The 56882-nt window shown below is 62.6% G+C and carries 53 protein-coding genes, 1 tRNA gene and 1 pseudogene (2 of these 55 running past the window's edge); 21 read left to right on the top strand and 34 right to left on the bottom strand.

Going from position 1 to position 56882, the window contains the following annotated elements; all coding sequences use genetic code 11:
• Positions 1-2053, top strand: partial view of a molybdopterin-dependent oxidoreductase gene (locus NVV77_RS02635; protein ID WP_295410450.1) — the 3' portion only. It extends 41 nt beyond the left edge of the window; only the last 2053 of its 2094 coding nucleotides appear in the window; its start codon lies beyond the left edge, outside the window; the stop codon is at positions 2051-2053.
• Positions 2053-2310 (top strand): hypothetical protein, encoded by a 258-nt coding sequence (locus tag NVV77_RS02630; protein ID WP_295410448.1) that lies wholly within the window; start codon positions 2053-2055, stop codon positions 2308-2310. Before NVV77_RS02635 ends, NVV77_RS02630 begins: the two co-directional genes overlap by 1 nt.
• Before the next feature lie 642 nt (positions 2311-2952).
• On the opposite strand, the gene NVV77_RS02625 is transcribed toward NVV77_RS02630, so the two are convergent.
• Complete coding sequence (locus tag NVV77_RS02625; RefSeq protein WP_295410446.1) at positions 2953-3726, bottom strand: sulfite exporter TauE/SafE family protein; 774 nt, start codon at positions 3724-3726, stop codon at positions 2953-2955.
• Positions 3727-4007: 281 nt separating this feature from the next.
• Here NVV77_RS02625 and NVV77_RS02620 point away from each other — a divergent pair, with 281 nt between their 5' ends.
• The gene (locus NVV77_RS02620; RefSeq protein ID WP_295410443.1) at positions 4008-4448 is read left to right on the top strand and encodes a glyoxalase superfamily protein; all 441 of its coding nucleotides are present in this window, start codon (positions 4008-4010) and stop codon (positions 4446-4448) included.
• A gap of 593 nt (positions 4449-5041) precedes the next feature.
• Positions 5042-5746, top strand: a complete 705-nt coding sequence (locus tag NVV77_RS02615; RefSeq protein WP_295410441.1) for a glutathione S-transferase N-terminal domain-containing protein — start codon at positions 5042-5044, stop codon at positions 5744-5746.
• A 41-nt stretch (positions 5747-5787) separates the two neighbouring features.
• Here NVV77_RS02615 and NVV77_RS02610 read toward each other — a convergent pair whose 3' ends face one another.
• Positions 5788-6348, bottom strand: coding sequence for a DUF2147 domain-containing protein (locus tag NVV77_RS02610; RefSeq protein ID WP_295410439.1), 561 nt, complete (start codon positions 6346-6348; stop codon positions 5788-5790).
• 196 nt (positions 6349-6544) lie between these two features.
• On the opposite strand from NVV77_RS02610, the gene NVV77_RS02605 reads away from it, so the two are divergent.
• Positions 6545-6634 (top strand) — tRNA-Ser (locus tag NVV77_RS02605).
• A gap of 376 nt (positions 6635-7010) precedes the next feature.
• On the opposite strand, the gene NVV77_RS02600 is transcribed toward NVV77_RS02605, so the two are convergent.
• From NVV77_RS02600 to NVV77_RS02580, 5 genes are read right to left on the bottom strand one after another with little or no spacing between them, the layout of a single operon-like run.
• On the bottom strand, positions 7011-8015 hold the full coding sequence (locus tag NVV77_RS02600) for an alpha/beta hydrolase fold domain-containing protein (RefSeq protein ID WP_295410435.1): 1005 nt from the start codon (positions 8013-8015) through the stop codon (positions 7011-7013).
• Positions 8016-8029: 14 nt separating this feature from the next.
• Positions 8030-8995 (bottom strand): aldo/keto reductase, encoded by a 966-nt coding sequence (locus NVV77_RS02595; protein WP_295410433.1) that lies wholly within the window; start codon positions 8993-8995, stop codon positions 8030-8032.
• Positions 8996-9012: 17 nt separating this feature from the next.
• Positions 9013-9672 carry a zinc-binding dehydrogenase gene (locus tag NVV77_RS02590; protein WP_295410431.1) on the bottom strand — a complete coding sequence of 220 codons (660 nt, stop codon included), beginning with the start codon at positions 9670-9672 and terminating at the stop codon, positions 9013-9015.
• A complete protein-coding gene (locus tag NVV77_RS02585) occupies positions 9651-10118 on the bottom strand; it encodes an alcohol dehydrogenase catalytic domain-containing protein (protein ID WP_295410429.1) in 468 nt (155 codons plus the stop codon). The genes NVV77_RS02590 and NVV77_RS02585 overlap by 22 nt, the downstream gene beginning before the upstream one ends.
• A gap of 20 nt (positions 10119-10138) precedes the next feature.
• Complete coding sequence (locus NVV77_RS02580) at positions 10139-10873, bottom strand: SDR family NAD(P)-dependent oxidoreductase (protein WP_295410427.1); 735 nt, start codon at positions 10871-10873, stop codon at positions 10139-10141.
• A gap of 114 nt (positions 10874-10987) precedes the next feature.
• On the opposite strand from NVV77_RS02580, the gene NVV77_RS02575 reads away from it, so the two are divergent.
• From NVV77_RS02575 to NVV77_RS02540, 8 genes are all read left to right on the top strand, one after another.
• Positions 10988-11950, top strand: a complete 963-nt coding sequence (locus tag NVV77_RS02575) for an aldo/keto reductase (RefSeq protein WP_295410425.1) — start codon at positions 10988-10990, stop codon at positions 11948-11950.
• Positions 11951-12081: 131 nt separating this feature from the next.
• Positions 12082-13587: an ABC transporter substrate-binding protein gene (locus tag NVV77_RS02570; RefSeq protein ID WP_295410423.1), complete on the top strand. Its 1506-nt coding sequence runs from the start codon at positions 12082-12084 to the stop codon at positions 13585-13587.
• Positions 13588-13649: 62 nt separating this feature from the next.
• A complete protein-coding gene (locus NVV77_RS02565; protein ID WP_295410421.1) occupies positions 13650-14591 on the top strand; it encodes an ABC transporter permease in 942 nt (313 codons plus the stop codon).
• The gene (locus tag NVV77_RS02560) at positions 14588-16381 is read left to right on the top strand and encodes a dipeptide/oligopeptide/nickel ABC transporter permease/ATP-binding protein (RefSeq protein WP_295410419.1); all 1794 of its coding nucleotides are present in this window, start codon (positions 14588-14590) and stop codon (positions 16379-16381) included. The genes NVV77_RS02565 and NVV77_RS02560 overlap by 4 nt, the downstream gene beginning before the upstream one ends.
• A 12-nt stretch (positions 16382-16393) precedes the next feature.
• Entirely contained in the window at positions 16394-17236 is an 843-nt protein-coding gene (locus NVV77_RS02555; RefSeq protein WP_295410417.1) for an ABC transporter ATP-binding protein, read from the top strand.
• 27 nt (positions 17237-17263) lie between these two features.
• Entirely contained in the window at positions 17264-17872 is a 609-nt protein-coding gene (locus NVV77_RS02550; protein ID WP_295410415.1) for a TetR/AcrR family transcriptional regulator, read from the top strand.
• A 22-nt stretch (positions 17873-17894) separates the two neighbouring features.
• Positions 17895-18623, top strand: a complete 729-nt coding sequence (locus tag NVV77_RS02545; protein WP_295410413.1) for an alpha/beta fold hydrolase — start codon at positions 17895-17897, stop codon at positions 18621-18623.
• 57 nt (positions 18624-18680) lie between these two features.
• Entirely contained in the window at positions 18681-19676 is a 996-nt protein-coding gene (locus NVV77_RS02540; protein WP_295410411.1) for a class I SAM-dependent methyltransferase, read from the top strand.
• A gap of 33 nt (positions 19677-19709) precedes the next feature.
• On the opposite strand, the gene NVV77_RS02535 is transcribed toward NVV77_RS02540, so the two are convergent.
• Positions 19710-21110 carry an amidohydrolase family protein gene (locus NVV77_RS02535; RefSeq protein ID WP_295410409.1) on the bottom strand — a complete coding sequence of 467 codons (1401 nt, stop codon included), beginning with the start codon at positions 21108-21110 and terminating at the stop codon, positions 19710-19712.
• 186 nt (positions 21111-21296) lie between these two features.
• On the opposite strand from NVV77_RS02535, the gene NVV77_RS02530 reads away from it, so the two are divergent.
• The 3 genes from NVV77_RS02530 to NVV77_RS02520 are packed head-to-tail and all read left to right on the top strand — an operon-like array spanning position 21297 to position 23296.
• Positions 21297-22085, top strand: coding sequence for an SDR family NAD(P)-dependent oxidoreductase (locus NVV77_RS02530; protein WP_295410406.1), 789 nt, complete (start codon positions 21297-21299; stop codon positions 22083-22085).
• 20 nt (positions 22086-22105) lie between these two features.
• Positions 22106-22894, top strand: coding sequence for a MoaF C-terminal domain-containing protein (locus NVV77_RS02525; RefSeq protein ID WP_295410404.1), 789 nt, complete (start codon positions 22106-22108; stop codon positions 22892-22894).
• A 12-nt stretch (positions 22895-22906) separates the two neighbouring features.
• Positions 22907-23296 carry a nuclear transport factor 2 family protein gene (locus tag NVV77_RS02520; RefSeq protein ID WP_295410402.1) on the top strand — a complete coding sequence of 130 codons (390 nt, stop codon included), beginning with the start codon at positions 22907-22909 and terminating at the stop codon, positions 23294-23296.
• An 11-nt stretch (positions 23297-23307) separates the two neighbouring features.
• Here NVV77_RS02520 and NVV77_RS02515 read toward each other — a convergent pair whose 3' ends face one another.
• From NVV77_RS02515 to NVV77_RS02480, 8 genes are all read right to left on the bottom strand, one after another.
• On the bottom strand, positions 23308-24246 hold the full coding sequence (locus NVV77_RS02515; RefSeq protein WP_295410400.1) for an AraC family transcriptional regulator: 939 nt from the start codon (positions 24244-24246) through the stop codon (positions 23308-23310).
• Positions 24247-24264: 18 nt separating this feature from the next.
• Positions 24265-25860, bottom strand: a complete 1596-nt coding sequence (locus NVV77_RS02510; RefSeq protein ID WP_295410398.1) for a GMC family oxidoreductase — start codon at positions 25858-25860, stop codon at positions 24265-24267.
• 2 nt (positions 25861-25862) lie between these two features.
• A complete protein-coding gene (locus tag NVV77_RS02505; RefSeq protein ID WP_295410395.1) occupies positions 25863-27269 on the bottom strand; it encodes an aldehyde dehydrogenase family protein in 1407 nt (468 codons plus the stop codon).
• 101 nt (positions 27270-27370) lie between these two features.
• Positions 27371-28324 (bottom strand): helix-turn-helix domain-containing protein, encoded by a 954-nt coding sequence (locus NVV77_RS02500; protein WP_295410393.1) that lies wholly within the window; start codon positions 28322-28324, stop codon positions 27371-27373.
• Between the two features lie 62 nt (positions 28325-28386).
• Positions 28387-29160 (bottom strand): SDR family NAD(P)-dependent oxidoreductase, encoded by a 774-nt coding sequence (locus NVV77_RS02495; RefSeq protein ID WP_295410392.1) that lies wholly within the window; start codon positions 29158-29160, stop codon positions 28387-28389.
• Positions 29157-29951, bottom strand: coding sequence for an SDR family oxidoreductase (locus tag NVV77_RS02490; protein ID WP_295410390.1), 795 nt, complete (start codon positions 29949-29951; stop codon positions 29157-29159). Before NVV77_RS02490 ends, NVV77_RS02495 begins: the two co-directional genes overlap by 4 nt.
• Positions 29951-31336 carry a transaminase gene (locus tag NVV77_RS02485; protein ID WP_295410388.1) on the bottom strand — a complete coding sequence of 462 codons (1386 nt, stop codon included), beginning with the start codon at positions 31334-31336 and terminating at the stop codon, positions 29951-29953. The genes NVV77_RS02490 and NVV77_RS02485 overlap by 1 nt, the downstream gene beginning before the upstream one ends.
• Complete coding sequence (locus NVV77_RS02480) at positions 31333-32817, bottom strand: aldehyde dehydrogenase (protein ID WP_295410385.1); 1485 nt, start codon at positions 32815-32817, stop codon at positions 31333-31335. Before NVV77_RS02480 ends, NVV77_RS02485 begins: the two co-directional genes overlap by 4 nt.
• Before the next feature lie 182 nt (positions 32818-32999).
• Here NVV77_RS02480 and NVV77_RS02475 point away from each other — a divergent pair, with 182 nt between their 5' ends.
• From NVV77_RS02475 to NVV77_RS02460, 4 genes are read left to right on the top strand one after another with little or no spacing between them, the layout of a single operon-like run.
• Complete coding sequence (locus tag NVV77_RS02475; protein ID WP_295410383.1) at positions 33000-33770, top strand: IclR family transcriptional regulator; 771 nt, start codon at positions 33000-33002, stop codon at positions 33768-33770.
• Positions 33767-35023 (top strand): Tm-1-like ATP-binding domain-containing protein, encoded by a 1257-nt coding sequence (locus tag NVV77_RS02470; RefSeq protein WP_295410381.1) that lies wholly within the window; start codon positions 33767-33769, stop codon positions 35021-35023. The genes NVV77_RS02475 and NVV77_RS02470 overlap by 4 nt, the downstream gene beginning before the upstream one ends.
• Entirely contained in the window at positions 35020-35685 is a 666-nt protein-coding gene (locus tag NVV77_RS02465; protein WP_295410379.1) for an HAD-IA family hydrolase, read from the top strand. Before NVV77_RS02470 ends, NVV77_RS02465 begins: the two co-directional genes overlap by 4 nt.
• Positions 35686-35695: 10 nt before the next feature.
• On the top strand, positions 35696-37045 hold the full coding sequence (locus tag NVV77_RS02460) for an aminotransferase class III-fold pyridoxal phosphate-dependent enzyme (RefSeq protein WP_295410376.1): 1350 nt from the start codon (positions 35696-35698) through the stop codon (positions 37043-37045).
• 72 nt (positions 37046-37117) lie between these two features.
• On the opposite strand, the gene NVV77_RS02455 is transcribed toward NVV77_RS02460, so the two are convergent.
• The 13 genes and pseudogenes from NVV77_RS02455 to NVV77_RS02395 form a co-directional block, all read right to left on the bottom strand.
• Positions 37118-37846: an ABC transporter ATP-binding protein gene (locus NVV77_RS02455; protein ID WP_295410374.1), complete on the bottom strand. Its 729-nt coding sequence runs from the start codon at positions 37844-37846 to the stop codon at positions 37118-37120.
• Positions 37843-39558 carry an ATP-binding cassette domain-containing protein gene (locus NVV77_RS02450; RefSeq protein ID WP_295410372.1) on the bottom strand — a complete coding sequence of 572 codons (1716 nt, stop codon included), beginning with the start codon at positions 39556-39558 and terminating at the stop codon, positions 37843-37845. Before NVV77_RS02450 ends, NVV77_RS02455 begins: the two co-directional genes overlap by 4 nt.
• The gene (locus NVV77_RS02445; RefSeq protein ID WP_295410370.1) at positions 39545-40414 is read right to left on the bottom strand and encodes a branched-chain amino acid ABC transporter permease; all 870 of its coding nucleotides are present in this window, start codon (positions 40412-40414) and stop codon (positions 39545-39547) included. The genes NVV77_RS02450 and NVV77_RS02445 overlap by 14 nt, the downstream gene beginning before the upstream one ends.
• 86 nt (positions 40415-40500) lie before the next feature.
• A complete protein-coding gene (locus tag NVV77_RS02440; protein ID WP_295410368.1) occupies positions 40501-41676 on the bottom strand; it encodes an ABC transporter substrate-binding protein in 1176 nt (391 codons plus the stop codon).
• Positions 41677-41711: 35 nt separating this feature from the next.
• Positions 41712-42746: a GTP-binding protein gene (locus NVV77_RS02435; RefSeq protein WP_295410366.1), complete on the bottom strand. Its 1035-nt coding sequence runs from the start codon at positions 42744-42746 to the stop codon at positions 41712-41714.
• Positions 42747-42749: 3 nt separating this feature from the next.
• The gene (locus tag NVV77_RS02430) at positions 42750-44408 is read right to left on the bottom strand and encodes an amidohydrolase (RefSeq protein ID WP_295410364.1); all 1659 of its coding nucleotides are present in this window, start codon (positions 44406-44408) and stop codon (positions 42750-42752) included.
• A gap of 134 nt (positions 44409-44542) precedes the next feature.
• Positions 44543-45346, bottom strand: coding sequence for a 4-hydroxy-2-oxoheptanedioate aldolase (gene hpaI, locus NVV77_RS02425; RefSeq protein ID WP_295410362.1), 804 nt, complete (start codon positions 45344-45346; stop codon positions 44543-44545).
• Between the two features lie 9 nt (positions 45347-45355).
• Positions 45356-46156, bottom strand: coding sequence for a 2-oxo-hept-4-ene-1,7-dioate hydratase (gene hpaH, locus NVV77_RS02420; protein WP_295410361.1), 801 nt, complete (start codon positions 46154-46156; stop codon positions 45356-45358).
• The gene (locus NVV77_RS02415; RefSeq protein ID WP_295410359.1) at positions 46153-47031 is read right to left on the bottom strand and encodes a fumarylacetoacetate hydrolase family protein; all 879 of its coding nucleotides are present in this window, start codon (positions 47029-47031) and stop codon (positions 46153-46155) included. Before NVV77_RS02415 ends, hpaH begins: the two co-directional genes overlap by 4 nt.
• Positions 47031-48500: an NADP-dependent succinate-semialdehyde dehydrogenase gene (gene gabD, locus NVV77_RS02410; protein ID WP_295410358.1), complete on the bottom strand. Its 1470-nt coding sequence runs from the start codon at positions 48498-48500 to the stop codon at positions 47031-47033. Before gabD ends, NVV77_RS02415 begins: the two co-directional genes overlap by 1 nt.
• Positions 48501-48509: 9 nt before the next feature.
• Entirely contained in the window at positions 48510-49490 is a 981-nt protein-coding gene (hpaD, locus tag NVV77_RS02405; RefSeq protein WP_295410355.1) for a 3,4-dihydroxyphenylacetate 2,3-dioxygenase, read from the bottom strand.
• A gap of 74 nt (positions 49491-49564) precedes the next feature.
• A complete protein-coding gene (hpaE, locus tag NVV77_RS02400; protein WP_295410353.1) occupies positions 49565-51082 on the bottom strand; it encodes a 5-carboxymethyl-2-hydroxymuconate semialdehyde dehydrogenase in 1518 nt (505 codons plus the stop codon).
• Between the two features lie 10 nt (positions 51083-51092).
• A pseudogene (locus tag NVV77_RS02395) lies at positions 51093-51478 on the bottom strand (5-carboxymethyl-2-hydroxymuconate Delta-isomerase).
• A 173-nt stretch (positions 51479-51651) separates the two neighbouring features.
• Here NVV77_RS02395 and hpaR point away from each other — a divergent pair.
• Positions 51652-52101, top strand: coding sequence for a homoprotocatechuate degradation operon regulator HpaR (hpaR, locus tag NVV77_RS02390; protein WP_295410351.1), 450 nt, complete (start codon positions 51652-51654; stop codon positions 52099-52101).
• A gap of 215 nt (positions 52102-52316) precedes the next feature.
• On the opposite strand, the gene NVV77_RS02385 is transcribed toward hpaR, so the two are convergent.
• The 5 genes in view from NVV77_RS02385 to NVV77_RS02365 are tightly spaced (at most 27 nt apart) and all read right to left on the bottom strand, a layout consistent with a single transcriptional unit that may run on beyond the window.
• Positions 52317-53057 carry a ribonuclease activity regulator RraA gene (locus NVV77_RS02385; protein WP_295410349.1) on the bottom strand — a complete coding sequence of 247 codons (741 nt, stop codon included), beginning with the start codon at positions 53055-53057 and terminating at the stop codon, positions 52317-52319.
• 11 nt (positions 53058-53068) lie between these two features.
• Entirely contained in the window at positions 53069-54223 is a 1155-nt protein-coding gene (locus NVV77_RS02380; protein WP_295410347.1) for a mandelate racemase/muconate lactonizing enzyme family protein, read from the bottom strand.
• A 4-nt stretch (positions 54224-54227) separates the two neighbouring features.
• Positions 54228-55577, bottom strand: coding sequence for a mandelate racemase/muconate lactonizing enzyme family protein (locus tag NVV77_RS02375; RefSeq protein WP_295410345.1), 1350 nt, complete (start codon positions 55575-55577; stop codon positions 54228-54230).
• A gap of 27 nt (positions 55578-55604) precedes the next feature.
• A complete protein-coding gene (locus tag NVV77_RS02370; protein ID WP_295410343.1) occupies positions 55605-56702 on the bottom strand; it encodes an ABC transporter ATP-binding protein in 1098 nt (365 codons plus the stop codon).
• Between the two features lie 12 nt (positions 56703-56714).
• Positions 56715-56882 carry the 3' portion of a carbohydrate ABC transporter permease gene (locus NVV77_RS02365; protein ID WP_035081435.1) on the bottom strand. It continues 717 nt past the right edge of the window, so the window shows 168 of its 885 coding nt (coding positions 718-885); the start codon falls outside the window, past its right edge; its stop codon occupies positions 56715-56717.

Genomic DNA, 56882 nt, shown 5'->3' with positions numbered 1-56882 from the left:
CCCGCACGACTGCCCATCGGTCTGTGCGCTCGATGTGGACATTCTCCCCGATGGCAAGGTGGGCCGCGTCCGCGGCGCCAAGGACGATCCCTATACGGCCGGCGTCATCTGCGAAAAGGTCGCCCGCTACGCCGAGCGCATCCACCATCCCGAGCGCCTGACCCATCCCATGCGCCGTGTCGGCCCCAAGGGGGCAGGGCAGTGGCAGCGCATTTCCTGGGACGAAGCCCTCGACGAAATCGCCACCCGCTTCCTTGCCATTGAGGAACAGCACGGCCCGGAAGCCATCTGGCCCTATTTCTATGCCGGCACCATGGGCCACGTCCATCGCGACGGCATCGAGCGCCTACGCGCCGTCCGTGGCTATTCCCACCAATACGACACCATCTGCACCGGCCTAGCCTGGCCGGGCTACATCGCCGGCACCGGCCTCTTGGGCGGCGTCAACCCCGAACAGATGGCCGAGAGCGATTGCGTCGTCATCTGGGGCACCAATGCGGTGCACACCCAGGTCAACGTCATGACCCACGCCATGAAGGCCCGCAAAACCCGCGGCGCGAAAATCGTGGTCGTCGACATCTACCGTACGGCCACCATGGACCAGGCCGACATGGGCCTCGTCCTCCGTCCCGGCACCGATGGCGCCCTGGCGACAGCGACCATGCACGTTCTCCTGCGCGATGGCCTCGCCGACCGCGCCTACATGGAAAAATACACGGACTTCTCGCCCGATTTCGAAGCGCATTTGCAGACGCGCACGCCCGAATGGGCGTCCGAAATCACCGGCCTATCCGTTGCCGAAATCGAAGCCTTCGCCCACCTCGTCGGCAAAACGCCAAAAACCTTCTTCCGCCTCGGCTACGGCTTCTCCCGCCAGACCAATGGCGCCACGGCCATGCACGCGGCGCTTTCCATCCCCGCCATGACGGGTGCCTGGCAGCATCGCGGCGGCGGCGCCTTCCATTCCAATTCCGGCACCTGGGGCCTCGACAAGTCGCGCCTCGAAGGCACGCACCTGCAAAAGGGCACGCCGCGCCTCCTCGACATGTCCGAAGTCGGCCCGATCCTCACCGGCAATGCCGCCGCCCTGCAAAACGGCGCCCCGGTCCACGCCATGATCGTGCAAAACACCAATCCCGCCTGCGTCGCCCCCGACCAGACACTGGTGCGCCAGGGTTTCCTCCGCGACGATCTCTTCCTCGTCGTCCACGAGCAGTTCATGACCGAAACGGCCGAACTGGCGGACATCGTCCTGCCCGCCACCATGTTCCTCGAACACAACGATTATTACACCCGTGGCGGCCACACTCGCATTCTCTTCGGCCCCGCCGTCGTCGAAGCGCCCGGCGAAGCCCGCTCCAATCACGAAGTCATCAACGCCCTGGCCCAGCGCCTCGGCAGCGACGACCCCACTTTCGCCACCACCGACCGCGAAGTCGTCGCCGAAACCTTTGCACGCTCGGGCCTCCCCACCATCGAAGAAGTCCAAAAAACCGGCTTCATCGACAAGGAGCGCCCCGACGACGTCGCCCGCTTCGCCAAGGGCTTCGGCTGGCCCGACGGCCGCTTCCGCTTCGAGCCTGATTGGGACGCGGTGGCCAGGAAAAAGGGCTATCGCTGGGTTTGCGACCCTTCGATCATGCCGCGCTTCGCCGACCATTGGGACGTCACCGAAAAGACCGATGCCGAGCACCCCTTCAAGCTCGCCACCAGTCCCGCCCGCGCGTTCCTGAACTCCTCGTTCAACCAGACCCCCGGCAGCCTGAAGCGCGAAGGCGAACCCTCCGTCTTCATTCATCCCGCGGATGCATCAGCGCAGCAAATCGCCGATGGCGAGCCTGTCACGGTCGGCAACCATCGCGGCGCAGTGCAGCTTACAGCGCGCCTCTTCGATGGCCTCCCAACCGGCACGCTCATCGCCGAGGGCCTCCATCGCAACAAGGCCCATCGCGGCGGTCAGGGCATCAACATGCTCACCACGGCCCAACCCGCGCCGCCCTTCGGTGGCGCCCCCTTCCACGACGCAGCCGTCTGGATCCGAAAATCCAACTGATGCGCCTCCGCCTCGCGCCCGAATGGGAATGCTGGCCCCTTTGGGACGAAACGGGCGACAATCTCGATCCCAGCGACCTCGACATGCCACCGGCCTTGCTGGCCCGCCTCGTCGCCTGGGACGACGTGTTTCAGGCCACGTTCAATCGCGAAGACCCTCTGGCGAGCGTGTTGCCGGGTGAAGAGTGGAGAGCCGAGGGCAGGGCGCTGGCAGAGGCGTTGAAGGTTTCGGGCTTTGAAGTTCTCGTACTCATTTAGGGTCGCTGTCCCCCTCATCCTCACCGAATTCGCATTTGCGAATTCGGTGAGCTTCGCGCCACCTTCTCCCCGAGAGGGAGAAGAACAGGTCGGCGTCCGTGACTCTGTCGGTGGTCACCTCTTATTCCTCTCCCTCTCGGGGAGAGGTGGCTCCGCGAAGCGGAGTCGGTGAGGGGGGGCTTCGGTCCGCACAACCTCCCACTGCCGTCGTCATTGCCGGGCTTGTCCCGGCAATCCATCTCGCCCCCTCAATCACCACGTCATTCCCGCGAAAGCGGGAATCTCCCACCCGGAAACAGAGATCCCCGCTTTCGCGGGGATGACGCTGTGGCAGGTGGAGGCAGCAAATCTATCCAACTTATCCCCGCCCGCGAAATTTCCCCCATAATCTCCCCCACAACTCCGCACGGACGGTCTGCAGACGACAGTAGCGGGGAGGGCCAACCGTGGTGGATCGTCTCCATCCGCGCGTTCGGGTCCGGCGTCCCCTGCGACGAGCGATCAAAGGGCGCGATTCCGGGCTGTCCGAAAAATTGGCACCTCGGAGCGGCGACGCTTCTTATTTCACTATCCACGAAGCGCCAGCCGCTCCGAGGTTCCGTCCATCCATTATCCCCGGAGGCGAAGATCGCCGTCCGGCGCTCAGCCCTGGGCGCCGTAAGCCGTCCAGAAGAAATAGAGCGTCATAGCGATCCCATAGACGATCACGCCGATCCTGATCCACTGCGTTGGGATATACCGCGCCAACCGCGCCGCGACATAGCCGCCGGTTGTCACCCCCACCAGCGCAATCGAGCCATGGTACCAGTCAATCGTGCCGTTGAGGACAAACCGCGCCACGGCCACGAGCGCGATGGTCGAGGAGATGAACAGTTTCAACCCGTTCATCGCATGCATGTCGCTCATCCCCGCCATGGCAAGGAACGCCAGCAGCAGAATGCCGAGCCCGGCATTGAAGAACCCGCCATAGACCGATACCGCCGCCAGCAGCGAAAGGATAAGCACTGTTCCCAGCAGCTTCATTCCGCTGCGCCCGCCACCCCGCGCCCGCAACGTCGCATTGATCCGATTGCCGAAAATGAAGGACAGCACCGCAAAGGCCATCAGCCAGGGCACGACTTTGGAAAACTGCTCGTCCGAAACCACCAGCAGCAGCTCCGCCCCGATATAGCCGAACACGGCCGCGATCAGCCCATAGACGACCAGCCGATCCTTGTATGGCGCGACCGATTTCCAATAGCCCGCCGCGCCGCTGACATAGCCGGGCAGGGCCGCATAGGTATTCGACGCATTGGCAAGCACAGGCGGCACGCCGGCAAAGAGCAGAGCCGGGAACACGATGAACGAGCCGCCACCGGCCAGAGAATTGACGGCGCCGCCAAGAAGGCCGGCAAGAAGCAGCAGAATTTCGGTCATCGGAAGGTCACCCAAGGCAGACACATGTTCCTAGACCGCCCGGCGCTGGCAGCCCAACACAATTGTCTGATCGCCGCCATCACCCCGATTGATCGGCTGATCTTGACTTCGCGGCCCACGAGGCGCATTTACGCGTCCGGTTGCTGGCGCCTGCCGCTCGCGGACATCTGTCCATGGTGAAGCTCAGCTGCATAAACGTGACACTTCGGTTCTCTCCGAGGCGCATCATGGCAAAGCGGGCACCCATGGACCAGTCGCCTCCTTCCAGGAGATGACCTTTCATGTCTTTTTCTCTCGACACCCCTTCGGCCCAGACCCTCAAATCCGAGGCCAAAAACCTGCGCGAAGAGCGCGCCAAAACCGGCCAACCGATCACCCATGGCGCCGCCCTCGAAGAGGTCGCTCGCACCCACGGTTTTCGCGATTGGAACACAGCCCGCGCGGCCTTGCCCGATCGTGTCGCCGTGCCCTTCCAGGTCGGCATGCGCGTCAAAGGCTTCTATCTCGAACAGCCTTTCCGCGGCCTTCTTATTGGCCTCCAATTGTCCACCGACATGCAGCACCACAAGGTGACCATCCAGTTCGACGAACCGGTCAACGTCACCCCGACCTTCATGTTCGCCGCCCATCGCCAGCGCGTTACCGCCACGGTCGACATCCACGGCCTCTCACCCGCCCTCCGTGGCAACGGCCAGCCGCAAATGCGGCTGATGCGGGAGTAGGACCTTTCACCCACGCCCGGTTGTCACCCCATCCTGAGATATCAAGATGGATCCCGGCCTTCGCCGGGATGACAGCCGGCGGGTGGCACTCCATTGGAGCCCAAAGCACCCCCACGGGGGATCGAAACCTCGGTGGCCGTCCTGTTGGTCAGGCAACTTACCCCCGCTTCTCCCTAAGCGACTAAACTAGGTACTCCAATGGTTCAGGGGGCCTTTTCATCAATTGCGCTTATCAACCCAGGGTACGCTTTCATGGTGACGGCCCGTTCCAGTCTGCCCATGTCTCCTTCGTCCACCCACAGCGTCATTCCCGCGAAAGCGGGAATCTCTGTCTAGTGGCATGAGATGCCCGCTTTTGTGAGAATGACACCCGAGAGAACGAAGGCCGGAACCAGGCCAACACAATCGTTCTAACCAACCTCCTCCGACATCCACCGTCTCCCCCTAGTCCCCTAAGCCCCCACCCCCCAACCCACCCCCCACACTCAAGCCCCGAACCCCAAACCCCAAACGACCGATGCCCTCCGCGCCCGGCCTTGTTCTTCATCGTAAAACACCGATATACCTGTTTCATCCAAACGAGGACGGTGCTCATGACCACCCAGACCAAGCCGATCGAAGCCTATTCCCTCCCCACGCCCAACGGGCAAAAGGTACACATCATGCTCGAAGAGCTTGGCGTGCCGTGGAATTACCATCGCATCGATATCGGCAAGGGCGACCAGTTCACCCCTGAATTCCTGGCCATTTCGCCCAACAACAAGATCCCCGCCATCGTCGATCCCGAAGGTCCGGGCGGCGAGCCGATCTCGATCTTTGAATCCGGCGCTATTCTGAAGTATCTCGGCCTGAAATTCGGCAAGCTCTACCCGACCGACCCGCGCGAACAGGTCAAGGTCGATGAATGGCTTTTCTGGCAGGTTGGCGGCTTTGGCCCCATGCTCGGCCAGAACAATCACTTCTCGGTCTATGCGCCCGAAAAGATTCCCTACGCCATCAAGCGCTACAATGACGAAACGCACCGGCTCTTCGGCGTTCTCAACAAGCAGCTGGCCGGCAGGGAATACATCGCCGGTGAGTACTCGGTCGCCGACATTGCTGCTATCGGCTGGGCCCAGGCCTGGGACCGTTATGGCATCCACAGGGACGAATTCCCCCACGTCCACGCCTGGCTCGAACGGCTCGCGGCCCGTCCTGCCGTCGCTGCTGGTCTGAACTGGGGTAAGGACGTGCAGGCCAAAAGCCTCGCCGACGACAAGGAAGCGCAGAAGGTTCTGTTCAACCAGCGCGCCCGCTAAATCAAGGCGCCCCCGACTTATCCTCGGGGGCGTATTCCGCGCTATTGTTGAGTCGCTTGCTCTTCCGCCAGGCGCGCATCAAGCTCCGCCTGAGGCACGCGCACCCAGTCTTCGCCGCGGCAGATGACATTGTAGAGCACGCAGCCATTGAGCCGCATCGTGTCCGGCCCGGTCAGTTCCACATAGCCCGAATAGGTTTTGCCGTCCTGCGGGTTGTAGATTTCCCCGTCGAAGATCGTCGGCTTGCTCCCCGGCCGCAGAGTGAGCAAATGAAGGTCCTGCATCGGCCGATTGCGCAGCGCGGGGTCCTCGTTACGATAGTCAAAAAACTGTTCCGGCGACATGGCCGCTGCGGCCTCGGCTTCCTCGGCGCTCAGCCCTTCCGAGGGCACCACGATCGTGGTGAGAAAGCCGCAATAGCCCAGTTCACAGACCTGGATCGTAACCTCGGACAAAAGCTGCGCCCGCCAGACGCCTTCAATCGGGGAAGCCGGAAACGGATATAGCGGCGCCTCGGTCTGCGCCAGCGCAAGGCCCGCAATGCCCAGCCAACACGCCATGGTCCACTGCACCAGGCTCATCGCTCTGCCACAAATCGTCATGTCCGCCTCAGCCGCTTTGAGCCGCGATTCGTCTCTGATCGCCGCCGAGAAACCTATCCGCGCCTCCGCGCCAAGGCCAAACAAATCGGCACGGGGCCAGCCACAACCGTCCGGACCCCGATTTGCCCGACAATCTCGCCCCCCACCCAAAAACCTCTTGCCATAAAAGGCCCCTCCCGCTAGACCCGACCGCGTTGGAGAGGTGGCCGAGTGGTCGAAGGCACACCCCTGCTAAGGGTGCAGGTCCGGAAGGGCCTCGAGGGTTCGAATCCCTTCCTCTCCGCCATTTTCCTGAAACAAAGCGTTTTCAATAGTTTAGATTCCGAAGAATCTTCGGTATCCTACAGCTTGTGTCGTTCCGCTCTCCGGCCTATCGGCTCCGGAGTCGGAGACGGAGACGAGCAGTCTTGCGCCAGTTTCGACCTGTGCCGGAATTGCCATCACCCGCCAGAGGCAGTGGCATCGGCAGACGGCATGCGCCCCATAAAGCCGTGAAACAGCCGCTGGCGGTCGTCGATGTCCGGCAATAGCACCAGACACTCTGGGCAAGGTAGACGAAGCCGGCCCAGGCCGCGATATCAGCCAACTAGATGCGCAGGCATGGAATTGGCGGGGCGCTGCACGAATGAGCGAGCTATGCGCTCGCCCATTCGCGCTTCTACTCAAGCCTGTTGGGCCCAAATCCGTTTGAGCCAGGATCGCCGTGCATCTAGTGCGGCGCGCGCCAGCTCTGTCTCGGGGGCGAAGAAATCAAAGCCGTGGAAACCACCTGACCAGATATGGAGTTCGGCCGTGCCGCCTGATGCCCAGATGCGGTTGGCATATTCGACATTTTCGTCCCGGAACATTTCGGCGCTGCCTGCCTCGATGAAGGCGGGAGGCAGATTGGTGAGGTCTGTGGCCCGGTAGGGGGCGGCATAGATGGAGACGGCATCGGTGCCGACACGGTCGCCCAAAAGTGATTGCCAGCCGAGGAGATTGCGTTGCCGGGTCCACGTATTGCCCCGGAGATAGTGATGGCTCGAAGGCGTCGTGTTGGTGTCGTCGATCATCGGGCAGAGCAGCATCTGTCCGGCGAGTTTCACTGTGCCGCGGTCGCGGGCGATGAGCGAAACGCCCGCGGAGAGGCCGCCGCCGGCGCTGCCGCCCATGATGACGATGCGCTTGGGATCGATCCCCAGCATTTCGGCCGAAGCCGACATCCAGACGAGACCCGTGTGGCAGTCTTCGACGGGCGCGGGATCGGGATGTTCAGGGGCCAGCCGATACTCGACTGTGGCAGCAACAATGCCGAATTCGAGGACGAGATCGACAAGCCGCGGCACGTCCATGCGGCGATTGCCCACCATCATCCCGCCGCCATGGATATTGTACATAGCCCCAACGGGGGCGGCGCCAGCAGCGATCCGTTCCTTGAGGCCGCGGGGCGAGAGTACCGAGACAATGACGTCGGGTGCGCCCTGAGGGCCGGGCACGGCATATTCAGCGAAGTCGATGGGATGGTCGCCGATGGCCGCCTCGAAGGACGGGAACCATTGGTCCATGGCCGCGCGTTCGGCCACAAGGCCCTCGGCAGTCATTTCGGGGGCATCCTGTGGGGCGATCTGCGCCAGGGTTGCGAGCATTTCGCGGGCATAGGGAACAGGACGCGAGCTGGGGGTGCTCATGAGGGATCCTCGGATCAGGGGCCTTCGGGATTGACGACATCGCGGTCCGCCCAGAGCGGCTCCACGGCGGAGCGAATGGTTTCGGCGCCAATCCGCTCAACCAGTCCAATGGCCGCGATGGCTTGTTCGAGCTGGGTGAGTTTTGTCGCACCGAAGAGCGTGTTGACGTTGTGCTTGTGGGTGAGGGTAAAGGCGACGCAGAGCTGCGCCGGGGTGGCCCCGAAATCGGCGGCAATTTTTGCGAGGGTCGGAACCGATGCCACGATTTTCTCGCGGATATTGCCTGGGTCGCGTCCCACTTCGCGTTCGAGCGGCGTCGGTTTGACCAGCACGCCGCCCTCCATCACGTCGGAGGCCTGCATCTTGAAACCCTGGGCGAACAGTTTGGCGAAGGGCGAACCATCGGGAATCGAGCGGCGCGAAACCGAATATTTGAGCTGCGCCATGACCGGGGCATCGACGCCCTCGGCGCGGGCGATATCGATGAGCGCGGCGATATTGGTCGCCGACCAGTTGTTGACGCCCCAGGTCCGGATAAGGCCGGCCTTTTTGAGTTCGGCGAGCGAGAGAACGAGATCGCGCAATTCCAGATCGTCGCGTCGCAGGTCGCCCAGGACCGCCATGTCGGCATGGTCGGCGCCGACGCGGAAGAGGGCATTTTCGAGCTGCGGCCTGAAACCCTTGTCGGGGTCAAAGCCTTCGAGCCAGAGTTTTTCCGACAACAGATAGTCATGCCGTTGCATTCCGGCAGCGCGGACGATGGCCGAGAACAGAATATCGGTCAGAGGCGGCGGCTGGGTGTCGGGTGTGCCATAGACGCCGACGTCGAACATGTTGATGCCGGCATCGACGGCCTGCCGGATCATGCGGACGGCGAGGCCGAAATCCATGCGGTCATAAATGTGCCAGGAGCCCATGGAGAGGAGCGGCAGGCTGAGGCCGGTATCGCCAAGCGCCTGGTGGGGGACGATTGCGTTCATGTTAAAATTCCCAAAATTCAGGCGAGGCGGGGATCGATGACGGCTTTGATCATGTGGTGCTTGCACATGGCATCGACGCAGGCGGAGGCTTCCGAGAGACCGACGGGAGCGGCAAAAAGCTCGTCCCAGGGCATGGCACCGGCGAAGGCCTTGAAGAACTCTATGGCACGGGCGTAGTCGGCAATATCGCCATTGAGCGAGCCGAGCACGGTCAGCTCCTTGCCCATCAGCATGCCCAAAGGCAGGGGATAGTCGTCGCGGGCGGTCGAGCCGACCACCACCACCTTGCCGCGCTGGGCGGCCATGCCGACCGCCTCCTTGCCGACCGATTTGGCTCCGGCAAAATCGAAGACATAGTCAGCCCCCCGGCCGCCGGTCAGTTCGAGCACTTTTGCGACCACGGCCTCCGAACCCATGGCTATATCGACCACATGATCCGCACCGAAACGCTTGGCCATATCGAGGCGTGGGGCAGGTGAGCCAACGGTGATGACCTCGGCGGCGCCCGAGAGTTTTGCTGCGGCAGTCGCAAAAATGCCGAGCGCGCCGGAACCCTGGATGACGACCTTGGAGCCGACCTTGATGCCGCCTGCCCGGTCCACGGCGCGCAGCACGGTTTTGGCGGCGCAGCCGGCCATGGAGGCCCAGGTGTCCTTCACATTGTCGGGGATGCGCAATTTGGCCGAGCCGGGTGCGACATAGCTGAATTCAGCAAGGCCGGCGGTGGAAAAGGGAAAAGTGTCGGAGCGCTGCAGGAAGCCATAGCCGCGCTTTTCGCAGGCGACCGGCTCGCGCAGGATGACGCAGCCATAGCATTCCCCGCAGGTCGATTCCGACCAGCCGATGCGGTCGCCGAGCTTGAGTTCGGTGCCGAGAGCATCATGGGTGTGCCCCCCAGGGCGATAATTTCGCCCACCATTTCATGGCCGAGCACCATGGGCAGCATGCGCGGAAAGCTCATCTTGCCTTCCCAGATTTCTATATCGGTGCCGCATAGCGTGGCGCAGACGATGCGCACCAGGGCCGCGCCGGGATCGAGCTTTTCCGGCAGGGGCAGGGTGGTCAATTCAAGCGGCTTGCCATGCCCGGTCAGCACGGCGGCGCGGGTCGAGGTCGGGATCATCTTCTCTCCTCCAGAAACGATCAGGCCAGCAATTGCCCGCCATCGATGGCGAGGCTGACGCCGGTAATGTGCGACGCGGCGTCGCTCGCCAGAAACACCACGGCCGGTGCGATCTGTTCGACCTCGGCAATGGTGGCGAGCGGAATACGCTTTTCCCAGGCGGCGCGCGCTTCGGGATGTGCGGCAAAGCCCGCGGTCAGCGGCGTGATCACCGGGCCGGGCGCAACTGCATTGGCGCGAATGCCATGGGATGCCATTTCGATGGCTGTCGAGCGGGTGATCGCATCGACGGCGGCCTTGGTGCATTCATAATGTCCCATGCCCGGCGTCGGCTGGCGACCGCCAATGGATGAGACATTAACGATCGTGCCTTTGCCCGCAGCGATCATGCGCTTGCCTACGGCCTGGCTCATCAACCAGGTGCCGCGCACATTGACCTGATAGGTGAGGTCCAAGAGAGCAATATCGAGATCGACAACCGTGCCGCCGCCGCCGACCACACCGGCATTGTTGACGAGGACGTCGATTCTGCCATGTCGCGCCACGATCCCGGCCACGGCACCTTCCACTGCGGCGGCATCGGAAATGTCGAGCGACACGGCCTCGCCACCAAGCGCGGCGGCCGTCCGCGAGGCTCCCTCGCCGTCGCGATCAATGACCACAACCTTGTCTCCAAGCGCGGCAAAAGCTTCGGCAATGCCCTTGCCCAGGCCCTGCGCCGCCCCGGTGACGACGATGTTTCTTGGGACTGACATGTCCTCTTCCCCCTCGTTGATTTTTGGGGTCGCCAAATGACCCTTAACATGTTTATTATACGTGTGTAGAAAATAAGTCCACTATCCGGTAACACGGAAAAAAGGGGGGATTGCATGCCAGGAATCGATGTGCCCAAGCGCCGGCTCGGAAAGAACGGACCGCTGGTTCCGGCCTTTGCGCTGGGATCGTGGAACACCTGGAATCGGATGAGCCCCGACGATGCCGTGACCATGGTGCAGAGGGCAGTCGAAGTCGGGGCCGCCTTCTTCGATGTGGCCTATTATAATATGGGGCCGCACGAGGAGCACTCGCGCACCGACATTCTCTTCGGCGCGGCAATTCGCGCCGCCGGCGTCGCGCGGCGGGATTTTCAGGTCTGCGGCAAGCTCTGGCTCTGGGAATATCCGAAACTCAATTTCCGCCAGCAGATCGAGACCAGCCTCGAACGGGCGGGTCTTGACCGTTTCGACACGCTGGTGGTCGGCGACTATTTCGGCACGCCCGACATGGAGCCGGTGGTGGCGGGGGTCAATGAATTGATCGCCGCTGGGCTCGTTGACGGCTGGGGCATCAACAATTGGCATTTTGTACATACGCGGCAGGCGCTGGATTTTGCCGACAAGGCCGGCCTCGTGGGCCCAAGCTTTGCGCAGTTGAAATATAGCGTCGTGCGCCGCTCCATGGCCGAGGGGGCGGAATATGGTGCGCTCTTTGCCGATGGCACTTTGGGCCTGCAGGCTTCCGATTGCCTCGAAGGCGGTATTCTCGCCGGGCGCGGCGTGCCCGCTCGCAAGATCGGGGCCGATGTCGGCGCCATTCGCGAGCGCATTTATGCGGCCGCGCCAAAGCTCAAGGACATAGCCGACGAGTTTGAAGCCAGCCCCGTGCAATTGGCGCTCGCCTTCTGCCTCGCCAATCCAAACGTCACCAATGTGCTGTTCGGCGCATCGCGCCTGGAACAGCTCGAAGACAATCTCGGCGCCATCGCGCTGCTGAACCGCGCTGGGGACCGGATCAGGCCCGCTCTGGCCGATCTCTGGCTCGATCAGCACGTCCGTTCGGATGGCGTTTGGTAGCAAAATCGCTGGGGGAAGCCGCCTTGTGCTTCTTGTCAACGTATGTAGAATAAACCACGGATAGACCCAATCGAACCGTGGTTCGGCATGCTGGGAGGCGAGGGGCCTCTGGCAGCAAAAGGGAGAGAACGATGAACCAATTCAGGGCACTAGCCGCCCTTTCCTTTGTAGTCGCCACGCTGGGCACCGGCTCCTGGGTTGTAGCGCAGGATGCGCCGACCGATCTCAACATCGGCAATTTCCTCGACATTACCTCCTGGGACCCGAGCCTGGCCGATATCGGTTTCGACGGGCCCTATCTGTCGGCGGTCTATGATCCGCTGGTGGCGCTCGATGCCGCCGGCAAGCCGATCCCGGTGCTGGCAACTGCCTGGACCTATTCGGACGATCTTCTCACACTGACCATGGATCTGCGTACTGGCGTCACCTTTAGCGATGGCGTGGCTTTCGACGCCGACGCGGCAGTGGCCAATCTCAATCATCTCAAGGCTGGTGCCCGGTCTGGCGAAGCCTATCTCAACGTCACCAGCATCACCGCTGTCGATGCCGATACCATCGAGATCGCCCTCAGCGAGCGCGACGACACCATGCTCTATCTCATGGGTCTGGGTCGCAGCTACATGGCTTCGCCCGCAACCATCGAGGCCGGCACGCTGGTGACGGCGCCGGTCGGTTCCGGGCCCTATCTCCTCGATGAGGGCATGAGCGTTGCCGGCTCGGAATATCACTTCACCAAGGTTGCCGAACACTGGGATAGCGCCACCTATCCCTTCCAGAATATCGCCATCTTCCCGATCATTGACCAGACCGCGCGTCACAACGCCATGTTGTCGGGCCAGATCAATGTCAATTTTGCCGATCCGCTCAACCTCGAGCAGGCCAAGCAGATGGGTTGGAACATCACCTCGGGCGTTTCGGCCTGGGTAGGGCTGCAAATTGTCGATCACATGGGGACGACGCTGGCCCCACTCGGCGATGTCCGCGTGCGCCAGGCGCTCAACTATGCCTTCGATGGCGCTGCCATCCTCAATTCGCTCGGCGCCGGCGCTGGTCAGGTTACCAATCAGGTGTTTCCGGCCGGGCAGAGCGGCAATGATCCCGCGCTCAACGCCCTCTACGCCTTCAATCTCGACAAGGCCAAGGAACTGCTCGCCGAAGCCGGCTATGCCGATGGCTTTGACGTGAGCATGCCCATGTCGCCCATTTTCGCGCTCTGGCAGCCAGTGGTCGACCAGACTTTTGGCGAACTGGGTATCCGCGTCACTTGGGACGACATGCAGATGATGGATTATCAGGTCAACGCCCCGAACTATCCCATGTTCGTCGCCCTTATCGCCATGGACAATGATCCGGTTGCGACCCTGGCCCGGCAGGTCTCTACCCAGCAGTGGTACAATCCTGCCCCGCAATTCGCTGACGTTCCCGAGCTCAAGGCTCTGGTCGATGACGCCCTCGCTGCGGTCGGCGACGAACAGGTCGCCAAGATTGCCGCCGCCAATCAGAAGCTCACCGAATTGGCCTGGTGGTCCGTCTGGTATCAGGCCGACAACACCTACTACTCGGTCCCCGAAATTGCCGTGACCCCGGTCATAGGCATGATGTTCCCGACCCTGCGTTCGATCCAACCGACGCAGTGACGAAGCCGGCGGCCGGACTTCGGCCCGGCCGCCACCCCTGAACTGCCTTTGGAGGAAACGTCGTGATCGGCTTCATCGTGAAGCGGCTTGTTGCCGGTATTGTCCTGCTGCTCGCCGTGTCCATCGGAACGTTTTTCCTCGCCCGTGCCGCGATCAGCGACCCCACGGCGGGTCTTTTGGGAACAACGGCAACGCCGGCCCAGCGCGCGGCGCTGGCCGCAAAGATCGGGCTCGACCGTCCGCTCATGGTGCAATTCTGGGATTGGTTCCGTGGCGCCCTTGTGGGTGACTTCGGCGTCTCCTGGCGCAATTTCCAGTCGGTCAACAAGCAGATCGCCATAAAGCTACCGGTGACGCTGTCTGTGGTCACCTTTGCCACCCTGATCACCGCTGTGGTCGGCACCGCCTTCGGCCTTATCGCCGGCCTGCGTCCCAACAGCCTTTTCGATCGCATCATCAAGACCGTGTCGGTCGTGCTCTTCGCGCTGCCAGGCTTCTGGATCAGTCTGGTGCTGGTTGTCTGGTTCGCCATCCAGCTCAAATGGTTTCCTGCGGTCGGCTATGTGCCGCCGGCCCAGTCGCTTGGCGGCTGGCTGCGCTCGATCACCCTGCCGGCCTTTTCGCTGGCGCTGGGCGCCATAGTCGTGGTCGCCGAGCAGCTCCGCAATGAGGTGATCGCCGTCAACAAGCAGGATTTTGTCCGCACCCTGCGCAGCCGTGGGCTGTCGCGCGGTCGGGTGACCCTTCACATCCTGCGCAATGCCTCGCCTGCGGCTTTGACCGTGCTCGCCGTCATGTTCGTGGGCCTTTTGAGCGGTGCCATCGTGGTCGAAGCCATTTTCAGCCTTCCCGGCATCGGTCAATTGACCAATGCCTCCTCGCAGAATGGCGATATTCCCATCCTGCTTGGCATTACCGTTGTGTCGGTCATCTTCGTCGTCATCGTCAATTTCCTGCTCGACATCGCCCTGGGTTGGATCAATCCCAAGGTGCGCGTGCGATGAGTTCCCTTTCCGTCATGTCCGATCTTGCTCCCAGCGCGCCGCGCCGGCGTTCCATTCTCTCGCGTTTCCTCAGCGCACCGGCCGGCGTCGTCTCGCTTTCGGTCGTCATCGCGGTCATTGCCATCGCAGTCTTTGCGCCCTGGCTTGCCCCGCACGATCCCAATTTTGTCGATCTTGCTAGCGCCAAGGTGCCGCCCAGCGCGGAGCATTGGCTGGGGGGCGATGCCACTGGTCGCGACATGTTGAGCCGCCTCATCTGGGGCGCCCGCACGACCCTGCTCGGGGCTCTCGTGACCATCATCACGGCCCTCATTATCGGCGCACCGGCCGGCATTGCCGCGGGCTATTTTGGCGGGTTTTTCGACCGCCTCTCCTCCTGGGTAAGCGATGCCCTGCAGGCCGTGCCCGGCATGATCATCCTGCTCGTCGTCGCCGCCGGAACGCGCTCGAACTTCGTGCTGATCATGGCGACAGTGGGCGCCTTCCTTGCGCCCGGCTATTTCCGTATTGCGCGCTCGACGACCCTTGCCATTCGCAATGAGCCGTTTATCGACGCCGCCCGCGTCGCTGGGCTCACCCATCCGCGCATCATCCTGCGGCATATCCTGCCCGGCATAGGCGCGCCCATCATCATCCAGACGGCACTTGCCACAGGCATTGCCATGGGCATTCAGGCCGGCTTGCAATTCCTCGGCATTGGCGCGGCCAGTGTGCCCGCCTGGGGTGCCATGATGAACGAGGGTTTCCGGCATATGCTGTCGACCCCATTGTTACTGCTCTGGCCTTCGGCAGTGCTCGGCATCACCATTGCCGCCCTCGCGGTTGCTGGCTCAACCTTGGCCGATGTCGTACGCATCAGAACCGATGCTCCAAGCGCTCGTAGTAGCGGCCAGGTCACTAATGCCGCTCCCGCAGACGTGGTCACCGGTAGCTTTGCCTATGCCCCGGAAGCTGCCGCCGTGCGCGTCGACAATCTGCGCGTGCGCTACGCCGCCGGTGATGGTGCCGTCGAGGTCGTCCACGGCATTTCCTTCGACATCGCGCCGGGCGAGGTTCTGGGCATTGTCGGGGAATCCGGCTCGGGCAAATCGCAGACCGTGTTCTCGATCCTCGACCTGCTGCCGACGGGCGGTTCGAGCAGCGTAGACGGCATGTGGATCGGCGGGCAGGCCGTGCACACCATGTCGCCGCGCGAGCGGGCCGGCATGCTGGGCACCGAGATCGGCTATATTCCGCAGGAGCCGATGTCCAATCTCGACCCCTCCTATACCATCGGTTTCCAGCTCACCCAGCCGCTGCGCACCGTTCACAAAAAGTCGCGCGCCGAAGCCGATGCAATTGCTCGCGCCGTGCTGAACCGCGTCGGCATTGTGGACATCGACCGGGTGATGAAATCCTATCCGCACCAGATTTCCGGCGGCATGGCGCAGCGCGTGCTGATAGCCGGAGCGATCGCCGGGCGTCCCTCGGTGCTGGTCGCCGACGAGCCGACCACGGCACTTGATGTGACCGTGCAGGCCGAGGTGCTGGAACTCCTGCGCGAATTGCAGGCCGAACTCGGTATGGCCCTGGTGCTGGTAACTCATAATTTCGGCGTCGTTGCTGACATTTGCGACCGCGTGATCGTTATGCGCGATGGGGCAATCGTCGAGGCAAGCGCGGTGGAGACTGTTTTCGCTGCCCCCGAGCAGAACTACACACGCGAACTGATCGCCGCTTCGCTCGATGACACCAAGGGCCGCCGCGAACTGGACGCAGTCCATGCCGCGCAGACGGCTGCGACTGCCTAGGAGTTCTGGATCATGGCCAACCCCATCCTCTCCGTCGAAAATCTCGTGGTCGAGTACGGTGACCCAAAGCGCAGCTTCCGTGTGCTGCATGAGGTGTCGCTCGACGTCGGTGTCGGCGAATGCGTCGGCGTCGTCGGCGAAAGCGGTTCGGGCAAATCGACCCTCGGCAAAGCCATTCTGGGCCTCGCTCCGGTGCGGCACGGGCGCATCTTCTTCGAGGGCGAGGACATCACCCACGCCCGCGGCGCAGCTCGGCGGCGCCTTGCCAGCAGCATTCAGGTCGTCTTTCAGGACCCCTATGGTTCTCTCGATCCGATGATGAATGTCGGCGACATCCTTTCCGAGCCGCTTGAAGCTGCCGGACAATCCCGGCGCATGGCGCGTTCGGCAGTTGCCGAAATGATCGAGCGCGTGCGTCTGCCGGCCAGCGCCATCGACCGCTACCCCAGCGAATTTTCGGGCGGCCAGCGCCAGCGTCTCGCCATTGCGCGCGCCCTGGTGCGGCGGCCAAAACTCATCGTCTGCGACGAACCGGTCAGCGCGCTTGACCTGACCACCCAGGCGGCGGTGATCGATCTGTTCATCGAGTTGCAGCGCGACATCGGCGTGTCGTATCTGTTTGTTTCGCACGATCTTGGGGTCGTGCGCCGCATCTGCCATCGCGTCGCCGTCATGCAGCGGGGCGAGATTGTCGAGTTCGGGGAAGGGGAACAGGTGACGCGCGCGCCGGCCCACCCCTATAGCGCCCGGCTGCTTCTCGCTTCGCCCGTCGCCAATCCTCAGGCGCAGGCCCGGCGTCGCGCCGCCTGGCTGGCGCTGCGGGAGGCCGACCGCGTCCTTCCCGCGGGGCAGTGAGCGCCAACCGAGCCTCGAAAGAACTTCATGCCAAAAATCATCGATCACGACCAACGCCGCCGCGACATCATCGAGGTCGCCAAGCGTCTCATCCTGCAAGGCGGTTTTGAGGCGGCCACCATGCGCAGCCTCGCCACCGAGGCGGGCTTCGCCAATGGCGCGCTCAAGCACTATTTTCCGGGCAAGGAAAGCATCATCGCCGCAACCTTCCAGAGTGTTCTGGCCGAGATCGATCCCAGGCAATTGCTCGATGAAGAAGCGCCGCCCCCCGACCGCGATCCGGTCGCGTATCTGCGTGAAGCCATCGACACCTGGCTGCCCTCGGAAGAGCGCGAGATCAATGCCGGCCGCGTGCTGCTGGTGCTGTGGGAACATGCCGCGTCCAATGGCGAACTTGCCGAACTCTACCGCCAGTTCTTTGCCAATTGGGGCGAGCTGATCACGCGCATGCTGCGCGACGCGCGCGGCGATCTGCCTGCCCTGAGCCAGGCCGATCTGACCCGCTATGCGCTCGAAATCCGCTCCGTGGTCATCGGCGCCAACGTCGTCAACCTGATGCATCCCGACGGGCAGCACATCGCCGTCTATGGCGCCTATGTCGATGACATCATCCGGCGCGTCATCAGTCCGACCTAGCATTTTTGAGAAGAGACCGACCTTGACCGCACAAGCAAATTTTCTGGCCGTCCAGCACTTTCGCAGCCCCGCGCCAAAGCATGCGCCGGTTTTGCTCCTCCATGGCTTCATGTCGAATGGCGCGGCCGACTGGCCTGCAGCCGCCTGGGTCGAGCCGCTGCTGGTTGCCGGACGCGATGTGATCGTGGTCGATCTGCCCGGCCATGGCGCCAGTGCTCGGGTCGAAAATGCCGAGGCAGCGCGTCCCTCCCGCATCGTCGCCGCCCTGGCCGATATTCTGGCGGAAGCCGGCGGTCCCGTTGATGTCATCGGCTATTCGCTGGGCGCTCGCCTCGCCTGGTCGCTGGCCGCGCAGAGCGGCGATCTCGTGGGAAAACTCGTGCTCGGCGGTCTTGCTCCCAATGAACCCTTTGCTGCCCTCGATTTCCCAGCGGCTCGCCGCTTCGTGGATGAGGGCATTGCCCCAACCGATCCGCTGACGGGCTTTGTCGCTGGCATGGTCGCACGCGCGCCTGATCCGCATTCGCTGCTCAATCTTGCCGAAGGCCTTGCCGCCGAGGCTTTTGATCCCCAGCGGGAAGCACCCGCCAAAAACGTGCTTTTCCTTGCCGGCACCGAAGATCCCATGGCCGGTGCCGTCGATACGCTCGAACCTTTTATTCCCAGATCGCGCACCCTGCGCGTGCCCGGCGACCACATGGGCGCGCTCGCCTCCGAGGCGTTCCGCCGCGAGGCCCTGGCCTTCCTCTGAAGGCCTTTTTCCGCCCGAATTTTTTCTTCAAGACTGCCTAGCCAGAGAGGGGCTCCTATGTCTGTTTCCACCCCGGCCACTGCCGATCCCAGCCGTATTCTCGATATTGCCACCGGCTATATGGGCGCACAGCAATTGTTCGCTGCCAGCCGCATCGGCCTTTTCGCCGCCCTTGCCGAAGGCGAACGCAAGGTTACTGATCTCGCCAAAACCACCGGCGTCAGCGAGCGCATGGCGCGCATCCTGGCCGATGCCATGGCCGGCCTTGGCCTGCTGACCCGCCGCGACGGCTCTTATTCACTGACGCCTAGTGCCGCCGCCTATCTCACCGGCGGGAAAGGCCAGCTCGATCTCGCGCCCTTTCTGACTTTCCTGGCTGAGATCAGCTATCCGCACTGGCTGCAATTTCCCAAAACGGTCGATACCGACCAGCCGGGTGATCTGGGCATGACCGAGGCGCGTTGGGCGACCTTCATGGCCGGCGTCATGACCTATAACAAGCTCCATGCCGACATGTTTGTCGGCGCGCTGGACTTTTCCGCCTATCGGAAAGCGCTCGATCTTGGCGGCCTCGCGCCCAATTTCGCCATGCGGGCCATGGAAGCCAATCCCAACCTGCGCACCACCTTCGTCTATGCGCCCGATTTCATCGAATCCGTGCGTCAGGCGGTGACGGATGCCGGTCTGATCGACCGTGTCGAGCTGATCGGCGCGGCCACCGAAACGGCGGAACCGAAAGGTGACTTCGACCTGGTTTTCGTCAACCACGTCGTCCATCGCTTCACCGTGGAACAGAACCGCGCCATCTTCCGCCATGCGCGTGCTGCGGCAGTACCAGGCGCGCGTCTTGCCGTGCTCGATTTCTACCTCGATGACAATGCTGAACAGCGCCCAATCGATGCGCTCCATGCCGCCGAATATCTGGTGATTGATGGCACCGTGGTGTTCCCCGAGGCCGAGGTTCGCTCCTGGCTGGTGGAAGCCGGCTGGCGTCCGCTCGAAACCGTGGCTCTGCCCGGCAGCCCACGCGTGCTGCTCGCCGAAGCAATCTGACAGAAAGCGGGGCCCCAAAGGCCCCGCGCTTTTTCAGGCAATAATGCTTTCGGCCGTCGCGTGTGAACGGTCGAAGACCACAATCCCACCCACAATCGTTAGATCGACATCGATCTCCGGCAAATTGGCCGCGCCGACAGAATAGGGATCGGCGCTCAGCACGCAGAGATCGCCGACCTTTCCCGGTTCCAGCGTACCCTTCCAGCCTTCCGCACCATCCTGTTCGGCCGGAATGCTCGTATACATGCGCAAGAGGCGGGTGAGTTGTGCGGGATCCACAGCCACGCCGCGCTGTTCGAGCAGGCCTGCGGCCGAGGCAATGATGCGGCGCCAGTCAAAGCTCGCAATCGGCGCATCCGAACTCAACACGGCGCGCAGACCGTCTTCGAGCATCAGATGGATCGGCCAGGCTGATGCGGCCGCTTCGGCGCTCACCGCCCCGGCGAGCCAATCGGCAGTGTGGTCGGCAATCAGCGGTTGCAACGCCAGGCCAATGCCGGCTGCGGTCATGCGGCGCAATTGCTCGCCCGAGACCAGATCGACATGGATCAGATAGTGCCGCCGTTCGCCCGCGCCGCCAAGCTTTTCGATGATGCCAACAAATTCCTCAATGGTCCTGTCGCCCGTTGCGTGGACGCCAATCTGCAAATCCATGCCATGGGCCAGTTCCACCATGGCGGTGAATTCAGCGAGGCGCTCGGCTTCGTCGCCCGTGCCGGTCATCAGCCCGCCATAGCCGCCCTTGGGATAGGCCGTGCGGGTCCAGGCGCTGTGCATGGGCGGAATGCCATCGGCGAAAATTTTTACGCCGGGAATGGCAAGCCAGCGCGGGTCGGTGCTCGGGGCGGGGACGGCCAGACCCGCGCGCATATCGGCAAAAGTACTGGCGCCATCGAGGAAACCGAAAAGCCGCAGCATGGTCACCCGCGCCGTCTGCGCTTCCGTGCCGGCCAGTTCGACATAGGTGTCGAGCATGGCGGTGCCAAAACAGCCGGTTTCACCCTGGTCCTCACCCGGCCCGATGCCCGGCTCGGTATAGCTGGTAATGCCGTGGGCGGCGAGCAGCGCCCAGGTTTTTCGCAGGGCGGCGCGGCGCTCGTCGGCGTTATTCAGCAGGCGGCCATCATGCCCGCTATCGCCGCCGCCGAAGAACAGGCTCGGCCAGCGCGCGCCCAGCCAGCTGCCATGCAGATGCGCATCGTTGATCCCCGGTAGGACGGCCCGCCCGTCGAGCTCGATCACCTGCGTCATCGGCCCCTTGAGCGCCGAAATATCCGCCGCACTGCCGACCGCAATGATCTCGCCACTCCGGATCGCCAGGGCTTCCACCACGGTATTGGCAGCATCGAGCGTGATGACCGGACCGCCGCGCAGGATCAGGTCGGCGGGCCCCCCGAAGGGAGCGCTGCGTGTCGCTTGCGGGGCGGTGGTCATGGTCAAATCCTGAATCGTGCTCTATATTCCACCAATGTAGAAGAAAAAATTCGGCAGGGATAGGGAGCATTGCCAAAAGCTGGCGCGAAGGCGGGGTGAGTTCGCTTTCAGTCAAGTTTCAATTCGCTCCCAGGCGAGACAGGCGAGCCGTTTGCGGCCACCTTTTGCATAACCAGGGAGGGTCTCATGCGTTTCGCAGGTAAGACGGCGTTGATAACGGGCGGGGGCACGGGCATCGGCGCCGCCGTGGCGCGGCGGATCAGGAGCGAGGGTGGCAATGTCGCCCTGGTCGGCCGCCGCCGCGAACCCCTGCAAGCCGTGGCCGATGAAATCGGCGCCGCAGTCTTCGTCGCCGATGCCTCCGATGGCGCCAGCATGAAGGCGGCGGTATCGGGTGTTGTCGAACAGTTCGGCGGGCTCGATACTCTCATCGCCAATGCCGGCGGCCATGGCGTGGGCCCAACCATTTCCATGAGCGACGAAACCTGGGCCTTGGCGGTTCAGCTCAACCTCAACACTGCTTTTGTCAGCGCGCGAGAATCCTTGCCCGCTCTTATCGAGCGCAAGGGCAATATCGTCGTTCTGGCCTCGATTGCCGGACTTTTCGCCGGGCCCGATGCTGCCGGCTACGTCACCATGAAGCATGGCTGTATCGGCCTCGCAAAGTCTCTCGCCCGCGATTATGGCCGCTTTGGCGTACGCACCAATACGGTCTGCCCCGGCTGGGTCACCACGGCCATGGCCGACGACCAGATGGCTGCTCTCGCCAAGATGCGCGGCCTTGCCAGCATCGAAGAGGCCTATGCCCTCGTGACCAAGGACGTGCCGCTCGGCCGCCCGGCCGATGCCGAGGATGTGTCCAATGTGGTGTGCTTCCTCGCCTCGGGCGAGGCGGCAATGGTCAATGGCGCGGTGGTGACTGTGGATGGCGGTGCAGGCACCGTCGATCTGCCCACGCTCGCCTTCGTTCAATAGAGAAACTGGAGGAGACTTTTATGGCGGTCGAAAACCCCAAGGATTGGAAAACCTACGATCAGTTCGCCTATGGCATCGACACCAATCGGTTGCCGGCAAGCGACGCGCTGGCTGGCGCCAGCCACACAGTGACCTTCGAGGATGGGCGCGTGCTCACTCTCGGCTTTGCCAAGGGCAAGGTGATCTGGTCGGATGGCGGCGCGAGTGCCGAGGACGCATGCGAGGTCGTTGAGGTCGCTCCAAGCACCTACTTTGTCGAGATCATCTTCGCCTCCCGCCCCACCGAGGCGGAAACCATTGTCATCAACACCGTCTCCCGCCGCGCGCTTTCGATCTATTCCGTCGTGCGCGACAAGGACGTGTCGGTGGGCGAACCGCAGGTGGCGCAGGTGTTTCGCGCCGGCATCGTCGGCGATATTTCGGTGCCTCCGACTGGGCCAGTGCCCGCCGAAACGCGCGACCTCATCGGTCTACGCGCGCATTTCACCTATAGCCCCAACCATGTCTACGAGCACACCTACCTCTCCTCGCAGCGCTATTGCTGGCAGTGCCTTGTGGGTGTGCAGCGCGGCCATGGCGATGTCGATCTGACCACGACCTACAAGTTCGACGAAGACCAATATGTCTTCACCTTCCGCGAGTTCAAGATAGCGGTGGCTTCGACCTTCTTCTACAATTTTAAGGACATGCGTTCGACCGGCAAGTTCCTGGGCATTACCGGGGATGGCCGCATTCAGAACAGCCCGGCCGGCGCCTTTATCCGCAAGGCTTCAACCACCTTCTACCTGCCGGGCCAGGACCCGGTCTAAGGATTTTCAGTGATGCGCAGCACCTACGAACTCGTCAGAGCCCATTACGACGCCAATCTGCGTCATGACCTCGACGGCATGCTGGCCGATATAGCGCCCGATTGCCGCTGGACGGAAATGGACGGTTTCCCCTGCGCTGGCACCTATGTCGGCAAGGACGAAATCTTCAAGAATGTCTTCGAGGTGCTTGGCCAGCAATTCGATGGCTACACCTTCACGCTCGAACGCCTGCTTGATGCCGGCGACGATGCCGTGGCTATCGGCACCTATACGGCCAAGCACAAGGGCACCGGCAAGACCTTCAATGCCCGCGTCGTCCATGTCTGGGGCGCCAGCGGTGGCCTGCTCAGGCGTTTCGAGCAGTTCACCGATACGCTGCGCATCGCCGAAGCGATGCGCTAATGCCAAAACCTTCAGCGACCTTCCGCCTGACGGCGGAGGTCGCGGGGGGCCATATCGTAGCGGCTGCGAAAGGCGCGGGAAAAATGCGCGCTGGAGGAAAAGCCGACGCCGAAGGCAATTTCCGAAATGGATTGGCCGGCATATTGGCCCGAGAGCAGGCGCTGATGCGCCGCTTCGAGCCGCAGGTTCCAGAGATAGTCCGAAGGCGTCGTGGCCTCGGCAGCAAAGGCGCGAAACACATAGCGCGGCGTGCAGCCCATGCGGCGGGCGACGTCCGCAATGGAGAGATCGCTGCGCTCCAGATTAGCCCGGAAATAGGCTTCGACGCGGCGGCGCAGCAGATCGAGGCCCGTCGTGTCATTCTCCTCGGTCATGGGATCGGCCTCAAGCATTGTGCGCACGAGGCCAGTCATGGTCTGGCCTATGCTGGCGCGGGCGACAGCATCGAGCCGCTCGACCTCGTCAAAGGTCGAGCGCATCAGGGAAAGCAGCACGGCTTGCAGCCCGAGCTGGCTCGGGCCGGCGGTGCGCGGTTGGTCGAGGCCCGCGACAGTTTCGGCGGGCAGGGCGGCGCGGGGGATTTGCAGCAGCAGCAATTCCACCGGTTCGGGATTGGCGAGCATATAGGGCCGCGTCGGATCATAGATGATCGCAGCATCGCGGCTGATGCGAGCCTTCTTTCCGCCCTGCACGATTTCGGAGAGGCCGCGCGACTGAATGATCAGCTTGACCGCATCCGGGTCATAGGAATGGCGCACCACATCCTCTCCAAAAACCAGATGCGCGCCGGCCGAGAGCCGGGATAACCGGCACTCGCCCAAGCGCACTGAGGTCAGGTCACTATCATCCTCATTGCCGCCCAGAAAATCGAGGCGAACATTGCCGAAGAGGTTTTGGGCAACCCGACCGAAATCCCGGCCGGTGCCACGCTCGAGCAGGATTTCGGCCAAGATTGTTTCCCTCCGTGGTCAGCGCGCGATGGCCTTGCCGGTCATGAAGGCGGCGGCCCGCGCCGCGATCATCATCACCGGCGCATTGGTATTGCCCGAAACCAGGGTGGGCATGACCGAGGCGTCGCAGACGCGCAGGCCCTCGATGCCATGAACCTTGAGGTCCGGTCCCACCACGGCCATGCGGTCCTCCCTGGCGCCCATGCGGGCGGTTCCCGAGGGATGGAACACGGTTTTGGCCGTTTGCCTGATATAGTCGCGCAGTGCCTGCGGATCGCTTTCGACGCCCGGCTTGGGCAGCACGCGACGTTTCAGAATGTTCTTGAGGGCCGGCGCTTCGAGAATGCGAATGCTGAGGTTTACCCCGCGCACCAGCGTTTCGACATCCGCCGGGTCCGAGAGCGCATTGGCATTGAACAGCGGCTTTTCATGCGGGTCGGCCGAACGCAGCTTGATCGTGCCGCGCGAGCGCGGGCGCAGGAAGCAGGGATTGATCGAGAGGCCGTGGCCGGGCTCGGGCTCGCGATCGACAAAGCCGATCAGCGTCGGCAGGACGTGAAACTGCACATCCGGCTGGCCGGTGCCCGATGTATCGACGAAGCCGCCGCATTCCACGACGTTGGAGGTGAGAAGACCCTGGCGGCGCACCAGGTAGTTGAGCATGTGCAGGGCAGCGGTAATGCCCTTATCATGGCCAAGGATAGAGACTGGATCGCGTGTCTCGCCCTGTACGGGCACTTCCATATGATCCTGATAGTTCTCACCCACGCCGGGCAGATCGGCCGCCACAGCAATGCCGAGGGCCGAGAGTTCCGCCCCATTGCCGATGCCCGAAAGCTGCAGAATGCGCGGCGTGGCTATAGCGCCCGCGGTCAGGGCAATTTCGCGCCGCGCTTCGTACCTTGTGCCATCCTGCAATTCGACCGCCACGGCGCGCTTGTCGGCGATGATAATGCGCTGCACCTTTGTTTCGGTAAGAATGGTCAGGTTTTTCCGCTGTTCCGCCTCGCGCAGAAAAGCCTGGGCCGAACTCCAGCGACGTCCATTATGCGTGGTGCTTTGATAAAAGCCGGCGCCGGTCTGGCTTTCGCCGTTGAAATCGGCATTGGCGGGAATGCCCGTTTCGGTGGCGGCGGTAACAAATGCCTGGCTCAGCGGATGGCGGTGGCGCGGATTTGAGACGAAGAGGCTGCCTTTGCGCCCGTGGAAGGGGCCGTCGAGAGTTTCGTTATTCTCCAGCGATTTGAACGCAGGCAGCACATCATCATAGGACCAGCCCTTGCAGCCCAGTTCGGCCCAATGGTCATAGTCGTTGCGATGACCGCGAATATAGATCATCGCATTCACCGAACTGCCGCCGCCCAGCACATTGCCCTGCGGCACGATGCTGGGCCTGCCATTGAGGCCCGGTTCGGATTCCGAGGCATAGGGGTGAATGGCTTCACCCTTGCCGATAACCTTGAAGAATGTCGCCGGAATGTGAATCCAAGGATCGCTGTCGCGCTTGCCCGATTCAATCAGCAGGACGCTATGCGCCGGGTTTTCCGAAAGCCTATTGGCCAGCACGCAGCCGGCCGATCCGCCACCGACGATGATATAGTCAAACTGCGCCATGGTCAGCTCAGCACCGTCTGGGGAATGGTGAATTCCTTCAGGCCATCGGCACCGAATTCCACCCCGAAGCCGGATTGCTTGACCCCGCCAAAGGGCGCGTTGGGCTGGATGGCGCCGTGCTTGTTGATCCAGACCGAGCCACATTCAAGCTGGGTGGCATAGCGCTTGGCCTTGGCCGCATCCGCCGACCAGATCGAGCCGCCGAGCCCCGCCGGATTGGCATTGGCGCGAGCAACGACCTCGTCAATATCGCTATAGCGGATGATCGGCAGCACCGGACCAAACTGCTCGTCGTCCACGAGCCACACGCCATGATCGACATCGGCAACGAGCGTAATAGGATAGAAATAGCCCGGCCCATTGCTCGGCGTGCCACCGAGAAGAACGCGCCCGCCCTTGGCCCTGGCGTCCTCCACCATGTCGCGCACCTTGTTGAACTGCATTTCGTTCTGCACGGGGCCCAGCAGATTGGCTTCATCCTGCCCATCGCCCACCGGCACGGTGCGGGCAAAATCAACCAGCGCCTCGCAGACCGAGTCATAGATGCTGTCATGGACATAAAGGCGTTTCAGGGCCGCGCAGGTCTGGCCATTATTGATGAAGGCGCCCCAGAACAGCCCCTCGGCAATCGCCTTGGGATCGGCATCGGGCAGCACGATACCGGCATCATTGCCGCCCAGCTCAAGCGTCAGGCGTTTCAGCGTCGCAACGGCCGAAGACATGATCTTCTTGCCGGTCTCGGTCGAGCCGGTAAAGGTCATCTTGGCGATATCTGGATGGGCCGAGAGCGCCGCCCCAATACTGTTCTCGCCGGTGACCACATTGACGACGCCGGGCGGCAAGGCCTGGCTGATCAGTTCGACCAGCCGGATGGTGGAAAGCGGCGTTAAAGGCGATGGTTTTATGACAACGGTATTGCCCGCCCGCACCGCCGGGATGATGTGCCAGCAGGCGATCATCACCGGCCAGTTCCACGGCGTGATCGAGCCGACCACACCAATAGGCTTGCGGTGCAGCTCCACCCTTCCTTCCTCGCTGTCCTGCAAGACTTCAACGGGCAGGACGAGATCGGCGGTGGCGCGCGTCCAGGCATAGGCGCCGCCCATTTCAAAGCGCGAGCCCAGGCCGTTGAGCGGTTTGCCCTGTTCGCGGGTAAGAAGCTGCGCGATGTCTTCGGAATTGGCCTGGATCAGATCGGCAATGGCGTGGCAGGCACGCTGCCGCTCCGCGTCATCGGTCTTGCTCCAGCTCTTGAAGGCTTCACGCGCGGCGGCAACGGCCTCATCAAGCTGCTTCTTGCTCGCCAGCGGCATCAGGCCGACGACTGCTCCCGTCGACGGGTTTTTGACCTCGGCATGCTCGGCTGTCGGCACAGACCGACCGCCAATGAAGAGATTGTAAGAATTCATGTCCGGTTTCTCCCCCGATTTTTGGGAGCACTATGGGACGGTGAATTGGCCCCGTCTTGGAAACGGGCGCGGCGCGATTTGGACAAAAGCGCGGTAGCGCCTCAGCGCAGCAGGTCCCGCGGGGCGCATTCAAACATCTCCTTAAAACTGCGGTTGAAATAGGAGATGTCGTTAAAGCCGGTGGAATAGGCCACCTCGGCAATGGTCAGGTTGGATTGGCCGCTACGGATCTGCTCGATCTTTTCCCGTGCAAGGCGAAGTCGCTTGTCGCGGATGACGGTGGTGCAGGTCACCCCGAGCCCCTGAAAATCCTCCTGCAGCGTCCTGATCGACACGCCCACCTGTGTCGCCAGCCATTTTGCGCCGAGATCGCTTTCGGTCAGGTGCCGGTCGATCAGTACATCGACGATTTCGAGCCGCTTGGTCGCGCCGTCATTGACGCCTACCGGCTCCGGCTCGCCTTCGGAAATGAAGGCTTGGCGTGTGGCATTGAAGATCAGTTCGCGCAAATGCGGCGAGCCGGCGCTGGAGGCGGGCGCGGACATGATCTTGGCGATCAGGGCGCACAGCATGATCGCCATGGGGTCGCCAGAGCTGAGCTTTCGCGCGATATCGAAGTCGATCCGCACATCGGAATACATCCCCTGGCGGGGCAGGTGCATGGAGAGGTGGTTGGAAAACTGCCCCTCGAAATGGAAGGTTGTGGGCTTGGTGGAATCCACCAGAATGCAATCGCCGACTTCCAGCCGGTTCTGTCGCCCAAAATGCTCCACACCGCACCACCCCTCGATCTGGACAATGAGGAATAGGTGTTCATTGCTGTCGCGTCGGATGTCTTCCATCGAGCGATGCACGCGGTCGAGATTGTTGGAGACATGGGCAAAGCTCATGCCGCCCACATCGATGCCGCGCGCGGCCCCGAAAACCTTGTCGCCACGGGCAACGGTCACCGGGTTGAAATGGCCGCAGATCGAATGGAGATCGTCCGCCCATTGCTCATAGGGCGTCGCGGTCCAGTTCTGCCGGACAAGGCTCTGATTGTGCAACAGTTCCAACTCCGCCTCCCACAGCCGTTGGATGGGATCAGACAATAGCGCCTGATCTCTGGGGTCAAGTCCTACACCGCCCGATTGCTCACCGGAGCGCGCCCGCCGCCATCGGCGAGCAGGACGGCCCCCGTGACGAACGAAGCCTCATCGCTGGCCAGAAACAGGCAGCAGGCGGCGATTTCGGAAGCGTCGGCGATGCGCTTGAGGCCGATGCGCTGGCGTACCAGTTCGAATTCTTCCTCGCGGCTCGTACCATTGCGGCGCGCCAGTTCGTCCATTTCCATTTCGCTCATCGGCGTTCTCACCCAGCCGGGCGCCAGTACATTGGCCCGCACGCAATCGGCCCCATAGGCATTGGCGATGGAACGGGTATAGGCAACCAGCGCTGCCTTGCTCGCGGCATAGCTCGCCATGCCGGGGCCGCTATTGAAGGCCGCAACCGAAGCGATATTGACGATTGCGCCACCCCGCTGCCGGAGCTGTGGCAACGCCGCGCGACACACATTCATGGCGCCGGTCGTGTTAACGGCAAAGGTGCGTTCCCAGCCTTCATCAGTTACTGTTTCGGGGTCATCAGTGAGAATGATGCCGGCGGCATTGACCACGATGTCGAGCCTGTCCGTGCAGGCCGCCATAGCCGCTTCGACTTCGGCTCGCGCTGTGACGTCCCCATGCATGGCTCGTCCATTGGTGGCGCGCGCAACCTCGTCGAGCATTGCGCCCCCAAGCCCGAACAACACGAGACCGGCGCCTTCGGCCGCAAAGCGTTCGGCGGTGGCGCGGCCCATGCCGGTGGCAGCGCCGACGATCATGGCGGTCTTGCCATGCAAACGACCACTCATTGCTGGTCTCCAAAGAGCGCTTCCACGGCAAAACCGGTTTCGGGAAGGGTCGAGCCGCCATCGACCACAATGGTCTGGCCCGTCATGTATTTGGCCTCATCACTGGCGAGGAACAACATGGCATAGGCGATGTCGTCGGGCTCACCCATATGCCCCATGGGGATGGCCGCCCCGAGCTTGGCCATCATCTCCGGCGTTCCCATTTTGCCTCGGCCGGGCTTCGCGATGAAACCGGGCTCGACGCCATTGACGGTAATCCCGGTGCGTGCCAGCTCCAGTGCTGCACCCCTGATAAAGGCATTTACGCCGGCCTTGGCGGCCGAATAATGCGCGCCACCGCCCATGGCCACGCGCGCCGAAACCGACGACGTCACAAGAATGCGCCCATGCTTCTGCCGCTTCATGTGCGGAACGGCGGCTTGCACCAGCCAGAACGTCGCCTTGAGATTGATGTCGAGCGCGGCATCGAGTTTTTCTTCGTCAAGCTCTTCAAGGCTGGCCCAGGGGCAGCCGCCGGCATTGTGGACCAGAATGTCGAGCCGCCCATACTGTTCGGCGATGCCATCGACAAGCCGGGTCAGTTCCCCGCGACTGGTGCCGGGCAGGGGCAGGGGGGCCACGTCGAGCCCGCGCGCGCTTAGCGCATCCGCCAGGTTCTCGGCATGTTCCACCGTCCGGTTCGCGACAATCACTTTCGCGCCGGCCTCGGCAAAGCGCGTGGCGATGGCCGCGCCAATGCCGCGTCCGCCGCCTGTGACCAGAGCCACCTTGCCCGCCAGCGAAAAAGCCATCACAGCACGCCCGCAGCAGTAACGTGCTGCACGAATTTCTCGAACACGTGCGTGTGGTGGTCGACATCTTCCGCTGTTGTTGCCGGACACATCAGGAACATGGTGTGGAACGGGGTCACCAAAATGCCCTCGTTCATGTAAAAGGCATGCAGCAGCGTTTCGAGATCGCCGCGTCGCGTGGCGATGACATCGGCGCCATTGCGTGGTGGCGTGGGCGTGAACATGATTTCGGCCCGCGCGCCGATCTGGGTGACATGCCAGGGCAGGTTGTATTTGGCGATAATGCCGCGCGCGCCTTCGGCCAGGCGCTGCGCATTGGCGATCATCACCTCGAAATTGCCCTCGGTGAGAATGGACTCGAGCACGGCCCGCAAGGTGGCAATGGTCAGCGCATTGCCGGCCAGCGTGCCGCCAATGCCCAGATGCGCCGATTGGCGCTGGCGCGGATTGACATAGGGCACGGCCTGCCAGATGCGCTCGGCGGTTTCCTGCGAAACCCCGAATATGCCGGCCGGAATGCCGCCGGCAATGGCCTTGCCGGCAACGAAGAAGTCAGGCTCAAGGCCATAGCTGCGCGTATAGCCGCCGGGGCCGCTCGATATGGTGTGGGTCTCGTCGATAATGAGCAACGTGCCAGTTTTGCGCGTCTCTTCCCGCACGAGATCATGAAAACCCTCGGCGACCGGGATCATGCCGAAATTGGTCATCAGCGGTTCCATCAGCACGACCGCGACGTCGCGGTCCGCCAGCGCCGCCTTCAACCCCTCGGCATCGTTGAATTCGACCACTTTCGAGACTTTTGCATGATCGACACCATTGGGATGGATCATGTTGCGCAGGCCCACCTTGCCGTCGCGGATCTCGACATGGGCCTCTTCGACCCCGCCATGATAGCAGCCGGAAAAGACCAGCACCTTGTCGCGGCCGGTGACCATGCGGGCAAAGCGGATGGCGCCGCGATTGGCGTCGGTGGCCGAAGTGGTCAGGGTCCAATAGGGCAGGCCAAAGCGGTGTGCGAGTTCCTTGCCGACCCAGAGACTATCCTCGGTCGGCAGCATGGTCGTGGTGCCGCGCTGTAGCTGAGCCACAGCCGCAGCGGTGACCGCCTCGGGCGCATGGCCGCACATGCCGCCGGTATCGCCGAGGCAGAAATCGACATAGGCCTTGCCATCGACATCGGTGAGACGCGCCCCGCGGGCACTCTCGACATAAACCGGAAAACCGCCGGCCCAGCGCCGCATCCAGTGCGAGGGACCGCCATAGAGAAAGTGTTCCTTGCCTTCCTCCCACAGCGCTCGCGAGCGAGGATGGTCATCGGCAAAGCGCTGCTGCTCGATGTCGATCAGGGCGTCAATGCTGGTCGTGTTGGAAGCGGCAATGCTCATTTGAGATCGATCCAGGCGGTCTTGAGGTCGGTATATTTGTCGAGGGCATGCAAGGACTTGTCGCGCCCGAAGCCGGATTGCTTAAACCCGCCCAGCGGTACGGTCATGTCGGAGCCGCCATAGGTGTTGACGTGCACAATGCCGGCATTGATGGCGCGAACCATGGTGTGCGCCGTCGTCAGGCTTGAGGTCCAGACCGCCGAGGCCAGGCCATAGACGGTGGAATTGGCAATGCGCACCGCTTCTTCCGCCGTCTTGAATCGGGTCACGGCCAATACGGGGCCAAAGACTTCTTCGCGGGAGAGAGCCATTTCGGGCGTAACATCGGCGACAATGGTTGGCGCCATATAGAAGCCGCCGCTTTCGACATTCACCCGCGCGCCGCCCGTAAGCACCGTGCCGCCTTCGGCCCGGGCGGTTTCGACAAAGCCGAGGTCCTTTTGCAATTGTTCGGCGCTGGCGACAGCCCCGATGTCGCTTGCAAGATCAAGCGGATTGCCGACCTTCATCTTGCCTGTCGCTGCCACGAGCCTTTCCATGAAGGCATCATAAATGCCCTCCTGCACGATGAGGCGCGAGCCGGCGACACAAACCTGACCCGAATTGCGGAAAATCCCCGCCGCGCTCACCTTCACCGCCTCGTCGATGTCGGCGACATCGTCAAAGACCACATTGGGCGACTTGCCGCCCAGCTCGAGAAACACCCGCTTGATGTTCGATTGGGCCGAATATTCCAGCAGTTTCCGGCCCACCGGACCCGAGCCGGTAAAGGCGAGCGCATCGACATCCATATGGAGGCCCAGCGCCTTGCCGGCACTGGCGCCGCGCCCGGTGACCACATTGAAAACGCCCGGTGGCACACCTGCTTCCAGCGCCAGTTCGCCCAGCCGCAACAGGCTCAGCGAGGCGATCTCGGCGGGTTTGAGCACCACGCAATTACCCGAAGCCAGCGCCGGAGCGATCTTCCAGGCTCCGATCATCAGCGGAAAATTCCAGGGCACGATGGCGCCCACAACGCCCAATGGCTCGCGATGGATCAGCGCCAGCACATCAGGCGCTGTCGGGGCGATCTGGTCGTAAATCTTGTCGATGGCTTCGGCATAGTAGCGGAAGCTGCCCGCTGCCGAGAGTGGTTCGGCTTTGTAGGCCATGCTGATCTCGGTGCCATTGTCGCGCACGCCGAGCACGGCCAGTTCCAGCGCATGCTCTTCAATGAGATCGGCCAGCCGGTGCAGCACCTTCTTGCGAAAGGCCGGCGCCGAGCGCGACCATGTGCCCTTGTCATAGGCCGCCCGCGCCGCGGCGACGGCCCGATCCACATCCCCGGCGCTGGCATCGGCAATTGACGTGATGACCTTGCCATTGATCGGGCTGACCACGTCGAGACGCTGTTCCGCGCTCACGCGGACGCCGTTGATCAGGTGCTGTTGCGGCGCAATGGGCACGCTGGCGAGCCTGTCGATACCTGCCTGATCGAGCATGTCGTCCTCCGTGAAAACTGCTTCGGCGTGGGTTCATTAGTTGAACCTCAATTTCAACATGAGCCTTGCAAACTTCCTCATGGGGTGTCAATATATTTCACACGTTAAATAATCAAGCGTGCCAAATTCCCGGTTTTGGGTGCAGTCTCGCGGCTTGCATGGCACGTTTTGAAGGACCGCAAATGAGTACAGTTGGCAAAGCCGTCACCCTGCTGGAAGCCTTCGATGTGCATCGCCCGCAATTGGGGCTGACCGAACTGGCGCGCCTCACCGGCTTTGACAAGGCGACCACCCGCCGCCTGCTGCTCTCGCTCGCCAGCCACGGCATGATCGAGCAGAACGAGACGACACGGCTCTATCGCCTGGGACCGGCTCTGGTGCGCTTTGCCCGAATCCGCGAGGCGCATTTTCCATTCCTTGAAAGCGCGCGGTCCTTCGTCGTGGCCCTCGCCGAAGAAACGGGCGAAACCGCGCATCTTTCCGAATTCGACACCGATTATCTCACCTCTACCTATGTTGAGGAATCGCCGCAGGCCAACCGCGTCTCGGTGTCGGTCGGCGACCGCTTTCCGCTCCATGCTACGGCCTCGGGCCTTGCCTATCTCGCAGCGGCCCGGCCCGATTATGTGGAGACCTATTTGACGCGCTCGCTGGAGCGGCACACGCCCTTTACGCTGACCGAGCCCGATATTCTGCGCCAGCATCTCGGCGAAATCCGCCAGCGTGGCTATTCGATCAGCGATCAGGGCCGGGCGCAGGGCGTGTTCAGCGTCGGCGCCGCCATTCTCGATGGCGAGGGTCTGCCGATTGGCGCTCTGGCCGTCGCCTCCCCGGCGGTCCGCGCCAGCGGCGATACGGCCGAACGCCATGGCCGCGCCGTCATGCTCGCCGCCGGCAAAATTTCGGCCCGCCTCAATGGCCGCGCCACCAACACCAAAGACAGGACACGATGAGCCGTCCCAGAATTCTCGTCATCGGTACGGGTGATACCAAGGCCGAAGAACTGCGCTTTATCGCCGATTGCATAAAAGAAGCCGGTGGCGAGCCCATCGCCATGGATGTGAGCATTTTGGGCGATCCGCCCTATCGCCCTGATTTCGACAAGCACGCCGTGCTTGCCGCCGCCGACACCTCCATTGCCGCCGCAACAGCCGGAGGCGATGAACTTTCAGCCATGACGCTGATGGCCGAAGGGGCGGCCAAGCTCACAAAAAACCTGCATGCCGAAGGCCGCATCGACGGCTTTATTGCCCTTGGCGGCACCATGGGCACTGATCTGGCGCTCGACGTCGCTCTGGCTCTGCCGCTGGGTGTGCCCAAATTCGTGGTTTCGACTATTGCCTATTCCCACCTGCTACCGCCCGACCGCATTGCGACCGACCTGATGATGATCCTCTGGGCAGGCGGGCTTTATGGGCTCAACAGCGTGTGCAAGGCCGTGCTCTCGCAGGCCGCTGGTGCCGTGGTGGGCGCAGCCCGCGCCGTCGTCGCGCCCGTGCGCACGCGGCCCGTCATCGGCATGAGTTCGCTGGGAAAAGCCTGCCTCAACTACATGGTCGATCTCAAGCCAGCGCTCGAAAAGCGCGGCTATGAGCTGGTGGTCTTTCACACCACGGGCATGGGCGGGCGGGCGCTCGAAGCCATCGCCGCCCAGAACGGCTTTGCCGCCGTCATGGATTTTTCCCTTCAGGAACTGGCCAATTTTCACAATGGCTCGGTGGTCAATTCCGGGCCTGATCGGCTCGAAAATGCCGGGCTCGCCGGCATTCCGCAGATCGTCGCCCCCGGCGCCATCGACATGATCGACATGCCCGCCTGGCAGCCGCCTCCGGCCCATCTTAGGGATCGCACCTATTATGCCCACAATCGCCTCATCGGCATGGTCACCGCCGATGCCGAGGTGCGGCGCGCCGTCGCCCGCAAGATCGGGGCGAAACTGTCCATGGCCAAGGCTCCCGTGGCGGTCATCCTGCCCTCGGCCGGCATTGAACAATGGGATCAGGAAGGCGAGCCTTTCCACGATCCAGAGGCGCTCGCCGCCTTTGTCGATGAAATGAAAGCATCCATCGTGGGACCGGCCAGCCTCCACGTCATCGACGCCCATATCAACAGCCCGCTCTTTGTCGAAAAGGCGCTCGAAATTCTCGACCGCTGGATTGCCGAAGGGATCGTCCCCGCCGGCCAGCCCAATGAGGTCGCAGCATGAGCGCGTTCGGCACCAAGGCTCTTGTTCTCGATTTCGGCGGCGTCATTTCCAAGACGCTGTTTGAAACCCATGATCTGACCGAAACGAGCCTCGGTCTTTCTCCTGGCACGCTCGCCTGGCGCGGGCCGTTCGATACCAGTTCCGATCCGCTCTGGCAGAGCATGCAGCGCGACGAGATTTCCGAGCGCGACTATTGGCACCGCCGCACCCATGAGGTCGGCCAGCTGGTCGGCGAGGATTGGAAGGACATGCAGACCTTCGTTATCCGCGCCCGTGGTGCCGATCCCGATGCGGTGATCCGCCCCGAAGCCCGCCGCGCCATCAAGGCGGTACACGCGGCCGGCTATCGCCTCGCCATTCTCTCCAATGAGCTGGACCTGTTCTACGGCGCCGATTTCCGTAGCAAGTTGCCGCTCCTCAAACATTTCGAGCTGGTGGTTGATGCCACCTATACCGGCATCCTCAAACCCGATCCGCGCGCCTATGGCTTTGTCACCGACGCGCTCGGCCTGCCGGCCGAAGCCTGCGTTTTCGTCGACGATCAGATGCGCAATGTCGATGGCGCGCGCCGCGTCGGCATGAAGACCGTGCATTTCGACGTCACCAATCCATCCCAATCCTATGGCGAGGCGCTGGCCTATTTCGGCCTCGCAATCAAATGAGGGCATTTTCATGCGCGACGACAATTTCCTGATCGAGCAGAACGCACGCGCGATCTGGCATCCCATGGCCCATCCGGCCGATATGCATGCCAACCCGCCCAAGATCATCACCGGTGGCACGGGTACGCGCGTCACCGATATTCACGGGCGGGAACTGCTCGATGCGGTTGGCGGGCTCTGGAACGTCAATCTCGGCTATAGCTCGGCCCCAATCAAAGCAGCGATTGCCAGTCAGCTCGACGCCTTGCCCTACTATTCGGGTTTTCGCGGCACCTCCACCGCGCCCTCCATCGAACTGGCCTATGAACTGAGCCAGTTCTTCGCTCCCGAAGGCATGGTGCGCGCGTTCTTCACCTCGGGGGGGTCGGATTCGGTTGAAACCGCGCTGCGTCTTGCCCGGCAATATTGGAAGATCCGTGGCCAGGCCGACCGCACCAAATTCCTGGCGCTGAAAAAGGGCTATCACGGCACCCATTTCGGCGGCGCCTCGGCCAATGGCAATGCCAATTTCCGCCGCAACTACGAGCCCCTGATGCCGGGCTTCTTCCACGCGCCGGCTCCCTGGACCTATCGCAATCCCTTCAACGAAACCGATCCGGCCAAGCTGACCCAGCTCGTCATCGCCGCCATCGAAGACGAAATCGCCTTCCAGGGCGCCGATACCATTGCCGCCTTCATCATGGAGCCGGTTCTGGGGGCAGGGGGCGTCATTGTCCCGCACGAAACTTTTATGCCGGCGGTCCGCGCCATTTGCGACAAGCACGACATCCTGCTCATCGCCGATGAAGTGGTGACCGGCTTCGGGCGCACCGGCGCCTGGTCGGGCTCGCGCCTCTGGGGCGTAAAGCCGGATATGATGTGCATCGCTAAGGCCATTACCTCGGGCTATTTCCCGCTCGGCGCCACGCTGATCGGCCAGAAAATGGCCGACGCCTTCGAGACCGACAAAACCAGCTTTGGCGCCATCGGTCATGGCTATACCTATTCCGGCCACCCCGTAGGCTGCGCTGCCGGCCTTGCGGCCCTCGCCGAGACGCAGCGCCTCGGCCTTGCCGACAATGCCCAGCGTCGTGGCGTCGAACTTGCGGCAGGGCTGCAGGACTTGCTCGCCCGCCACGAGGCGATTGGCGACGTGCGTTCGCAGGGCCTGATGGCCGCTATCGAACTCGTCTCCGACCGCGCGAGCAAGAAATCGGCCGACAAGAAGGTCATGACCCGGATTGCCGAGGCGGCCTATGAAGAGGGCGTGATGATCCGCATTTCGGGTTCCAATATCATCCTCTCCCCGCCGCTAATCCTGACATCGGACGAAGTCGGCACCATCATCGCCGCCCTCAATACGGCTCTCGCAAGCCTCTGAAGCAAAACGGGAGGGCCAACCCCTCCCGTTTCTTTTGTCCCCGGCGTCCACAGGGTTTTGTTTTTTGGGCTTTTAGGCGTGCTGCCTTGTTTCCTCGGCGCCCGTCTCCCCGGCATCGCCGAGATAGAGGTGGTGCAACCGGGCCGGGTCCTTGGCCAGTTCCGCGCAGCCACCTTCAAACACCATCTGCCCGCGCCGAAGCACATAGGCGCGATTGCCGATGGCGAGGGCTAGCGCGGCAAACTGCTCCACCAGCACCACGGCCACGCCGCTATCGGCCAGTTTGCGCACCGCACTCATCAACCGTCCGACAACGACCGGAGCGAGCCCTGCCGACATTTCATCGATCAGCACCACTTTGGGCAGGCCTACAAGCGAGCGGGCAATGACCAGCATCTGCTGCTCGCCGCCCGAAAGCATGCCGGCCAGCACCGTGCGCCGCTGCACCAGTTCAGGAAAGAGCGCATAGGCCTGGTCGAGGCTGGCGCTGGGATGCAGCGCCACGCGCAGGTTTTCCTCGGTGGTCATTTCGCCGAACACCGTGCGCCCCTGTTCGACATGGCTGAGCCCGGCGCGGGCGCGGTGGCCGGCAAGGCTGCGGGTGAGATCGGCGCCATCGAGCGCAATGCGCCCGCTGGCCGGAATGACCCCCGAAATCCCCTCGAGCAGCGTGGTCTTTCCGGCGCCATTCGAGCCGAGCAACACACTGATCTCGCCGGCCTTGGCGATGAGATTGACGCCCCGCACCACCGGAATGCCGGTGCGATTGACGACGAGGTTTTCGATAGCGAGCGCGCTCATGCCACCGCTCCTTCCGGCTCGATGCCCATATAGGCTTTTTGGACGACAGGCAGGGCCAGCACCAGTTGCGGCGGTCCCGAGGCGATGACGCGGCCGAAATCGAACACGGCTATGCTCGAGCAGGCGCGGCGCACCAGATCCATGTCATGTTCGATCAGCAGCACGGCCGAGCCGAATTTTTCCGGGATTTCGGCGATGCGCGCGCCGAGCCGGATCGCTTCGGCATAGGATTGGCCGGCAGCGGGCTCGTCGAGCAGGATCACCGGCGGACGCGCCGCCACCACACCGGCGACATCGAGCAGCCGGCGCGTACCGGCATCGACCGAGGCAATCGGCGTGTCGGGTCCGGGGCAACCGATCCAGTCGAGCACGGCCGTCAACTCGGTATGGCTGATGGGACCGGCCGCGAGCCGGATATATTCGCCCACCGTCAGTTCCGCCGCGATCCGCGTCGTCTGCCACGTGCGACGAATGCCCAAGAGGGCCCGTGCTGTCGCTGACTTGCCCTCTAGCGCGGTGCCGTTCAGCAGCACCGAGCCCTTATAGGAGGGGAAGAAGCCGGTGATCGCATCGACCATGGTCGATTTGCCCGCCCCATTGGGTCCGATTAGGCCAACGACCTTGCCGGCCGGCACAGTGAGATTGACGTCATCAAGCGCCACCACATTGCCATAGCGGACCGTAACGTCCTTCACCTCAAGGGCAATGCCCGTGGCGTGCTTGGTTGCCGGAGCAAGCCCCTTGGCCGCGCCAGTCAGGTCAGCCCCCTTGCGCCGCGGCACCACCTTGCGGAAGAGCCGGGCCCAGGTTTCTCCGATGGTTTCCCCGGTGGACAGTGCCTGCACCGCGCCAAGGGCAAAGAATACGCTGCCCACGTCCTGCGGCAGGTTGAGCCGGCGCAGCAGTTCGGGGAAGAGCGTGATCAGCACGCCGCCGATAATGGCGCCCTGGGTCAGATGCGCACCGGCCATGGTTGCCACGGCAAAGAGCGCCAGGGACTGCATCATGTTGAAATTGTCGGCGACCAGCGTGCCAAGATAACCGGCGAGAAGGCCCCCTGAAACACCGGCAATGAAGGCGGAAAGCGCAAAGGCAGAGAGCTTGGCCTTGGGCACCGAAACCCCGAGCGCGGCGGCGGCGCGTTCCGAATGGCGCACGGCCAGCCAGGAGGCGCCGAGGCGCGAGCGGCTGATATATTCGAGCGCCACGGCGATGGTGATATAGACCAGCACCACGAGGGTGAAATAGCCATAGTCGCCCTTGAACCAGGCCGGCTGCGCCACTTTGATGAAAGCGGTCTGGCCCGGATAGGTGATGGTCCCCAGCACCGAGTCAAAGGCTGCGGCAAAGCCCAGCGTGACGATAGCGAGGTTGATGCCGCGCAGGCGTAGCGCTGGCAGGCCGATGGCAATGCCGACTGGAACGGCGGCGAGACCCCCGATAATCATCCAGACGATGAGACCGCCGGGAAACTGGGCGACGTTGAGATAGCCGGTGACCCAGGCGCCGACGCCGGCAAAGGACATCTGCGCCAGCGAGATCATGCCGGTGCGGCCGGTCACGAGTCCGAGGCTTTGCAGCGTAACGCCGACGATGAAGACCGGCGTGATGATATAGACCCAGTATTTGGGCAGGAGGAAATAGATCAGTGCGGCGACAACGGCTATCGAGATAGCGGTCGAAAGGGCCGCCCGAGTGCTAGCGTGCGGCATCCCAGCGGGCTCCACGTTGCGACCACAAAAGAACGATCAGGATGACGAGGAAGGGCACCACGCCGCGGAAGCGCGCCCCGAATTCGAGTGCCGAAACCATGCCTTCGACAATGCCGATCAGCACGCCACCCAGAAGCGCGGCGCGGAACGAGCGGAAGGCGCCGATCAGCGCGGCGGCCAGCGCCGGCACGACCAGCAGGCTCAGCGACATGAAATCGGGCGAACGCAGCGGGGCGATGATCATCATGGCAAAGGCGGTGACCGCCCCCATGATGCCCCAGACGGCGAGCGCAAGGACGCGCACGCGAATGCCGATCAGCTCGGCGGCCATGGGGCGTTCGGAGAGCGCCCGCATCTGGAGGCCCGTCCGGGTCCGCGCCAAAAACAGGTCCGAGGCAATGGTCAGGCCCACGGCCAGCGTCACCGTCAGCAGCGAGCCCCAGGTCACCTCGACGCCGGCGAAGCGGAAGGCCGAGCCGGAAACGAGATCGGGGAAGAGATGCGGACGCTGTCCGCCGGTGAGGCGCAGGCCGAGCGCAATAATGCCGACCAACAGCGCCGCGGTCACGGCCGCCTTGGTGGTGGCGGAGGCGCCGGAAAACCACTTGGTCATCACGCCTCCGATCATCACGCCGACAAGCGCGCCGGCCAGAATGCCGATGATGACGGCAGGAAAGAGCGGCATGCCGTGTTCGGTCAGGGCGACCATGACGAAGGTGCCGGCAGCACCAATTGCAGCGCCGGTGAAGTTCACCACGGCAACGAGCCGGTAGGTGAAGATGGCGCAGACGCCGAGGATGGCATAAGCGCCGCCAGCCGACAGGCCGGCCACGGCGGGAGTCAGGAGCGAGTTCATCGGGTCTCCAGATGGCTAGGTGATTCAGGTGGCCCCGACTGCATTGAGCGCGCGGGGCCACCTCGGTCAGCAGAGGCGATCAGCCCTTACGGCAGGATGACCCATTCGGGCGTATTCAGCGTCCAGGCACCGGACTTGAGCTGCATGACCTTGGTCGCCTGCATGGAAGCGTGCGACGGCGCATCACCGAACTTATAGGCCGAGCCGATGATCGAGTAGGGCATCTCGATGCCCTCCTTGAGCTTGGCTGTAACCGATTCACGGGTCACAGGGCCATCGATCGACTTGATCACGTCAGCCATGATCGTGGCAGCGAGATAGCCGCCCTGGGTGAAGGCTGTCTTCTTCATGCCGGCAGCGTCCATGGCGGCCGCCCAGTCCTTGTTGGCGTCGGAAGCCTCGGTATAGGGCTCCCATTCGGTGCCGACGTAGATTGGCTGCTGGCTGGTGGCCGGGGCCGATGCCACGCCTTCCGAATAGCCCGGGGCGAGGAACAGCCAGTCGATGCCTTCGAGCTTCTGGGCGTCCACGGTGTTGATCCACTGCACGATCTGCGGCTCGACCTGGTTGGTCAGCACCGCGTCGCAACCGGCGTCACGCGCCTTCAACGCATAGGCGGTCAGGTCGCCCTGCACGGGCAGGGTGAGGTCGAGCACGTGAATGGTCTTGCCCGAAATCTGCTCCCAACGCTTGATGGCATTGGTATAGGCCTCGGCCGTGCCACCGGCGATGTAGAAGAAGGCGCAGAGCTTTTCGTCCTTGAGCTGCGTGTCGGCGAACTGCAGCATGGCTGTCGTCAGCGTGAAGGGGCCGACATTGACCGGGGACACAGAGGGGCTGGCAAAGCAGGCGGCATCGACGCCGAGGCCCTGCACGGCCATCACATTGTTGTCGGCATAGGTGCCGGCATTCACGGCGCATTCGAGCAGCGAACCTGCGCCGACCATGGCGACAACGCCCTTGTTGTCGATCAGGTCGCGGGCGGCCTGAGCGGCAACCTGCGGGTCAGCCTTGTCGTCGGCAATCGTATACTCGATCTTGCAGCCGTTGATGCCGCCATTGGCGTTGATCTGGTCGAACGTAGCCTTGGCTGCGTCTGGAACCTCGGCAAAAACGACCGGACCGGTGACCGAAGACACACCGCCAAGCTGGATGACCCCGCCATCGCAGGTCGGCCCCGAGGCCGCAGCGTTACTCGTCATGGCGGCCAGACCGAGGCAAGTCGTGCCTGCCAATACGGAAAGCGTGATAAGGCGTTTCATGTTTTTTCCCTTCCCTTTACTCAGTGCGCCGCTTCCTAGGCGGCACTTCTGATCCCTGCCGGCGAGACCCCGACGAACTTCTTGAGGGTTCGTTCGATCGTCTCGCGCGGAATATTTCTTGTGATGAACACCAGCCGCGTGCGCCTGTCGGCCGAGGGCCAGGCAGCAAGCTTTTGCGGCGGGTGAAAGATGTGCTGCACCCCATGCAGCACCAGCGGCGCTTCGGGGTGCTCGGCAATGGCGACCAGCCCTTTCATGCGCAGCATGTCGGCGCCCTTGAGCGCGGCAAAATGCTCAAGCCATTGCCGCAACCGCGCCCATTCAACCGGCTCGTCGATGATAAAGGCGTGGCTCGCAATATCGGAAAGATGGTGAGCGTGCCCGGCATGATTGCAGGTGGGATCAGCGCAGGTGTGCTCCGCCTCCTTGGACGAGGCAAGCGCGTGGTCGAGATGGCGGGGAGCGCCCGCGCCCAGAACATCGTCCATCCGCACTGCGCCATGCTCGGCCGCCCGGCGGATCGCCGTGCCATTGATGCCGGCCAGCGCCGTATGCAGCGCGACAATCGCCTCGGGTGAAGCAATATCGGCCTTGGTGAGCAGCAGCAGGTCCGCCACCCCGGCCTGCTTTCGCGCCTCGGTATGGCGGGCAAGCGTGTCGAGGCCATTGACCGCATCCACCGTGGTCACCACGCCATCGATGCGATAGGTGGCGACCAGCTCCGGCTCGACCATCAGCGCATGGAGGATCGGGGCGGGATCGGCGAGCCCGGTGGTCTCGATGATGACGCGGGTGAGCGGCCGCCGCTCGGGCAGGCGTTTCAGCGTTTCCACCAGATCGTCGCGCACAGTGCAGCAGACACAGCCATTGTCGAGAAGGGCAAAGCGTTCCTCGGTCACTTCCACCAGTAGGTGATCGAGGCCGATGGCGCCGAATTCGTTGATGATGGCAACGGTGCCATCGAGCGCCGGTTCAGAGAGCAGACGGTTGAGCAGCGTGGTCTTGCCGCTGCCCAGAAAGCCGGTGACCAGCGTCACCGGAACGAGCGGTTTGCCGGTCACCTCAACCATGGCTCAAGCCCGCTCAAACACGGCGCGACCTTCAAAATAGGTCGTGAGCACCTGAGTGCGGGAAATCCGGTTGGCCGGAACCTCAAAAATGTTCTGGTCGAGCACGATGATATCGGCCGACTTGCCCGGGGCCAGCGAGCCGGTCAGTGCCTCGATGCCGATGGCCTTGGCCGAATTGATGGTGAAAATGGCGACGGCCGTTGCGACATCGACAGCCTGTTCTTTCCACAGCGCTTGGCCGGCAAAAGCCCCCGAGGGGTTTTCGCGCGTCACGAGGCCTTCGATGCCGTTCCACGGATCGGGATTGGGAATGACCGGCCAGTCCGAACCGCCCGCGAGCAGGGCGCCCGCCTTGATGAGATCGGCATTGGGCCAGAACTTTTCCGCCCGCTCCGTGCCCATAACGGCCCGATGCCCTTCGAGGAAAGTCGTCGGATACCAGATCATCGGCGAGAGGTCGGCGGCGACACCCAGTTCGGCAAAGCGCTTGTAGTCGTCTGGGTGGATATAGGAGGCATGGGCGATGTGATGGATGAGATCGGTCGGCCCATTGAAGCTGCGCACGACATCGATGGCATCAAGCGCCTGTGACACGGCTGCATCACCCGCGCAGTGGATCTTTACCGCCAGCCCCTGGGCCTCGCACTTGCCCAGCCAGCGCACGAGGTCAGGATAGGTCACCATGGTTTTGCCGCGGAAGCAGCAGCCATGGATCGGGTCTTCGAGATAGGCTTCGTGAAAGGCCGCCGTCCGCGCGCCGGGCACGCCATCGAGGAAAATCTTGACGAAATCCGGCTTCACATGAGGGCCGCGATAGTTTTCGCGCAGAGCAAAAAGCTCGTCGCCGGCAAGACCAAACAGAAAGTTCGGTTCGACGGCGGGCATGGCCATCACGGCCCAGGCGCTCAGCGCATTGCGCTGGTCGAGCCCATGCACCGCCGCCATGACCGATTGCATCGAGGCAGCTTCGAGAAAGCCGGTGACCCCATAGGAGTTGAGCGTCTTGATCGCCTGGGCAGCGGCGGCAATGCCCATATCTTCGGTGAAATGCGTGCTCGCCACCCGCTCGACGATGCCCGCGGCGGCCTCAATCATCATGCCGGTGAGCTTGCCCGTCGCGGCATCGCGGCCGAACGACCCCATGTCCGGATTGGGCGTTGTTTCGCTAATACCAGAAAGGCGCATGGCCTCGCTATTGACCCAGCGATTGTGCGCCGTCTCGTCGCGCAGACAGACCGGATGCCCGAGGCTTGCCGCATCGAGCGCGGCGAGCGCCGCTGAGTTATCCAGTTCTGAAATGGCGTCGGCGCCCCAGGCGGCGCCCAGAATCCACTGGCCGGGCTCGGCCTTTTCAGCGGCTTCGCGGACCAGCGCAATAATGGCGTCGAGCCGTGCATCGCGAGGCAAGGCAAGCTCGAAAAGTTCGGCCTGGCCGCCCATGACGACGTGATTGTGCACATCAACAATGCCCGGCATGGCGAAGTGCCCATTGAGGTCGACAATGCGGGTGGCAGCGCCAGCCAGCTCGCTCATCTCCGTCGCGCTGCCGCGCGCCAGAATGCGTCCATCGGCAATCGCGATGGCCTCGACCCACGGCTCCACCGCGTCGACGGTGTAGATCCGCCCATTGGTCAGAACGAGGTCCGCATGCTTGGTCGACATTCGTAAGGCCCTCTATTGGTTCATTATTTGAACCGTTCATTTGAAATCCAGCTTGGGCTAGGTGGGGGAGGCTGTCAATATATTTCACACGTTAAATAATAATACGAGCGGAAACGTCCTCCGGTTCAGGCCTTTCAGTAGCCGCTGCTGGTCTTGGGTGTGCTGGGGTTGACGGTCTTGAATTTGGTGGCGAGCGCGGAGGTTGCCTGTGAGAACAGGGTCACATCGGTACCGACAGCTACGAAGCTCGCACCCAGCTCCAGATAGCGCGCGGCAAGGGTCGTGTCGGCGGTCAGAATGCCCGCCGGCTTGCCCGCCTTCAGGATACGGGCAATGCCATCTTCGACCGCCGCCTGCACCGCCGGCTCGCCGGGCCGTCCGAGATAGCCCATATCTGCGGCAAGGTCGGAGGGGCCGATGAAGATGCCATCTACGCCGTCGACGGCAGCGATCTCTTCAACAGCGGCCAGTGCCGCCTGGCTTTCCAGTTGCACCAGCAGGCATACCTCGTCATTCGCCGTAGTGAGATAATCCGGGATGCGGTTGAAGGCCGAGGCGCGGGCCATGGCCGCGCCGACCCCGCGAATGCCCTTGGGTGGATAGTTGACCGCCCGCACCAGTTCGCGCGCCTGGGCGGCACTCTCCACCATTGGCACCAGAATGGTCTGAGCCCCGATATCGAGCAATTGCTTGATGATCCAGGTTTCCCCGATCGGCGCTCGCACCACCGGCCTCACGCCTGACGCCGCTATCGCCTGCAATTGCGCCACCATCAGCGGCAGATCATTGGGCGCGTGTTCCCCATCGATCACCAGCCAATCGAAGCCCGCGCCCGCGCAGATTTCGGCGGTATAGGCATTGGCAAGGCCAAGCCAGAGGCCGATCTGCTTTTCGTGCTTTTGCAGGGCGCTTTTGAAGGCGTTGTGCGGCGCGGGCATGGTGTTCTCCTAGGCGAAATAGACGCTGACAGTGCCATAGGGGCCGAAATCGGCAGTGATCGTATCGCCGTGCCGCGCCTCGACCGGCCGGATGAAAGAGCCCGAGAGCACCACATCGCCGGCCGCAATGGATGCGCCATATTGCGCCAGCCGATTGGCGAGCCAGGCAATCCCTGCCGCCGGATGGTTGAGCACCCCGGCCCCCAGCCCCGTTTCCTCGATTTCGGCATTGCGCGAGACGATGGCGCCGATCCAGCGCATATCGGCATCGAGCGGTCGGGCAGGGCGCCCACCCATGACGATCCCGCCATTGGCGGCATTGTCGGAAATGGTGTCGAAAATCGTCCGCACTTTCTTCGTCTCGGGATCGACCCGCTGCACGCGCGTATCGAGAATTTCAAGCGCCGGCGTGATGTAGTCGGTGGCGTTGAGCACGTCGAAGATGGTGACATCGGGTCCCTTGAGCGGGGCCTTCATCACAAAGGCGATTTCCGCCTCCACCCGCGGCTGGATGAAGCGATCGGCCGGAATAGTGGCGCTGTCGGGGAAGAACATGTCGTCCAGCAACACCCCGGAATCGGGAATGTTGATATTGAGCGCATACTGCATGGCTTTTGAGGTCAGCCCGATCTTCCAGCCCTTGGCCTTGCGGCCGGCGGCGAGCTTGCGACGGATCAGTGCCGCCTGCACCGCATAAGCATCGTCCATGGTGGCTTCGGGAAATTCGAGGCTCAGAACCCTGGTCTGGGTCCGCGTGCGCTCGGCCTCGAACAGGCGCTCCGCCAAGCCTTCGATCTGATCGGGGGTCATGCCAGCACCTCATCGGCGATCGGATTGCGCAGTGTTCCAAGTCCTGTGGCGGAAACCTCGACGACATCTCCTGGCTTGAGCCAGATCGGCGGCTCGAACCGCGCGCCCGCGCCGGTCGGCGTGCCGGTGACGATCATGTCGCCGGGCACGAGAGTGGTGAAAGTCGAGATGTAGTTGATCAGCTTGCGGAACCCGAAAATCATGCGGCTGGTACGATCATCCTGGCGCACCTCACCGTTTACGCTCGTGGTCAGCGCTATGTCGGCAATTTGGCTTTCATCGACATAGGGCACGAGCCAGGGCCCGATGGCGCCCGTGCCATCAAAATTCTTGCCCTGGGTCACGTTGAACTTGGCGTGGCGCACCCAGTCGCGGATCGTACCTTCATTGCAAAGGGTCAGCGCCGCGACATGGTCGAGCGCTTCGGCTTCGGCAATCCGCCGGCCGCCCTTGCCGATCACCAGAACGACCTCACCCTCATAGTCGAGTTGCGGCGATTCCGGCGGCCGGTTGAGCGGCACGCCATGGCCGACAAAGGAGCGAGGAAAGCGCGGAAAGAGCGAGGGATTGGAGGGCGCTGCCTGACCGTCCTTATATTCCTCATTGCGGTCGGGATAGTTGACCCCCACGCAGATGATCTTTTCCGGGTTCGGAACAGGGATCTGATAGTCGATGGCATCGAGCGGAAGATCGGCCGGCAGGGAGCTCCCTGCCTCGACGAGCTGGGTCAGCGTACCGGCCCTGATCGAATCGCGCAGGGTCGGCCACTGCCAGCTGAACCGAGCGCTGAGATCGACAAAGCCATCGTCCCTGACAAGGCCATAGCGGGTTGTGCCCCCGGCCGTAACCGTGGCGAGGCGTCCATAGTCGGTCATCAGTTCGTCCCCCCAATGCCGCCGAGGCAGACATATTTGATCTCGCAGAATTCCTCGATGCCGTACTTGGAGCCTTCGCGCCCGAGACCCGAGGATTTGATGCCCCCGAAGGGCGCTTCGGCGGTGGAGATGAGCCCGGTATTGACCCCGACCATGCCGTACTCGAGCGCCTCGGCGACGCGCCAGACGCGGGCGAGATCATTGGCGTAGAAATAGGAGGCAAGGCCAAATTCGGTATCATTGGCCTGGGCGATGACATCGGCTTCGTCCTTGAAGGAGAAGAGCGGCGCCAGCGGCCCAAAGGTTTCTTCGCGGGCCACGGCCATGTCCGTGGTCACCCCGGTAAGAATGGTGGTTTCGAAGAAAGTGCCGCCCAGGGCATGCGGCTTGCCGCCCAGCGCCACGCTCGCGCCCTTGGCGACGGCATCGGCAATATGCTCCTCGACCTTGGCTATCGCCTTCTTGTCGATCAGCGGTCCGAGAATGACACCCTCTTCAAGCCCATTGCCGATCTTGAGCTTTGCCACCGCCGCCTTCAGTTTCTCGGCAAATGCGTCATAAACGCCTTCCTGCACATAGATGCGGTTGGCGCAGACGCAGGTCTGTCCATTATTGCGGAATTTGGCGATCAGCGCCCCTTCCACCGCCGCATCGAGATCGGCGTCGTCAAAGACGATGAAGGGCGCATTGCCGCCCAGCTCCAGTCCCAGCTTCTTGATGCTGGGCGCGCTCTGCGCCATCAATTGCGCGCCGATTTCGGTCGAGCCGGTAAAGGTGATTTTCCGCACCACCGGGTTCGACGTCATCTCCGCGCCGATTTCAGCGGCCGAGCCGGTCAACACGCTGAATAGACCCGGCGGCAGTCCGGCGCGCTCGGCCAGCACGGCCAAAACAATGGCCGAAAAAGGCGTCTGTGACGCCGGTTTCAGCACCATGGCGCAACCCGCCGCCAGCGCCGGCCCGGCCTTTCGCGTGATCATGGCATTGGGAAAATTCCACGGCGTGATCGCCCCGACCACGCCGATGGGCTGCTTCATGATCATGATGCGCTTGTCGCGCTGGTGGCCGGGCACGAGGTCGCCATAGATGCGCCGCGCCTCTTCGGCGAACCATTCGATAAAACTCGCGCCATAGGCAATCTCGCCCTTGGCCTCGGCCAGGGGTTTGCCCTGTTCGAGGGTGAGGATCAGGCCGAGATCGTTCTGGTTGAGCATCATCAGCTCGAACCAGCGCCGCAAAATGCCCGAGCGCTCCTTGGCCGTACGCTGGGCCCATTCGATCTGGGCCACACGCGCCGCCTCGATGGCTGCGCGCGCTTCCCTGGTGCCGAGCCTGGGCACGAGGCCAACAAGCTCCCCCGTCGCCGGATTGTTGACCTCTATTGCATTGTCGCCAGTGGCTTCAATCCAGGCGCCACCGACAAGGGCTGCCTGTCGCAATAGGCTCTGATCAGCGAGAGTTTTATCCATTTTACCGGCTCACGGTGCGATGATCGGCTGGGCGTCCAGCACCGGCGGCACAATCTCGGCCCCGGCAAAGCTGCTGCCCTGTTCAAACCACGACCGCGGCGCCGGCGCGCCCCACAGCGTCTGGCGTTGCGGGTCCTTGAGGTCCCAGCGAATGGGTTCGAGGTCGGGATCGACGGTCTGGTAATCCGAGCAATAAATCTCGATGCGGTGGCCATCGGGATCGCGCACATAGAGGAAGAAAGCATTGGAAATGCCGTGCCGGCCCGGGCCGCGCTCGATATTGGCGAGCCAGCCGGTGGTGGCCATCAGGTCGAGCAGATCAATGATATTGAGCGGCGTCGGCACCCAGAAGGCGACATGGTGCAGGCGTGGGCCACGGCCATTGGTAAAGGCGATGTCGTGCACGCCGCCCTTGCGATGCGTCCAGGCAGCCCAGAGCTTTTTGCTGACCTCGTCCTCGGTATATTCGGTTACCCGGAAGCCGAGTTCATTATAGAAGGCCACCGAGGCATCGACATCGGGCGAGAAGCAGTTGAAGTGGTCGATGCGCAGTGGCTTCACGCCTTTGTAGAGCGCATATTTCTGGTGGATGGGCGGCAGCCGCTCCATCTTGGCATAGAATTCGAGCGGAATGCCGTGGGGATCGCGGGTGCGGAAGGTGCGCGACTGGTGCGGCCGCTCCACCCATTCGACCGGCAATTCCTTGCCCTTGAAGAAATGCGCCGCCTTGTCGAGATCGTCCTCGCTGAACACCTTGAAGCCAAGATCGCGCGCTTCAGCCTTGTCGGCTTTCTTCAGCACGATGCAGTGGTGGCCGCGCTCTTCGAGGGCGCGCAGATAGATGGTGTCGGCGGTTTCATCCGTTACCTGCAGGCCGAGCGTGTCGACATAGAAGGCGCGCGATTTGGCGAGATCGGTCACGGCCAGTTCGACATGGCTCAAACGGACGATATTGAAGGCGGGGTAGAGATTGGGTGTGGGTAGCGGCACGCTTTCCTCCTTGCGGGGCAAGCCTTTTGTCTTGCCCCGGTGCGCTCTGATTGCAGGTGAACGGGCAGCCGGTTCTAGCCGCCGAGCTTTTGGATCGCGTGGGGCGCGGTCGCAAAGGCAACGTTCTTGGTTTCCATGTAGAAGTCGAACGACCAGTCGCCGCCATCGCGGCCGATGCCGGAATTCTTGACCCCGCCAAAGGGCGTCGGCAGGTGGCGGACATTTTCCGAATTGACCCAGATCATGCCCGCTTCGAGCCTGTCGGTGAAGCGCAGGGCGCGCGTCACGTCAGAAGTCCAGAGATAGCCGGTCAGCCCATATTGCACGTCATTGGCAATGGCGAGCGCCTCGGCCTCGTCGGCAAAGGGAATGGCGCTGAGCACCGGCCCGAAAATCTCCTCCTGGGCAATCCGCATATCGTTGCGCACCTCAGTAAAAAGCGTCGGCGTCACATAGCAGCCACCGCCCGGTCCCGCCTGCTTTTCGCCCCCGGCCAGTAGGGTCGCGCCCTCTGCCTGGCCGATGGCGATATAGTCGAGCACCTTCTTTTCATGCTCTGGATGGATCAGCGGACCCACAACGGTCTTGGGGTCGAGCGGATGGCCGACCGGAATGCGCTTGGCCTTTTCGGCCACCATGGCGGTAAAGCGCTCATAGATCGAGGCTTCGACCAAAAGGCGCGAAGACGAGGTGCAGCGTTCGCCATTGAGCGAGTAGATCATGAACACGGCAGCATCGGCAGCGCGTTCGAGATCGGCATCGGCAAAGACCACGACTGGGTTCTTGCCGCCCAGTTCAAAATGCACGCGCTTCAGCGTATCGGCGCCCTGCTTCATGATCAACGAACCGGTGCGGCTCTCGCCGACAAAGCCGATGGCCTTGATATCCCTATGTTCGGTCAGCGCCTTGCCGGCATCTTCGCCAAAGCCGTTGACGAGGTTCCAGACGCCCTTAGGCAGGCCAGCCTCTTCGGCAATCTCAACCAGCAGCCGCGCCGTCAGCGGCGAAAATTCCGCCGGCTTGTGCACAACGGTGCAGCCCGCCGCCAAAGCCGGGGCGATCTTCCAGGTCGAGAGCATAAAGGGCGTATTCCAGGGCGTGATCACCCCGACCGGCCCGATCGGCGAACGGCTCGTCACATTGAGCTGGCCGGGCCCGCGGATCGCCGCACCATCGCGCGCTTCGGGTGCCCTGTCGGCAAAGAAGCGGAAATTTTCTGCGCCGCGTAGGGCCGCCTTGGCCATGAATTTCAGCGACTGGCCCGTATCCATGCACTCGACCAGCGCGATTTCCTCGGCCCGCGCCTCAATGGCATCGGCAATTTTGTGCAGCAGTGCCTTGCGCGCCACCCCGCTCATTGCGGCCCAGGCGGGGAAGGCGGCCTTGGCGGCCTTGGCCGCGCGATCGATGTCCGCCGCCTTGCCCAGCGCCACCTTGGCGAGGGGTTGCAGGTCTACCGGCGAAATCGTCTCGAAAACCGCGCCGTCGAGCGCCGGCACCGCTTCGCCATTGATATGGTTGAGCACGCCCTCGGTCTTGAACCGGGCGAGATAGCGCTCCGCCTTTTTCAGATTTTCCGCAAAGTCAGACATTTGGTTTCCGTTATTTGCCGCGCAGCCGCGGATGAATGGCGTTCTTCTTCCAGCTCAACGCCGCGTCGATTTCCCGAATTTCGAGCGAGAGAGCGAAATGAGGTGTGGTGAAAAGGGGGCGAGAAAGTCGCTGGCGGCAGCAAAGATCGCCGCGCCCACCCGCTCCTTTTCTTCCGCGGTGCGACCCTTGCCGATGCGGAAGGACATATCGAGAAAGCCGTTCTCCGGCAGTTCGTCGGCTACGGCCCAGGCATCCGCCCTGAAGGCGCGAACGCGCACGGCGCCGATTTCAAATGGGCCATTTTTGAGAATGATCCCGGCAACAAGCGAACAAAAGGCCTTCATATCGACCTGGCCGTCGAGATTGGCGGAATATTCGATGGAGAGATGCGGCATCGCGCCCTTCTCACGTTCGGTTGCAATCAATCTATTTAACGTGTTAAATAAATAGCAAGCCGAGGTCAAGCATGGATTTTTGGTCTCTGGCAAACATCTGAGGCAGGGTAAGCCCGTTGCCTTGGCTGGGCCGATAACGCTATAGCCGCAGGGGGCAGTCCAAACCGCCCGACATGCCGGAGGTCGTCTTGCTGCCGCACAATACGCGCCGTTCCCTGCCCATGTCGCTCTTGCGGGCGCGTGAAGCGGTCATGTCGAAATTCCGGCCCATGCTGGCGCGACACGATGTGACCGAACAGCAATGGCGCGTCATCCGTGTTCTCGGGGAATCGAGCCCACTCGATGCCACGGAAGTCGCCGAACGCGCCTCGATCCTGGCGCCCAGCCTCACGCGCATCATCAAGGCGCTGGAAGATCGCGGTTTTATCACCCGCGGCAAGTTCGAGGATGACGGAAGGCGCGTGCAGCTTGCCATCGCCCCGGCCGGCATGGCGCTGATCGAGGAATTGTCACCCGAACGCCGGGCCATTTATGCCGAGCTCGAAGCCCGCTACGGCCACGCCGAAATCGAAAAGCTGCTCGACATGCTCGAAGCGCTGATCAAGAGCCAAAACGACGGTTGAAGTATGGAAGGTCCAGCTGAAGTCGCGCTGCGGCGACATTGTCAACTTGGCTATGAGCAATAGCGACATTTGCGGCCGGAACACCCCAGTAGCAAAGTACCTGGCGACAACACTCGCTCATATTTGATTTTGCCCTCCGTGTAAGCGTGCATGGCGAGGTCGCCGTAGCCGCTCTTCAGTAAGGGAGGACGAAGCCAAACTCCGGCGGACGACGCCTATCCAATCGGATTGGTCTTGCGCCATTCCTCGTATTCGCCACGCGCATCCTGATGCAGCGGATAGTAGCGTTGCAGCGGCGCGCCCTGCTTGAGTTTCATTCGCGAAAAATCTTCCCATTCGTGGTGTTGGCTTGACCGCCCGATGACTTCGGCGGCGAGGGCCGCGGGAACGCAAACCGCACCATCGTCATCGGCGACGATGATGTCCCCGGGCACCACCGTGACGCCGCCACAAGCAATGGGCGTGTTGACCGCAAAGGGCATCAGGTTGGTTTGCGTGTGAAAATTCGGCGTCCAGCCGCGTATCCACATCGGGATGTCGAGCTTGCTCAGGTTCGGCCGGTCGCGCAGCGCCCCGTCGATCACCATGCCGGCCCCACCGCGACCGCGGAAATAGGTCGACATCATATCGCCGAACACACCGGCAGTCATATCGCCGCGCGCATCAACGACAACGATATCGCCTTCCTGCACGTGATAGAGCACATGGCGGTGGAGCTGTTTTTCCGGGTCGGAATATTCCCCATCACCATAAAGGTCCTCACGCTTGGGCATGAATTGCAGCGTCAGCGCCGGGCCTGCAATCGCCTTGCCGAATTGCTGCGCCACAGGTCCAAGAATGTGGCAATTGCGAATGCCCATATGCGCCAGCGTCGAAGAGGCGGAGGCAGCGCCGACCGCAAGAATGCCGGCGATGAGGTCTTTGGACGGGCGAACGATGTCAGGCGTGTGCGTCATGTTTTTGCTGCCTACCAGTTAGTGACCGAGCCGTCGTTGCGGCGGAGATGTGGGGCTTCCCAGAATTTGAAGGTCTGGCGTCTAACCGCCTCTTCATCGACTTCGACGCCGAGACCGGGGGCGGCGGGCACGTCATAGATAGCGCCGCGTAACTGTGGCTGGACCGGGAAAATCGAGCCGTCCCCAAAGCCGTGATAGAGCTCGCCGGGCGAAGCACGGGTTTCGAGCCAGGAGAAGTTGGGCACCGCAGCGCTGAAATGCAGCGTGGCCGCCGTGCAAATCGGTCCCAACGGGTTGTGCGGCATCACGTCGACATAGTGCGCCTCGCTCCAGCCGGCGACTTTCATGGCTTCGGTGAGCCCCCCGACATTGCAGATGTCGATGCGGTTGAACTGGTGAATATCCCGCTCGATGTAAGGCAAAAACTGCCATTTGCTGGCGAATTCTTCGCCGATGGCGAAGGGAATGTCGGTCATTCTCCGCAAGGTTTCATAGGCCTCGGGCGTCTCGTCGCGGATCGGTTCTTCGAGGAAATCCAGCGTGCCGCTCGGCATCTTCTGGCAATAGCTGGCCGCTTCGGCGACGCTCAGGCGATGGTGATAGTCGATGCCGAGAACCACTTCATCGCCAAGGGCTTCTCGGGTCTTGACACACCACCTTGCGGTTTCGGCGATGCTTTGGCGGGGCTCGAAAATTTTCGGGTTCTCGTGGCCGTGCGGGAAGAGGCGGATGGCGTTCCAGCCGAGTTCCATCAGCTCCTTCGCCTGGTCGATCATCTGCGGCCCGCAGGGGCCGCGGACAGTGGCAAAAGTCGGGATATGGTCGCGCTGCTTTCCGCCAAGCAGTTCATAGACCGGCACACCGAGCGCCTTGCCCTTGATGTCGTGGAAGGCGAGATCGAGCGCCGACATGGCGGCGGTGAGGACGCGGCCGCCCTCAAAGTATTGGCTGCGATACATTTCCTGCCACAGCGCGCCGATGGCCATCGGGTCGCGGCCGATGAGAAACTCGCGGAAATGTTCGAGCGCGCCGACGACGGCCTTTTCGCGGCCGGAGAGGCCGCTTTCGCCCCAGCCATAGATTTCCTCGTCAGTCTCCACCTTGACGATGAGCTGGTTCCGCGTGCCGACCCAGGTGGGGTAGGGGATTATATTGGTAATTTTCATCCCGTCAGCTCCAGGTCCGGTCCCAGCTGTATTCGTGGTCCCACTGATCGGTCGGTTGCCAGATGCCGGTGACGCCGTCCTGCAGGTGCTGGCTGATCAGTTCGTTATTGATGTCATCGATGCCGAGGCCGGGCTTGTCGGGGACTGTGATAAAGCCGTTCTGGACTACGGGCTTCCGTAGGCCGATGGCGATGTCGTCCCACCAATCAACGTCGACCGAGTGGTACTCCAGCGCCATGAAATTCTCAGTCGCCACAGCCACATGCGCGGCGGCCATGCAGGCTACGGGGCTTTCAGCCATGTGTATCGCCATGGCGACGCCGTGATCTTGCGCCGCGTCGCCGATCTTCTTGGTCTCGAGAATGCCGCCGGAGGTGAGAAGGTCAGGGTGGATTATTGAGATGCCGGATTTCAGCAGCGGCTCGAAACCTTCCTTGAGGTAGATGTCTTCGCCGGTACAGATCGGTACCGTGGTTGCCTGCTGAAGTTGTTGATATTGCTCAGTATATTGCCAGGGGATGACGTCTTCGAGCCAGGCGGGGGCGTATTTCTCGATGCGGCGGGCGAGGCGGATGCCGCTTTGGAGGGAAATGTGGCCGACATGGTCGATGGCGAGGGGGATTTCGTAGCCGATCACCTCGCGGACCTGGTGGATATATTCCTCAAGCAATTCAAGGCCTTGCTCGGTGAAATTGAGGCCGGTGAAGGGATGCCGGACGTTGTGGACATCGTAGACGGCATTGCGGGTGCGGCGGTCGTCCATGGTCTTGCCGCTGCCGCGACTGGGGTGGATGCGGTAGCCTTCCAAAGAGCCGGCGGGGGCGACGACGGAGCCCGGCGTGTCGACGACCTGCATGAGGCCGAGGTCCATCTTCAAAAAGGTGAACCCTAAATCCATGCGCTCTTTCAAGCGTTTACCGGTCTCGGTGCCGCTCGGAACTGTGGCGTCGGTGTCGCAATACATGCGGACTTTGTCGCGGAATTTGCCGCCGAGCATCTGGTAGATCGGGACGCCATAGGCTTTGCCGGCCAAGTCCCAGAGGGCGATCTCGACGGCGGAGACTCCGCCGCCCTGGCGGCCGTGTCCGCCGAACTGCTTGATTCTCCTGAACAATCTGTCGATGTCGCAGGGGTTTTCGCCGAGCAGGCGGCTCTTGAGCATCAGGGCATAGGTGGCGCTGGCGCCGTCTCGGACCTCACCGAGGCCGACAAGCCCTTGATTGGTATAGATTTTCAGGATCGCGCTGGTGAAGGGGGCGCCCACGATTTCGGCGACCCGCATATCGGTGATGCGCAATTCAGAGGGTTTTGAGTGCGTGTTGACGTAGTTAAGGGCTTCCTCGGGACGGTGCATTTGTGTCGCTCTTGGGAGGTGAGTTGGTTAGCGGACTGTTAGCGCTGAGGTTGTTTCAGCGTCGAATAGGTGGACGCGCTCCTGATCGAACTCGATCCAGACCGGCTCGTCGGGGGAGAGGTGCACGCTCGGATCGACGCTGATGTTGACGACGGCCTCCGCGATGAAGACCTGGGCAAAGGTGACATCGCCAGTCGGCTCGACTGTGTAAATCTTTCCGGGGACCGAACCGGGGACCTGGCTCTTGTGCAATTTGAGGGTCGAGTGACGGGCGCCGAGGACGACATTCTTGGTGGTCGAGAGGCGCGCTTTTTGTGCGTTGGTGGGGGATAGGGGCAGCTCCCAGCCTTCGGCGCTCTGGAGCACCATGTCGGTGCCGCGCGAGACGGCCTGCAGCGAGATCAGGCTCATGGCGGGGCTGCCGACGAAGCTCGCGACAAACATGTTCACCGGATTGGCGAACACCTGGGCCGGGGTGTCGTATTGCTGCAGGAAGCCGCCATTCATCACCGCCATCTTGTCGGCCATGGTGACGGCCTCGAGCTGGTCGTGGGTGACATAGATGATGGTGGCGCCGAGGTTGTGGTGAAAGCGCTTGATCTCGCTGCGCATCTGCACGCGCAGCTTGGCGTCGAGGTTGGAGAGTGGTTCATCCATCAGGAAAACGAGGGGGTCGCGCACAAGGGCACGGCCTAAGGCGACGCGCTGCTGCTGGCCGCCGGAGAGTTCGCGCGGTTTGCGTTCGAGGAGGTGCGTGATGTCGAGAATGCGAGCGGCTTCCGCCACCTTGGTAGCGATCTCGGCCTTGGGCAGTTTGCGCATTTGCAGCGGGAAGGCGAGATTGTTGAAGACGGTCTTGTTGGGATAGAGCGCGTAATTTTGGAACACCATGGCGATGTCCCTGTCCTTGGGGTCGAGGTCGTTGACCACGCGATTGCCGATGGCGATGTCGCCGCCCGAGATCGGCAACAGGCCGGCGATCAGGTTGAGCGTCGTGGTCTTGCCGCAGCCGGACGGGCCGACCAGCGCGACGAATTCGCCGTCGTTGACGGTAAAGCTCACGTCGTTGACGGCGTAGAGGCTGCCGTAATTCTTCATGACGTGTTCGAGAACGACTTCGGCCATTGGCTTTTGTCCCTAGTGTTTGACGGCGCCTTCGGTGAGGGCCTGCACGAAGTATTTCTGGAGAACGAGGAAGAGCACGACGACCGGCACGCTCATCATGAACGTCGCGGCCATCAGGCCCGGCCAGTCCGTGGCGTTCTCCGAGAAGAAGCGCTGGATGCCGACCGGCAGGGTCATCTG

It is taken from the genome of Devosia sp., from assembly GCF_024707125.1.
In the GTDB taxonomy this organism is placed as follows: Bacteria; Pseudomonadota; Alphaproteobacteria; order Rhizobiales; family Devosiaceae; genus Devosia.
This window is presented reverse-complemented; position numbering and strand designations above follow the sequence as displayed.

Coding starts and splice junctions, on each gene's coding strand:
- NVV77_RS02600 (WP_295410435.1), bottom strand. CDS start 8,015: ATGAGCACCCCCAGCTCGCGTCCTGTTCCCTATGCCCGCGAAATGCTC.
- NVV77_RS02385 (WP_295410349.1), bottom strand. CDS start 53,057: ATGACGCACACGCCTGACATCGTTCGCCCGTCCAAAGACCTCATCGCC.
- NVV77_RS02490 (WP_295410390.1), bottom strand. CDS start 29,951: ATGGCTTTTTCGCTGGCGGGCAAGGTGGCTCTGGTCACAGGCGGCGGA.
- NVV77_RS02625 (WP_295410446.1), bottom strand. CDS start 3,726: ATGACCGAAATTCTGCTGCTTCTTGCCGGCCTTCTTGGCGGCGCCGTC.
- NVV77_RS02595 (WP_295410433.1), bottom strand. CDS start 8,995: ATGAACGCAATCGTCCCCCACCAGGCGCTTGGCGATACCGGCCTCAGC.
- NVV77_RS02630 (WP_295410448.1), top strand. CDS start 2,053: ATGCGCCTCCGCCTCGCGCCCGAATGGGAATGCTGGCCCCTTTGGGAC.
- NVV77_RS02430 (WP_295410364.1), bottom strand. CDS start 44,408: ATGTCGACCAAGCATGCGGACCTCGTTCTGACCAATGGGCGGATCTAC.
- gabD (WP_295410358.1), bottom strand. CDS start 48,500: ATGGATAAAACTCTCGCTGATCAGAGCCTATTGCGACAGGCAGCCCTT.
- hpaE (WP_295410353.1), bottom strand. CDS start 51,082: ATGTCTGACTTTGCGGAAAATCTGAAAAAGGCGGAGCGCTATCTCGCC.
- NVV77_RS02615 (WP_295410441.1), top strand. CDS start 5,042: ATGACCACCCAGACCAAGCCGATCGAAGCCTATTCCCTCCCCACGCCC.
- NVV77_RS02440 (WP_295410368.1), bottom strand. CDS start 41,676: ATGAAACGCCTTATCACGCTTTCCGTATTGGCAGGCACGACTTGCCTC.
- NVV77_RS02375 (WP_295410345.1), bottom strand. CDS start 55,577: ATGCACCGTCCCGAGGAAGCCCTTAACTACGTCAACACGCACTCAAAA.
- NVV77_RS02610 (WP_295410439.1), bottom strand. CDS start 6,348: ATGACGATTTGTGGCAGAGCGATGAGCCTGGTGCAGTGGACCATGGCG.
- NVV77_RS02535 (WP_295410409.1), bottom strand. CDS start 21,110: ATGACCACCGCCCCGCAAGCGACACGCAGCGCTCCCTTCGGGGGGCCC.
- NVV77_RS02470 (WP_295410381.1), top strand. CDS start 33,767: ATGAGCCGTCCCAGAATTCTCGTCATCGGTACGGGTGATACCAAGGCC.
- NVV77_RS02560 (WP_295410419.1), top strand. CDS start 14,588: ATGAGTTCCCTTTCCGTCATGTCCGATCTTGCTCCCAGCGCGCCGCGC.
- NVV77_RS02370 (WP_295410343.1), bottom strand. CDS start 56,702: ATGGCCGAAGTCGTTCTCGAACACGTCATGAAGAATTACGGCAGCCTC.
- NVV77_RS02530 (WP_295410406.1), top strand. CDS start 21,297: ATGCGTTTCGCAGGTAAGACGGCGTTGATAACGGGCGGGGGCACGGGC.
- NVV77_RS02450 (WP_295410372.1), bottom strand. CDS start 39,558: ATGCCGCACGCTAGCACTCGGGCGGCCCTTTCGACCGCTATCTCGATA.
- hpaI (WP_295410362.1), bottom strand. CDS start 45,346: ATGCCCGCGCCGCACAACGCCTTCAAAAGCGCCCTGCAAAAGCACGAA.
- NVV77_RS02575 (WP_295410425.1), top strand. CDS start 10,988: ATGCCAGGAATCGATGTGCCCAAGCGCCGGCTCGGAAAGAACGGACCG.
- NVV77_RS02555 (WP_295410417.1), top strand. CDS start 16,394: ATGGCCAACCCCATCCTCTCCGTCGAAAATCTCGTGGTCGAGTACGGT.
- NVV77_RS02585 (WP_295410429.1), bottom strand. CDS start 10,118: ATGATCCCGACCTCGACCCGCGCCGCCGTGCTGACCGGGCATGGCAAG.
- NVV77_RS02505 (WP_295410395.1), bottom strand. CDS start 27,269: ATGAATTCTTACAATCTCTTCATTGGCGGTCGGTCTGTGCCGACAGCC.
- hpaH (WP_295410361.1), bottom strand. CDS start 46,156: ATGACCCCCGATCAGATCGAAGGCTTGGCGGAGCGCCTGTTCGAGGCC.
- NVV77_RS02455 (WP_295410374.1), bottom strand. CDS start 37,846: ATGAGCGCGCTCGCTATCGAAAACCTCGTCGTCAATCGCACCGGCATT.
- NVV77_RS02485 (WP_295410388.1), bottom strand. CDS start 31,336: ATGAGCATTGCCGCTTCCAACACGACCAGCATTGACGCCCTGATCGAC.
- NVV77_RS02620 (WP_295410443.1), top strand. CDS start 4,008: ATGTCTTTTTCTCTCGACACCCCTTCGGCCCAGACCCTCAAATCCGAG.
- NVV77_RS02460 (WP_295410376.1), top strand. CDS start 35,696: ATGCGCGACGACAATTTCCTGATCGAGCAGAACGCACGCGCGATCTGG.
- NVV77_RS02480 (WP_295410385.1), bottom strand. CDS start 32,817: ATGCTCGATCAGGCAGGTATCGACAGGCTCGCCAGCGTGCCCATTGCG.
- NVV77_RS02540 (WP_295410411.1), top strand. CDS start 18,681: ATGTCTGTTTCCACCCCGGCCACTGCCGATCCCAGCCGTATTCTCGAT.
- NVV77_RS02380 (WP_295410347.1), bottom strand. CDS start 54,223: ATGAAAATTACCAATATAATCCCCTACCCCACCTGGGTCGGCACGCGG.
- NVV77_RS02445 (WP_295410370.1), bottom strand. CDS start 40,414: ATGAACTCGCTCCTGACTCCCGCCGTGGCCGGCCTGTCGGCTGGCGGC.
- hpaR (WP_295410351.1), top strand. CDS start 51,652: ATGCCGGAGGTCGTCTTGCTGCCGCACAATACGCGCCGTTCCCTGCCC.
- NVV77_RS02465 (WP_295410379.1), top strand. CDS start 35,020: ATGAGCGCGTTCGGCACCAAGGCTCTTGTTCTCGATTTCGGCGGCGTC.
- NVV77_RS02495 (WP_295410392.1), bottom strand. CDS start 29,160: ATGAGTGGTCGTTTGCATGGCAAGACCGCCATGATCGTCGGCGCTGCC.
- NVV77_RS02570 (WP_295410423.1), top strand. CDS start 12,082: ATGAACCAATTCAGGGCACTAGCCGCCCTTTCCTTTGTAGTCGCCACG.
- NVV77_RS02520 (WP_295410402.1), top strand. CDS start 22,907: ATGCGCAGCACCTACGAACTCGTCAGAGCCCATTACGACGCCAATCTG.
- NVV77_RS02510 (WP_295410398.1), bottom strand. CDS start 25,860: ATGGCGCAGTTTGACTATATCATCGTCGGTGGCGGATCGGCCGGCTGC.
- NVV77_RS02475 (WP_295410383.1), top strand. CDS start 33,000: ATGAGTACAGTTGGCAAAGCCGTCACCCTGCTGGAAGCCTTCGATGTG.
- NVV77_RS02435 (WP_295410366.1), bottom strand. CDS start 42,746: ATGGTTGAGGTGACCGGCAAACCGCTCGTTCCGGTGACGCTGGTCACC.
- NVV77_RS02525 (WP_295410404.1), top strand. CDS start 22,106: ATGGCGGTCGAAAACCCCAAGGATTGGAAAACCTACGATCAGTTCGCC.
- NVV77_RS02580 (WP_295410427.1), bottom strand. CDS start 10,873: ATGTCAGTCCCAAGAAACATCGTCGTCACCGGGGCGGCGCAGGGCCTG.
- NVV77_RS02550 (WP_295410415.1), top strand. CDS start 17,264: ATGCCAAAAATCATCGATCACGACCAACGCCGCCGCGACATCATCGAG.
- NVV77_RS02415 (WP_295410359.1), bottom strand. CDS start 47,031: ATGACCGACTATGGACGCCTCGCCACGGTTACGGCCGGGGGCACAACC.